This window comes from Streptomyces sp. NPDC057307, from assembly GCF_042667665.1.
GTDB lineage: Bacteria > Actinomycetota > Actinomycetes > Streptomycetales > Streptomycetaceae > Streptomyces.
On sequence record NZ_JBHUZM010000060.1, the window covers coordinates 1 to 43236 of the forward strand.

The 43236-nt window shown below is 70.1% G+C and carries 34 protein-coding genes; 16 read left to right on the forward strand and 18 right to left on the reverse strand.

Annotated elements, in window-relative coordinates; translation table 11 throughout:
• Nucleotides 1-75: 75 nt before the first annotated feature.
• On the reverse strand, nucleotides 76-948 hold the full coding sequence (locus ACFUN8_RS20775; protein WP_383639528.1) for an ABC transporter permease: 873 nt from the start codon (nucleotides 946-948) through the stop codon (nucleotides 76-78).
• Nucleotides 945-3590, reverse strand: a complete 2646-nt coding sequence (locus ACFUN8_RS20780; protein ID WP_383639531.1) for an alpha/beta fold hydrolase — start codon at nucleotides 3588-3590, stop codon at nucleotides 945-947. The genes ACFUN8_RS20775 and ACFUN8_RS20780 overlap by 4 nt, the downstream gene beginning before the upstream one ends.
• A gap of 159 nt (nucleotides 3591-3749) precedes the next feature.
• On the opposite strand from ACFUN8_RS20780, the gene ACFUN8_RS20785 reads away from it, so the two are divergent.
• The gene (locus ACFUN8_RS20785; protein ID WP_383639613.1) at nucleotides 3750-4166 is read left to right on the forward strand and encodes a GNAT family N-acetyltransferase; all 417 of its coding nucleotides are present in this window, start codon (nucleotides 3750-3752) and stop codon (nucleotides 4164-4166) included.
• 106 nt (nucleotides 4167-4272) lie between these two features.
• Here the strand turns inward: ACFUN8_RS20785 and ACFUN8_RS20790 are convergent, their stop codons facing one another.
• The 8 genes from ACFUN8_RS20790 to iolC all read right to left on the reverse strand — a co-directional run bounded on the left by ACFUN8_RS20790 (nucleotide 4273) and on the right by iolC (nucleotide 14055).
• A complete protein-coding gene (locus tag ACFUN8_RS20790; protein ID WP_383639533.1) occupies nucleotides 4273-5124 on the reverse strand; it encodes a class I SAM-dependent methyltransferase in 852 nt (283 codons plus the stop codon).
• An 87-nt stretch (nucleotides 5125-5211) separates the two neighbouring features.
• A complete protein-coding gene (locus tag ACFUN8_RS20795) occupies nucleotides 5212-6777 on the reverse strand; it encodes a S1 RNA-binding domain-containing protein (protein WP_383639536.1) in 1566 nt (521 codons plus the stop codon).
• Nucleotides 6774-7445 carry a DUF4291 domain-containing protein gene (locus ACFUN8_RS20800; protein ID WP_383639539.1) on the reverse strand — a complete coding sequence of 224 codons (672 nt, stop codon included), beginning with the start codon at nucleotides 7443-7445 and terminating at the stop codon, nucleotides 6774-6776. Before ACFUN8_RS20800 ends, ACFUN8_RS20795 begins: the two co-directional genes overlap by 4 nt.
• Before the next feature lie 123 nt (nucleotides 7446-7568).
• The gene (gene mmsA, locus ACFUN8_RS20805) at nucleotides 7569-9068 is read right to left on the reverse strand and encodes a CoA-acylating methylmalonate-semialdehyde dehydrogenase (RefSeq protein WP_383639542.1); all 1500 of its coding nucleotides are present in this window, start codon (nucleotides 9066-9068) and stop codon (nucleotides 7569-7571) included.
• 56 nt (nucleotides 9069-9124) lie between these two features.
• Nucleotides 9125-11011: a 3D-(3,5/4)-trihydroxycyclohexane-1,2-dione acylhydrolase (decyclizing) gene (iolD, locus tag ACFUN8_RS20810; protein WP_383639545.1), complete on the reverse strand. Its 1887-nt coding sequence runs from the start codon at nucleotides 11009-11011 to the stop codon at nucleotides 9125-9127.
• Nucleotides 11008-11988 carry a 5-deoxy-glucuronate isomerase gene (gene iolB, locus ACFUN8_RS20815; protein WP_383639548.1) on the reverse strand — a complete coding sequence of 327 codons (981 nt, stop codon included), beginning with the start codon at nucleotides 11986-11988 and terminating at the stop codon, nucleotides 11008-11010. Before iolB ends, iolD begins: the two co-directional genes overlap by 4 nt.
• 79 nt (nucleotides 11989-12067) lie before the next feature.
• The gene (locus tag ACFUN8_RS20820; RefSeq protein ID WP_383639551.1) at nucleotides 12068-12949 is read right to left on the reverse strand and encodes a deoxyribose-phosphate aldolase; all 882 of its coding nucleotides are present in this window, start codon (nucleotides 12947-12949) and stop codon (nucleotides 12068-12070) included.
• On the reverse strand, nucleotides 12946-14055 hold the full coding sequence (iolC, locus tag ACFUN8_RS20825; protein WP_383639554.1) for a 5-dehydro-2-deoxygluconokinase: 1110 nt from the start codon (nucleotides 14053-14055) through the stop codon (nucleotides 12946-12948). Before iolC ends, ACFUN8_RS20820 begins: the two co-directional genes overlap by 4 nt.
• Nucleotides 14056-14181: 126 nt before the next feature.
• Between iolC and ACFUN8_RS20830 the strand changes: the two genes are divergently transcribed.
• On the forward strand, nucleotides 14182-15093 hold the full coding sequence (locus ACFUN8_RS20830; RefSeq protein WP_383639557.1) for a sugar phosphate isomerase/epimerase family protein: 912 nt from the start codon (nucleotides 14182-14184) through the stop codon (nucleotides 15091-15093).
• 254 nt (nucleotides 15094-15347) lie between these two features.
• Nucleotides 15348-15545: an AlpA family transcriptional regulator gene (locus ACFUN8_RS20835; protein ID WP_023541603.1), complete on the forward strand. Its 198-nt coding sequence runs from the start codon at nucleotides 15348-15350 to the stop codon at nucleotides 15543-15545.
• A gap of 103 nt (nucleotides 15546-15648) precedes the next feature.
• Here ACFUN8_RS20835 and ACFUN8_RS20840 read toward each other — a convergent pair whose 3' ends face one another.
• Complete coding sequence (locus ACFUN8_RS20840) at nucleotides 15649-17934, reverse strand: MMPL family transporter (RefSeq protein ID WP_383639560.1); 2286 nt, start codon at nucleotides 17932-17934, stop codon at nucleotides 15649-15651.
• A gap of 153 nt (nucleotides 17935-18087) precedes the next feature.
• Between ACFUN8_RS20840 and ACFUN8_RS20845 the strand changes: the two genes are divergently transcribed.
• Both ACFUN8_RS20845 and ACFUN8_RS20850 read left to right on the forward strand, forming a co-directional pair.
• Nucleotides 18088-18822 (forward strand): TetR/AcrR family transcriptional regulator, encoded by a 735-nt coding sequence (locus ACFUN8_RS20845; protein WP_383639563.1) that lies wholly within the window; start codon nucleotides 18088-18090, stop codon nucleotides 18820-18822.
• Between the two features lie 143 nt (nucleotides 18823-18965).
• Nucleotides 18966-19283, forward strand: a complete 318-nt coding sequence (locus ACFUN8_RS20850) for a heavy-metal-associated domain-containing protein (protein WP_383639566.1) — start codon at nucleotides 18966-18968, stop codon at nucleotides 19281-19283.
• Between the two features lie 588 nt (nucleotides 19284-19871).
• On the opposite strand, the gene ACFUN8_RS20855 is transcribed toward ACFUN8_RS20850, so the two are convergent.
• From ACFUN8_RS20855 to ACFUN8_RS20875, 5 genes are all read right to left on the reverse strand, one after another.
• Complete coding sequence (locus ACFUN8_RS20855) at nucleotides 19872-21161, reverse strand: citrate synthase (protein ID WP_382564490.1); 1290 nt, start codon at nucleotides 21159-21161, stop codon at nucleotides 19872-19874.
• 263 nt (nucleotides 21162-21424) lie between these two features.
• Nucleotides 21425-23647, reverse strand: coding sequence for an ATP-dependent RecD-like DNA helicase (locus ACFUN8_RS20860; protein ID WP_383639570.1), 2223 nt, complete (start codon nucleotides 23645-23647; stop codon nucleotides 21425-21427).
• A 325-nt stretch (nucleotides 23648-23972) separates the two neighbouring features.
• Nucleotides 23973-24764, reverse strand: coding sequence for a sugar phosphate isomerase/epimerase family protein (locus ACFUN8_RS20865; protein WP_383639616.1), 792 nt, complete (start codon nucleotides 24762-24764; stop codon nucleotides 23973-23975).
• A 110-nt stretch (nucleotides 24765-24874) separates the two neighbouring features.
• Complete coding sequence (locus tag ACFUN8_RS20870) at nucleotides 24875-26104, reverse strand: dihydrodipicolinate synthase family protein (RefSeq protein ID WP_383639573.1); 1230 nt, start codon at nucleotides 26102-26104, stop codon at nucleotides 24875-24877.
• A complete protein-coding gene (locus ACFUN8_RS20875) occupies nucleotides 26101-27252 on the reverse strand; it encodes a Gfo/Idh/MocA family protein (RefSeq protein ID WP_383639576.1) in 1152 nt (383 codons plus the stop codon). Before ACFUN8_RS20875 ends, ACFUN8_RS20870 begins: the two co-directional genes overlap by 4 nt.
• A 124-nt stretch (nucleotides 27253-27376) precedes the next feature.
• Between ACFUN8_RS20875 and ACFUN8_RS20880 the strand changes: the two genes are divergently transcribed.
• The 3 genes from ACFUN8_RS20880 (at nucleotide 27377) to ACFUN8_RS20890 (ending at nucleotide 30465) form a co-directional block, all read left to right on the forward strand.
• On the forward strand, nucleotides 27377-28438 hold the full coding sequence (locus tag ACFUN8_RS20880; RefSeq protein WP_382564498.1) for a LacI family DNA-binding transcriptional regulator: 1062 nt from the start codon (nucleotides 27377-27379) through the stop codon (nucleotides 28436-28438).
• A 241-nt stretch (nucleotides 28439-28679) separates the two neighbouring features.
• Nucleotides 28680-29651, forward strand: coding sequence for a GNAT family N-acetyltransferase (locus ACFUN8_RS20885; protein WP_383639580.1), 972 nt, complete (start codon nucleotides 28680-28682; stop codon nucleotides 29649-29651).
• A 13-nt stretch (nucleotides 29652-29664) separates the two neighbouring features.
• Nucleotides 29665-30465, forward strand: coding sequence for a sugar phosphate isomerase/epimerase family protein (locus ACFUN8_RS20890; protein WP_383639583.1), 801 nt, complete (start codon nucleotides 29665-29667; stop codon nucleotides 30463-30465).
• A 33-nt stretch (nucleotides 30466-30498) separates the two neighbouring features.
• Here the strand turns inward: ACFUN8_RS20890 and ACFUN8_RS20895 are convergent, their stop codons facing one another.
• Together ACFUN8_RS20895 and ACFUN8_RS20900 are read right to left on the reverse strand one after the other, a co-directional pair.
• Nucleotides 30499-31167: a class I SAM-dependent DNA methyltransferase gene (locus ACFUN8_RS20895; RefSeq protein ID WP_383639586.1), complete on the reverse strand. Its 669-nt coding sequence runs from the start codon at nucleotides 31165-31167 to the stop codon at nucleotides 30499-30501.
• A gap of 424 nt (nucleotides 31168-31591) precedes the next feature.
• Entirely contained in the window at nucleotides 31592-33019 is a 1428-nt protein-coding gene (locus tag ACFUN8_RS20900; protein WP_383639589.1) for a S28 family serine protease, read from the reverse strand.
• 1217 nt (nucleotides 33020-34236) lie between these two features.
• On the opposite strand from ACFUN8_RS20900, the gene ACFUN8_RS20905 reads away from it, so the two are divergent.
• The 8 genes from ACFUN8_RS20905 (at nucleotide 34237) to ACFUN8_RS20940 (ending at nucleotide 42989) form a co-directional block, all read left to right on the forward strand.
• Nucleotides 34237-34407 (forward strand): LuxR C-terminal-related transcriptional regulator, encoded by a 171-nt coding sequence (locus ACFUN8_RS20905; protein ID WP_242571732.1) that lies wholly within the window; start codon nucleotides 34237-34239, stop codon nucleotides 34405-34407.
• Nucleotides 34408-34972: 565 nt separating this feature from the next.
• Nucleotides 34973-36031, forward strand: coding sequence for a class V lanthionine synthetase subunit LxmK (lxmK, locus tag ACFUN8_RS20910; protein WP_383639592.1), 1059 nt, complete (start codon nucleotides 34973-34975; stop codon nucleotides 36029-36031).
• Entirely contained in the window at nucleotides 36028-37158 is a 1131-nt protein-coding gene (locus ACFUN8_RS20915; RefSeq protein WP_383639595.1) for a T3SS effector HopA1 family protein, read from the forward strand. Before lxmK ends, ACFUN8_RS20915 begins: the two co-directional genes overlap by 4 nt.
• Before the next feature lie 62 nt (nucleotides 37159-37220).
• Nucleotides 37221-39098, forward strand: a complete 1878-nt coding sequence (locus tag ACFUN8_RS20920) for an ABC transporter ATP-binding protein (protein ID WP_383639598.1) — start codon at nucleotides 37221-37223, stop codon at nucleotides 39096-39098.
• Nucleotides 39095-39727, forward strand: a complete 633-nt coding sequence (locus ACFUN8_RS20925; RefSeq protein ID WP_383639602.1) for a flavoprotein — start codon at nucleotides 39095-39097, stop codon at nucleotides 39725-39727. The genes ACFUN8_RS20920 and ACFUN8_RS20925 overlap by 4 nt, the downstream gene beginning before the upstream one ends.
• Nucleotides 39724-40578: a class I SAM-dependent methyltransferase gene (locus ACFUN8_RS20930; RefSeq protein WP_383639605.1), complete on the forward strand. Its 855-nt coding sequence runs from the start codon at nucleotides 39724-39726 to the stop codon at nucleotides 40576-40578. The genes ACFUN8_RS20925 and ACFUN8_RS20930 overlap by 4 nt, the downstream gene beginning before the upstream one ends.
• Nucleotides 40579-40674: 96 nt before the next feature.
• Nucleotides 40675-41655, forward strand: coding sequence for an ABC transporter ATP-binding protein (locus ACFUN8_RS20935; RefSeq protein WP_383639608.1), 981 nt, complete (start codon nucleotides 40675-40677; stop codon nucleotides 41653-41655).
• Nucleotides 41652-42989, forward strand: a complete 1338-nt coding sequence (locus ACFUN8_RS20940; protein WP_383639611.1) for an ABC transporter permease — start codon at nucleotides 41652-41654, stop codon at nucleotides 42987-42989. Before ACFUN8_RS20935 ends, ACFUN8_RS20940 begins: the two co-directional genes overlap by 4 nt.
• The last annotated feature ends 247 nt before the right edge of the window (nucleotides 42990-43236 follow it).

The following is a 43236-nucleotide window of genomic DNA, read 5'->3' on the forward strand; positions in this document are numbered from 1 at the left end:
GGCGGAAGCGGCTCGTCGGGGGTGGCTGTGACTGCGAAAGCGACGGCGACGGCGACGGCGACCACCGTCAGGGGCTCAACTCACAATGTCCTTGCGGGAGAAGTGCCTGAACGCGAGCGCGAAGAGCACCAGGGCGTACGTCACCGAGATCGCCGAGCCCTTCAGCATGCCGCTCCACTCCAACTGGGGCTGGAGCGCGTCCGCCCAGGCGAACTGCCAGTGCGCGGGCAGGAAGTCCCGCCAGCTCCCCAGCGCCGTGACCTGGTCCAGCACATTGCCGATGATCGTCAGCCCGACCGCGCCGCCGACCGCGCCGAGCGGGGCGTCCGTCTTCGTGGAGAGCCAGAAGGCGAGCCCCGCCGTGACCAGTTGGGAGACGAAGATGAAGCCGACCACGACCGCCAGCCGCGGCACGGTCTCGGCCGTCGCGAGGGACCCTCCGGTGGGCAGCTCCAGCGGCCCCCAACCGTAGGCGGCCGTGCCCGCCACCAGTCCGACGACCGGCAGCAGCACCATCGCCCCGAGGCTCATGGAGAGCGCCACCGCCAGCTTGCTCCACAGCAGCCGGGCACGCGGCACCGGCGCGGCGAGCAGATAGCGCAGGGAGGACCAACTCGCCTCGGAGGCCACGGTGTCCCCGCAGAACAGGGCGACGGGCACGACCAGCAGGAAGCCCGACGAGACGAAGAGGCAGGTGGCGGCGAAGTTGGCGCCGGAGGAGGTCGCGGTGTCCATCAGGTTCAGCCGGCTGCCGCCCCCGCCGCCGTCCTCGTCGGCGCCCGGTGTCCCACCGATGGCGAAGGCCACGATCAGTACGAAGGGCAGGACCGCGAGCACCCCGCCCATCGCCATCGTCCGCCTGCGCTTGAGCTGGCGTACGAGTTCGACACGGAGCGGGAGGGTGCGGCCCGCCCGGTAGCCCGGAGCCGATTCGGTCAGCGCGCTCATGCGGAGGCTCCTGAGATGAGAGTGAGGAAGGCGTCCTCCAGGCGGCGGTGCGGTCCGACGCCGGTCAGCGCGACGTCCATCCGGATGAGTTCGGTGACCAGGGTGTTGGTGCTGGCCCCGTCGAGCCGTACGAGCAGCCCCTCGTCGGTGCGGATCGCGGATCCGATCCCGGCCAGCGCGGCGATCTTGTCGACAACCGGCTCGGGCACCTGTCCGGCCGTGGTGACGAGCACGGTGTCGCCGGAGCCGGTGATCTCGGCGACGGGACCGGCCTGGACGAGCCGGCCCCGGTCCATGACCACCAGGTGGGTACAGGTCTGTTCGACCTCGGAGAGGAGATGGCTGGAGACGATGACGGTCCGGCCGTTGGCCGCGTAGCGGATCATCACGTCGCGCATCTCACGGATCTGCGGCGGGTCGAGGCCGTTGGTCGGCTCGTCCAGGATGAGGAGGTCCGGCAGACCGAGCATGGCCTGCGCGATCGCGAGCCGCTGCCGCATGCCCTGCGAGTAGGTGCGCACCGCGCGGGCGAGGGCGTCACCGAGTCCGGCGATCTGAAGGGCCTCTTCGATGTGCGAGTCCTCGACGGGGCGGCCGGTGGCCCGCCAGTACAGCTCCAGGTTGTCCCGCCCGGACAGGTGCGGCAGGAAGCCCGCGCCCTCGACGAAGGACCCGACGTGGGACAGGACCGGCGCGCCGGGCCTGATGGAGTGCCCGAAGACCCGGATGTCTCCGGCGTCGGGAGTGATGAGTCCCATCAGCATGCGCAGAGTCGTGGTCTTGCCCGCGCCGTTCGGTCCGAGGAGCCCGAGCACCTGGCCCTTCTCGACTCGGAAGGAGAGATCCCGTACGGCGTAGCGGTCGGCGGACCTGGCGTAGCGCTTCGACAGGTCGGTGATCTGGAGGGGTACGTCGGCCAGTTCCGGATCGGGCGCCGGTGCGCTGACGCGACGGCGCGCCGTGAGCAGCAGCGCGGCGGCGATGAGCACGCCCGCCAGCGGCAGGCCCCAGACCCACCAGGCGAGGGTCGCCGCGGCGGTGGTGAGGGCGGGCGCCGTCGGTACGGACAGATCGCCGTCCAGTGTGACGGTGTACGTGGCGGGGGCGGCCGGTGAGGCGTAGGCGAGGTCGGTCGCGGCGAGGACGACGCGCAGCCGGTGCCCGGCCTCCACCTTGTGGTCGATGGCCGGCAGTGTCAGTTCGACGGTCTTGCCGTTGCCGGCCTTGACGCCTTCGACACGGATCGGGGAGACGAGTTGTGAGGGCAGTACTTGCCGGCCGCCGTCGGGCCCGACGTCGTAGACCTTGCCGAAGAGCACGGCGTCGTCGGTGTCGGCCTTCACGGTGACCCGGACGGTCGGTGAGCCGGTCACCTGGAGCGACTTGTCGAACGGCCGGGAGTCGAAGCGGGCGAACTGTCCGGGGAAGTCGAGGGCGAGCCCCATGCCGAACGAGGACAGCTGGGACAGTCCGCTGCCCAGACCTGGCACCGTGGAGATGGCGGGCGGGCTCGCACCGGCGGGGTTGTCGAACGACTGCGCGCGGCCGGAGAGCGGCACGTTCGTTATGCCGCTCCGCAGACCGGGATAGGTGTCGCTGCTCGCGCCCCTCAACACCGCCTGACCGTCGGAGGAGTCCACGCCACCGGTGCGGCTGACGCGGAACGCGGGCCCGGTGTCGGCGCCGTTGTCCTTCTTGAGGTAGCGGTCGAACCAGGAGGAGATACGGCTCTCGATACGACCGGTCTCGGCGTTTCCGCCGTCGTGGCCGCCGGCCATCCAGTCGACGGAGACGGGCGCGCCGTTGGCCTTGATCGTCTTCGCCATGACGTCCGACTGGCTGAGCGGGAAGAGGGAGTCGGTCTGGCCCTGGATGATCAGCGAGGGCACCTTGATGCGGTCGCCGATCGCGGACGGGCTGCGCTCCGTGAGGAGTTCACCCGCCGCCGCGTCGGGCTTCCCGGCGACCGCGACGCGGTCGTACATCTCGCAGAGCTGCTTCTCGAAGGTGTCGCAGCCGCCGCCGGTGGAGAAGAAGATCCCGGCCCAGAGCTTCTTGAAGACGCCGTCGGGGAAGAGCGAGTCGGCGAGATTCCAGTAGGTGATCACGGGCGCGATCGCGTCGACGCGCGGGTCGTAGCCCGCGCCGAGCAACGAGATGGCTCCTCCGTAGGAGGCTCCGCTCATGCCGACGCGTGGGTCGCCGTCGGCGTCGAGCAGGACCTCGGGGCGTCCGGCGAGCCAGTCGATCATCCGGGAGACGTCTTTGACCTCGTAGGCGGGGTCGTTGAGTCCGATCTTGCCGGTGGACTCGCCGAACCCCCGTGCCGACCAGGTCAGCACGGCGTATCCGTCGCGCGCGAGCTTCTCGGCCTGGGCCCGTACGTCGTTCTTGCTGCCGCCGAAGCCGTGGCCGAGCAGGACGGCGGGCCTGCGCTTGTCGCCGTCGTCACCGGCGGTGAAGTACGAGGTGTCGATCCGGGCGCCGGGCATCTCCATCGTCTGGTCGGCTCGGTGCACGGTAGGGGTGCTGTCCGAGGCGACGGCGGTCCAGGTGCCGGCGCCGACGAGCACGGCGGCCGCGGCGACGCCCGCGAGCCATCGTTTGCGCAGCCGTGGCCGTCGGGGGATTGGGATCTCCATCCTTGAACCCTAAACGGCCCCGCGAGCGGCCCTCGCTGACACCGGTCGGAACTCAGGGGCCTCCTTGAGGAGTACGGGATAGCGTCGCCGTACACCAGCCGTGGTACGGCGAGGGGCCCCCGACAAGGCGCGCGAGGAGAGACGGGCGACATGACCGACATGGAGATCCGCCGAGCGACGACGGTCGGCGAACTCGTCGCAGCCCAGCATCTGTACGACAAACCGGCCCGGCCGGAGTGGGCGGAGCGCTTTCTCGCCGCGCCGGGTCATCTGCTGCTGATCGCCTATGCAGGAGGCGTCCCGGCCGGTTTTGTCTCCGGCATCGAGATGCTGCATCCGGACAAAGGCGTCGAGATGTGTCTGTACGAGCTGTCCGTGGACGAGCCGTACCGTCGACGGGGCATCGGGCGGGCGCTGACCGAGGCCCTCGCGGGGATCGCGCGTGAGCGCGGCTGCTACGACATGTGGGTGGGAGTGGACACCGACAACGAACCGGCGCTGGCGACCTACCGTGCGGCCGGGGCGCGTGACGAGGGGCGCTTCGCCATGCGGACCTGGGAGTTCCCGGACTCCTAGACGGGACGCCTGGGCCGGACGCCTGGGCCGGACGCCTGCACCAGGCGCCTGGATCGGACTCCCGCATCGGGCTCCTGGACCGTACGGAATACCCCTGCTCAGGGGTTCAGGGGCGTTCGGCGGTGACGAGCCACAGGCGGCTGGTCAGCCGTACGCCCTGCCTGGTCTCGAAGGCGTGGAAGGCTTCGGTGGCCGCGTCGTGCGCGCGTGTACGGGTCCGCTCGTCGGCGTCGGCCAGGGCCAGCCAGTGTTGGAGGGGACCCCATCCCATCAGGAAGGCGGAGGCGTCGGAGGCGTCCTTGCCCCAGTGCTGGGGCAGCGCCAGGGCGCGCAGACCGATTCCTTTGAAACCGGCCTCGCTCAGAACGCGCTCGGTGTGCGCGGGGTCCGCGAAGGAGGCGGGCTGGTGCTTGCTGTCCTCGTTGAGGGCGGGGAGCGTGACCTGGGTGCCGATCGCCGCGAAGATCACCGCCTGGTCCATGAGGCTGAACGACTGCGGGCAGACGAAGGCGAGTCGCCCGCCGGGCCGTAACGCCCGTCCGATGTTGCGGAACGCGGCGGCGGGATCGGCGAAGAACATCACCCCGAAGCGGCTCACGGCGATGTCGAAGTCCGCTTCCTCGAAGTCGTGCACCTGTGCGTCGCCCTGCACGAACGTGACGTTCTCGATCTCCTCCGCCACGGCGGACTCCCGGGCCCGCGCCAGCATCGGGGCCGACAGATCGATCCCGACGGCCCGGGCCCCACGGCGCGCGGCGAGCCGGGCGACCCGTCCGTTCCCACACCCGATGTCGAGAAGCCGGTCACCCTCCTTTATGCCCGCAGCCTCGAGCAGCGGGGCATTGGCCGCGTCGTTCAGATGGTCGTACCGATCCTGGTGTTCCGCCCAGTGCCTGCCCTCGTAGCCGTTCCACGCCTCGGCCTGGGCTGAATTCACCATGTCCGTCATGCCTTCCATACTGCCGCTCCTCCCGTCTTGCGCCCATAGCATGGCGAGAACTCGACGCGTCCGGCGCGCCTGTTTCGCGACCGGGTCGCGGGGCACTCAGTCGGTCGCCGGGGTACGTTCACGAGCCAGCAGGATCCGGCGTGACGTGGGATCGACCTCGGTGATCCGCACCGTGAGCGGGTCGCCGACGCGGGCGGCGTCGGGGGCGGCGTCGGGGGCCAACTCGGTCGCGGGCAGGAGCCCTTCGAACCCGTGGTCCCGTTCCTCGACACGGACGAAGGCACCGGAGGGCTCGATCCGCGTGACCGGACCGGTGACGACCTCGCCCACACGGCCGGCGAGCGCCAACAGCGGATCCTCCTGAAGTGCCTTGAGCGACAGCGACACCCGTTCGCGGACCCGGTCGACGTCCAGGATCAGGGCGGTGACCTCCTGCCCGACGGTGAGGACGTCGGAGGGGAAGTCGATGTACCGCCAGGACACCTCGGGAATGTTGATCATCGCGGTGAATCCGCCGATGTCCACGAAGGTGACGCCGAAGTCGGCGATCACGACGACGGTGCCGGTGACGACCTGCCCCCGGTTCAACGTCCTGAGAAAGGCCCAGTCGCGGTCGCTCCGCGTCGGCTCGGTCCGCCAACGGGCGCGCAGGACGCCGTCGCTGTCGGGCAGGACAGCGGTGAACAGCGGACGGCGTTCGTCGGCATACATCGGCAGGACGGCCGCGGCACGGGCGCCGGCGACCAGCGCGGCCGGCTCCGCGGACTCGCCCACGTCGGCGACGACGCCGGAGACCCGGCCCTCGTCGTCCTCCCACACGACTTCGACCAGCCCTTCCTCCGGAAGGGTGGCGAGGACGGCATCGATGTCGGTGGAGAGGCCCGGCCAGACCGTCAGTCGGGCGCGTGGAGCGAGCCGGGCGCGGACCGTGTCGAGCGTGGAGTGGTGGCCGAGACCGTGGGCATCGCCCAGCAGGTGCCAGCGGGTGCCGTTATCCACGTGGTTCTCCTCCAGCAGACCGGCCCACCGCGACGCCACGCACCAGGACAGCCGCTCCCAGAACAGGTCGTCGGCGGGCCGCTGCTCGCCGGGCTCGTTGTAATCCGCGTCGTAGTCCGCGTCGTACGGCGAGACGTCCACCCGCTCCGCGAACAGCCCCAGTTCGCCGGTCCGGGCCACGGCCTCCTCACAGGGCACGTCACTGCCCACGTAGACGTACAGGTCCCATCCGACATGCACGGCGAACGCCCCCTCGGCCTCCAGCCGGCACCACGCGCCGTCCCCCCTGAGCATGACCCGCACCAGCTCCAGAGCGAGCGGAACAGACACCTCCGCCCCGTCGTGGAAACCGGACAGGTCTCGCGGGAAAAGTCCCGCCAACCCGTCTCCGTCGACCGGTGGCTCCGGTCCGAAGTGCGCGAAGCCGGGCCCGATCTGCGGCTCACGAACGGACAGCGTCCGCACCCCGGTCCCCTCGGCGAACGCGGACACCGCCTCCAAATAGGCTGCCTCGACCGGCCCGTGATCGCTGATCACCTCTTCCGCCCCGGCGTACACACCCCCCTCGTCGCGGTCGGCGGGGTCGTACTTGGTCACGCGGTACACGAAGGGAAGCCTGGGCCGGCCGGGCACGTCGGCCCCTTCGGGGCGGGTGGGGCTCATGGGCACAGGTGCCCCAGCAACTCCCCGTCGGCCTCGGCCGGATAGGGCGTCTCGACGGGCAGCAGCCCTTCCGCGGCGGCCAGTTCGCCACCCCGGACCAGCCCGTGAATCCGCCGCGCCAGCGGCGTCACGTCCCTGATGGAGACGATCCACTCGTCGGCGTACCGGCGCGCCGCCTCCCCCGTCAGCCCGAGCTGCAGCGACCGGTACGGCAACGGCCGCAGCCGCACATCACGCTCCGGATCCCACTGGACCCGCGCGGGACTCCGCTTCAACTTCCGTCGCCACGCGGCCCGGTCGGCGTGCACGTCCGCGTCGTAGTGCGACAGACAGGCGTGCCGCAGCGCCCACTCGAAGCCCTCACGGCTGATCTCGACGGCCAGAACCGTCTCCTGCCCCTCTTTCAGGCCCCAGCCGCAGCGATACATCATCCAGAGGAAGGATGGCTTGATCCAGGTCATCCGGTCGCGCTTCCAGGCGTCGGGAAACCGCCCGTCGCGCGCGGCGGGGAGCCCGATCAAGGGTGAGTACGCCTGGTGGACGGTGATCGTCGAGGCGGTGTGGTGCGCGCGGACGCGGTACGTGGGCTCCGGGGTCCGCGGTGTCGGTTCCGGTGCCGGTTCCGGTATCGCTGTCGCTGTCGTCTGTGGAGTTGTCGCTTCTGGCATGGGGACAGCGTGCTGTGACTCCGTCCGCGCGGCCACCTATTAAGAAGGCGCCGGAACGCTGCGACGGCCCGCACGGAATAGGGGTACCGTGCGGGCCGTCGCGTCCTGAGTGGGCCGCCGCGCTCAGTGGTTGCGGGGGAAGCCCAGGTCCACGCCCGACGGGGCGTCCGCCGGGTCGGGCCAGCGGGTCGTGACGACCTTGCCGCGCGTGTAGAAGTGCACGCCGTCGTTGCCGTAGATGTGGTGGTCGCCGAAGAGGGAGTCCTTCCAGCCACCGAAGGAGTGGTAGCCCACCGGCACCGGGATCGGCACATTCACACCGACCATGCCCGCCTCGATCTCCAGCTGGAAGCGGCGGGCCGCACCGCCGTCGCGGGTGAAGATCGCCGTGCCGTTGCCGAAGGGTGAGGCGTTCATAAGGGCGACGCCGTCGTCGTACGTCTCCGTGCGCAGCACGCACAGCACCGGGCCGAAGATCTCGTCGCGGTAGGCGTCGGAGTCGGTCGAGACGTGGTCGAGGAGCGACAGGCCGATCCAGTGGCCGTCCTCGTAGCCGTCGACGCACAGGCCGGTGCCGTCCAGGACGACTTCGGCGCCCTGTGCGGCGGCGCCCGTCACATACGAGGCGACCTTGTCGCGGTGGGCGGCCGTGATCAGCGGGCCCATCTCGGAGGCCGGGTCGGTGCCGGGGCCGATCTTGATCTTCTCGGCGCGTTCGCGGATCTTCTGTACGAGCTCGTCGCCGATCGCGCCGACCGCGACGACCGCCGAGATCGCCATGCAGCGCTCTCCGGCGGACCCGTACGCGGCCGAGACGGCCGCGTCGGCCGCCGCGTCCAGGTCGGCGTCCGGGAGGACCAGCATGTGGTTCTTGGCGCCGCCGAGCGCCTGGACGCGCTTGCCGTTGGCCGACGCGGTCGCGTGGATGTAGCGGGCGATGGGCGTCGAGCCGACGAAGGAGACCGCCGCGACGTCCGGGTGGGCCAGGAGCGAGTCGACGGCCACCTTGTCACCGTGGACGACGTTGAGCACACCGTCCGGCAGCCCCGCCTCGGCGGCGAGTTCGGCCAGCAGATTCGCCGCCGAGGGGTCCTTCTCGCTCGGCTTCAGTACGAAGGTGTTGCCGCAGGCGATGGCCAGCGGGAACATCCACATCGGCACCATCGCGGGGAAGTTGAAGGGCGTGATGCCGGCGACGACACCCAGCGACTGCCTGATCGAGGAGACGTCGACCCGGTGGGAGACCTGCGTCGACAACTCGCCCTTGAGCTGCGTGGTGATCCCGCAGGCCAACTCGACGATCTCCAGCCCACGCGCGACCTCTCCGAGGGCGTCGGAGTGGACCTTGCCGTGCTCGGCGGTGATCAGCGCCGCGATCTCGTCCCGGTGCGCGTCGAGCAGTGCGCGGTAGCTGAACAGGATGCCGGTGCGCGTGGAAAGGGAGGACGTGCCCCAGGTGCCGTACGCGGCCTTCGCCGCCGTGACGGCCGCGTCCACCTCCTCCGCCGAGGCGAGCGCGACCTGCGTGGTGACCGCGCCGGTCGCGGGGTCGGTGACCGGGCCCCAGTTGCCCGACGCGCCCTCGACGGTCTTGCCACCGATCCAGTGGTTGACGGTCTTCATTACGTCTCCTTCGGGTCCATCGAGTCCTTCGGCGCGGGCGGCGCCCGGGGGCTCTGTCAGAGGTGGCGGCGGCGGGTCGCGGCTTTCCGGTCGTACTCCTGGCGTGCCGTGACCGCGGACGCGCGAGTCGCCGTCTCGGCCACGGGAACATCCCACCACGCCTGGGCGGGAGGCGCGCCCGACACAGTGTCTGCCGTTTCGGTCTCCGCGTAGACACATGTGGGGACATCGGATTCACGCGCGACGGCAAGCGCTTCGCGCAGGTCACGGATGGTTTTGGCGCGGATGACACGCATCCCCAGCGAGGCCGCGTTGGCGGCGAGATCGACGGGGAGCGGGTCGCCGGTGTACGTCGGCGAGCCGACCGTGTCGGCCTCCCGGTAGCGGTACGCCGTACCGAACCGTTCCGCGCCGACGGACTCGGAGAGGCCGCCGATCGACGCGTAGCCGTGGTTCTGGAGGATCACCAGCTTCAGTGGGAGGCGTTCCTGGACGGCGGTGACGATCTCGGTGGGGTTCATCAGATACGTGCCGTCGCCGACCAGCGCCCAGACGGGCCGCCCGGGGTCGGCGAGCATCACGCCGATGGCGGCCGGGATCTCGTAACCCATGCACGAGTAGCCGTACTCGACGTGGTACTGGTCGCGGGAGCGGGACCGCCACAGCTTGTGGAGGTCGCCGGGGAGCGATCCGGCCGCGTTGATGACGATGTCCTCGTCGGTGACGAGCGCGTCGAGGAGGCCGAGGACCTGTGGCTGGGTGGGCCGCAGGAGGTCCTCGGAGGTGTCGAACGCCGCGTCGACGCGGTGCTCCCAGCGCTCCTTGTCGTCGGCGTACTCGGTGGCGTAGGCCGCGTCGACGCGGTGGCCCGTGAGGGCCGTGGCGAGTTCCTCCAGGGCGGTGCGGGCGTCGGCGACCAGGGGCGCGGCGGCGAGCTTGTGGGCGTCGAAGCCGGTGACGTTGATGTTGAGGAAGCGGACGGACGGGTTCGAGAAGAGCGTCGCCGAGGCCGTGGAGAAGTCGGACCAGCGGGTGCCGACGCCGATCACCAGGTCGGCGGTGCGGGCCAGTTCGTCTGCGGTGGCGGTACCGGTGTGGCCGATGCCGCCGACGTCCGCGGGGTGGTCGTGGCGCAGGGAGCCCTTGCCGGCCTGGGTGGAGGCGACGGGGATGCCGGTCGCCGTCGCGAAGGCGGCCAGCGCGTCCTCGGCGGCGCTGTGGTGGACGCCGCCGCCCGCGACGAGGAGCGGACGGCGGGCCGCGCGGACGGCCTCGGCGGCGTCGGCGAGTTCGTACGGATCGGGGCCCTGCCTGCGGACCCGCCAGACGCGCTCGGCGAAGAACTCCTCCGGCCAGTCGTACGCCTCCGCCTGCACGTCCTGGGGCAGCGCGAGGGTCACCGCGCCTGTCTCGGCGGGGTCGGTGAGGACCCGCATGGCGGCGAGCGCGGCCGGGACGAGCGCCTCGGGACGCGAGACGCGGTCGAAGTACTTCGAGACGGGGCGCAGCGCGTCGTTGACGGAGACGTCGCCCGCGTGGGGCACTTCGAGCTGCTGGAGGACGGGGTCGGCGGGGTGCGTCGCGAAGATGTCGCCGGGGAGCAGCAGCACGGGCAGCCGGTTGATGGTGGCGAGGGCGGCGCCTGTGACGAGGTTGGTGGCGCCGGGGCCGATGGAGGTGGTCACGGCGTGGGTGGAGAGGCGGTTGCTCTGCCGGGCGTAGCCGACGGCGGCGTGGACCATGGCCTGTTCGCTGCGGCCCTGGAAGTAGGGCATCTCCGGGCCGGCTTGGACGAGTGCCTGGCCGATGCCCGCCACGTTCCCGTGGCCGAAGATGCCCCAGGTGGCGTCGATCAGCCGGCGGCGGTTGCCGTCGCGTTCGGTGTACTGGCGGGACAGGAAGGCGATCAGTGCCTGGGCCACGGTGAGGCGGCGCGTACTCATCGGTGGGTCTCCTTGTCCTCGTTCTCATAAGGAGGTTGATTCGGCGGCTCCGGTGACGGCCTCTGTGACGGCCGCGGACCGGGCGCTTCGTACAGCGGCAGTCGGGGATCGACCGCCTGGCCGGGCCAGGTGTCGCGGATCCAGCCGTGGTCGGGATGGTCGCGGATCAGCCACTGTCTGGTCGCGCCCGGTCCGGCCATCACGTTGAGGTAGTACATGGCGCGGCCGGGGGCGGCGATGGACGGGCCGTGCCAGCCGTCGGGGATGAGGACGGTGTCGCCGGTGCGGACCTCGGCGAGGACGTCGGTACCGCCGGGCCTGGAGGGCGAGACGCGGTGGTAGCCGAGGCCGCCGTCCTCGATCTCGAAGTAGTAGATCTCCTCCAGCTCGGACTCGACGCCGGGGTGGTTCTCGTCGTGCTTGTGCGGCGGGTACGACGACCAGTTGCCGCCGGGTGTGAGGACCTCGACGGCGATCAGCCGGTCGCAGTCGAACGTGTCGGCGGCGGCGAAGTTGTTGACCTGGCGGGAGCAGTTGCCACTGCCCCGCAGTTCGACCGGAACCTCCGGTGCGGAGCCGTAGCGAGCGGGGAGTCTTCGCTCGCACTTCGCTCCTGCCAGGGCGAAGCGGCCTCCCGCACCGGAGGCGATCTGGGCGTGGGCGTCACGCGGAACGTACGCGAAGTCCGTGACGGAGCTGAACACGCTTTCTCTGCCCAGCAGTTCAAAGATCTCGCCTTGCGTGTGCACCGTACAACCGCCGTTGAGCGGAAGCACGATCCACTCGCTGTCCCCGCTGTCCAGCGTGTGTGTACCGCCGGGCGGCAGGTCGAGGACGCGCAGGGAGCTGTGCAGCCAGCCGGCCCGCCGCGGTTCGATGTCGAGCGCGTACGGTCCGCTCGCCGCGCTGCCCGCGCGCACGTGCCGTTCCAGGAATTCACCGTCGGAGCCCGTGTCGGTGTCGGTGTCCGTCGTCATGGTCGTTCCGTATCCCTCCGCACGTCTGCCTACTCTCCCCGTGTCCCCTACAGCTTCGGCGGTCGGACCGGCCGCGCCCCTACAACAGGCCCACGGCGGTGTCGACGGCCGCCGCGACGTCCCCGTCCACCGGGTAGAGGAGCGAGCGCCCCACGACCAGGCCCTGCACCGTGGGCAGGCGCAGCGCCTTGCGCCACTTCTCGTACGCGCCCTCCTGGTCGTCGCCGATCTCGCCGCCGAGCAGGACGGCGGGCAGGGTGGATGTCTCCATCACCCGGGCCATGTCGTCCGGATTCTCGGTGACCGGCAGTTTCAGCCAGGTGTACGCGGAGGTGCCACCGAGGCCGGAGGCGATGGCGATGGAGCGGGTCACCGCCTCGGCCGTCAGGTCGTTGCTCAGCCGTCCGTCCCTGCGGCGGCAGATGAACGGCTCGACGAAGAGGGGCAGCCGCCGCTCCGCCATGGCGTCGACGGCGCGGGCGGCCGACAGGAGGGTGTCCGCCGAGCGCGCGTCCTCGTAGTCGACGCGCAGCAGCAACTTGCCCGCGTCGAAGCCGAGGCGGGCGATGTCCTCGGCGCGGTGGCCGGTGAAGCGGTCGTCCAGTTCGAAGGCGGCGCCGGCGAGGCCGCCGCGGTTCATGGAGCCGACGACGACGCGGTCCTCCAGGGCGCCGAGGAGCAGCAGGTCGTCGAGTATGTCGGCGGTGGCGAGGACGCCGTCGACGCCGGGCCGGGACAGCGCGAGACAGAGCCGTTCCAGCAGGTCGACGCGGTTGGCCATGGCCAGGCGGCGGTTGCCGACGGCGAGGGCGCCTCGGGCCGGGTGGTCGGCCGCGACGATCATGAGCCGTCCGCCGGGGCGCAGCAGGGGGCGGTGGCTTCGGCGGGCGGCGGCCTCGGCGATCGCCTCGGGGTGGTGCGTACGGATCCGTACGAGCTCGGACGCGTCGACGCGGGTCACAGGGCGGCCTCCGGTGGCAGCGTTCCCGGTGTGGGGACGGGGCCGCCGCCGAGGACCTGGACGACTTCCCGGGCGTACGGCATGGCGGAGGAGCAGGCGAGCCGGGCGGCGACGATGGCGCCGGCGGCGTTGGCGTACCGCATGACGCGCTTCAGGTCCCAGCCGGCCAGCAGTCCGTGGCAGAGGGCGCCGCCGAAGGCGTCCCCGGCGCCGAGGCCGTTGACGACCTCGACGGGGACGGGCGGCACTTCGGCGACGGTGCCGTCGCGGTGGACGGCGAGGACGCCCTTGGGTCCCTGCTTGACCACGGCCAGTTCGGGGCCGGCGGCGAGGAGCGCGCGGGCGGCGGCGTACGGTTCGCGCTCTCCGACGGCGACTTCGCACTCCTCCAGGTTTCCCACGGCGACGGTGGCGTGGCGCAGGGCCTGCGCGTACAGGGGCCGGGCCGCGGCCATGAGCGCCCCCGGATCGTCGGGGCTGTGGCTGCCGGAACCGGCCGGGCCGTCGGGACCGGAGCCGTCCGTCGGTGCCTTCCAGAACATCGGCCGCCAGTCGAGATCGAAGACGGTGATGGCGCTTCCGGGCCGCCGCCCGGACGGCCGCTCCTCGGGGCTCTGTGCCCGTGCCTCGCCGCGTGTGCGCAGAGCGGTCAGTGTGGCGGACCGGCTGGGCTCCTCGCACAGGCCGGTGCCGGTCATCCAGAAGATCCGCGCGGACCGGATGGCCTCCAGGTCCAACTCGTGCGGGTGGATCTCCAGATCGGGTGCCTTGGGCTGCCGGTAGAAGTAGAGCGGGAAGTCGTCGGGCGGGAAGATCTCGCAGAACGTCACCGGTGTGGGCCACCGGTCGACCGGTGTCACCCACCGGTCGTCCACCTCGAACTCCCGCAGGGCGTGGTGGAGATAGTCCCCGAACGCGTCCCGTCCGGTGCGGGTGATGACCGCGGTACGGCGGCCGAGCCGGGCGGCGGCCACCGCCACATTCGTCGCCGATCCGCCGAGGAACTTCCCGAAGGTGTCGACCTGCGCCAACGGGACTCCGGTACGCAGCGGATAGAGGTCCACGCCGATGCGCCCCATGGTGATCACGTCGTACGGCTCAGGCATGCGCGTCCCCTCGTTTCGACGGCCGTTCCCAGGTCTAGTGCTCTCTGCCGACCTCTGTCAACGTTTTGTCCTTACATTCGGACGAAGGCTTGACACTCTTCTCGGACGGCCGCGAGGCTGACCGGTATGACCTCCTCCGTACCGCCGCTGAACCGCATCAGGGTCGGGTCGGCACCCGACTCCTGGGGCGTGTGGTTTCCCGACGATCCCCAGCAGGTTCCCTGGCGACGTTTCCTCGACGAAGTGGCCAGGGCCGGATACGAGTGGATCGAGCTCGGTCCGTACGGCTACCTCCCGACCGATCCGGCCCGTCTCGCCGCCGAGACGGCCGCGCGCGGCCTGAAGGTCTCGGCCGGCACCGTGTTCACCGGACTTCACCATGGGCCCGCCGTCTGGGACAGGACCTGGGCGCATGTCGCCGACATCGCGGCACTCACCAGGGAGATGGGCGCGGACCATCTCGTCGTCATCCCGTCGTTCTGGCGCGACGACAAGACGGGTGAGGTGCTGGAGGACCGGACACTCACCGCCGCGCAGTGGCGCGATCTGACGGCTCAGACGGAGCGGCTCGGCCGCGAGGTGCTCGACCGCTTCGGACTGAGCATCGTGGTCCATCCGCACGCCGACACCCACATCGACAGCGAGGAGAACGTCAGCCGTTTCCTCGACGCCACCGATCCCGCCCTGGTGTCACTGTGTCTGGACACGGGGCACTACGCGTACTGCGGCGGCGACAGCGTCAAGCTGATCGAGACCTACGGGGAGCGCATCGGCTATCTGCATCTCAAGCAGGTGGATCCGGAGATCCTCGCGGACGTCGTCGCGGGCGGGGTGCCGTTCGGGCCGGCCGTCGGACGGGGCGTGATGTGCGAGCCGCCGGCCGGAGTGCCCGCGCTGGGACCGGTGCTGACGGCGGCCCAGGAACTGGACGTCGATCTCTTCGCCATCGTCGAACAGGACATGTACCCCTGCCCGCCCGACAAGCCCTATCCGATCGCCGAGCGGACGCGTCGCTTCCTTCGCTCGTGCGGCGCGTAACCCGGCAGCACCGTCGAACAGTTGGGCCATCGACACACTTACCTCCAATGCGCTGGTTCTGTCACAGACATCCGCTTAACGTCACGCATATCTCCATTACGCGGGTTTTACGTCACAGTGACGCGACAGCCCCTCCCTCACCGTCACTCTGAGTCGTTCAACGGGCACAGGCTCAGTGATCACCAGCGTTTCAGTCGCAGCCCTCCAGACGGCCCCCCGGCCGCCGCTGCGGCGGACGCAGGGAGGTGCCACGCATGACGGACAGAAGTCTCTGGTCCTACAAGGAGATTGCCGCACACATCCGGGTACAGCCGGACACCGTCCGTTCGTATCGCAAGCACGGTCTGCTTCCGCCGCCGGACCACGTGGAGAACGGCAAGCCCTACTGGTACGCGGACACCGTCCGCGCCTGGGTGGCCAAGCGCCCGGGAAACAGAGGCCGCAGAGAGTGAGGGGCGGGATCTGATCCCCGTACCCGGTCCGCGCCCGACCGGCCCCGAGGGCCCCGTACTCCACCACCGGTGGACGTACGGGGCCCTCGGTCCGGGTCCAGGCTCAGACCCCGACCTTGTCCCGCTCGCCCGCCCCGGACACAGCCCCGTCGGGCCCGTCAGCGCCGTCGGTGCCGTCCGTCCCCGCCGTCGGCCGTGACTCGCCCTCGCTCACCCCGAACCGGTCGTGGAAGCGGCGCAGCGGCCCCGGCGCCCACCAGGTCGCCCTGCCCGTCAGCTTCATCACCGCCGGGACCAGCAGACTGCGCACCACCATCGCGTCCATGACCACCGCGAGCGCGATACCGAGCCCGAGCATCATGGTGTTGGTCACCCGTGAGGTGCCGATGGCGACCATGACCACCGCCAGGATCACCGCCGCCGCCGTGATCAGGCCCCCTGTGCGCTGAAGGCCGAATATGACGGACCGCTCGTGGTCACCGCTGCGGTCGTACTCCTCCTTGATCCGGGATATCAAGAACACCCCGTAGTCCATGGAGAGTCCGAAGGCGACGCAGAACATCAGCACCGGAAGCGTCGTCTCTATGTCCCCCGTCGGGGTGAAACCGAGCAACCCGGAGAGATGGCCGTCCTGGAAGACCCAGACGACCGCTCCGAACATCGCCGTGAGGCTGAGCGCGTTGAGCGCCACCGCCTGGAGGGGGATCAGGACGCTGCCGGTGAGCAGGAAGACCAGCAGCAGCGTCACCACGACGATGATGCCCGCGGCCAGGGGGAGCCGGTCCGCGATGGCGTCCTTCGAATCGACCAGAACGGCGGCCGTGCCGGTGACCGAGGTGTCGAAGGCGGCCGGCTCGGCCCGGAGTTCACGGACGAGTTGCTGGGTCTCCTGGTCCACCGACTCGCCGCGGGGCAGCACGGTGAAGTACGCGTGGTCGCCGGAGACGACCGGACCGTCGACCCGCAGCACATCCGGCAGACCGGCCACCCGGTCGCGGTAGTCCGCGTACTCGGCGGCTGTCGCTCCGCCTTCGCCCAGCACTTCGAGCCCACCGCCGGGGCTGCCCGGGAAGCCGCTCCTGATGTCCTCCTGGACAACTCGGGCCTCGGCGCTCGACGGCAACTGCCGGTCGTCCGCCGTGCCGAACTTGACGCCCAGGAAGGGCAGTCCGAGAAGCACCAGGCCCGTGGCCGTCGCGACGGCGAACAGCGGGGCCCTGCGCATCACCAGCGCCGCCGTACGTCCCCAGCCGCCGCCCGCCTCCGCAGCCGGGGCCGGCCGGGATCCGGCCGCCGTCCCGTCGCCCGGCACCGACTTCTTCCGCCCCCTGCCGAACAGCCGTCGCAGATCGAGGGAGTTGACCCGATGGCCGAGCAGCATCAGCGCGGCCGGCAGCAGGATCAGCGCGGCGGCCGCGGCGAGCAGTACCACCGCTATCCCGGCGTAGGCGAACGAGCGCAGGAAGTACTGCGGGAAGACCATCATCGCCGCGAGCGACACCGCCACCGTCAGGGCGGAGAACAGCACCGTCCGGCCGGCGGTACGGAGCGTGGCGCCCACCGCGTCCCGTACCTCCGCCCCCTCGGCCAGCTCCTCCCGGAATCTGCGCACGATGAACAGCGCGTAGTCCACGGCCAGTCCGAGCCCCAGGGCCGTGGTGAGATTCTGCGCGAAGACCGAGACGTCCGTGACCTCGGTGATCCCGCGCAGCACGGCGTTGGTCCCCAGGATGGCGACGATGCCGATACCCAGCGGCAGCAGGGCCGCGATCGCGCTGCCGAAGACCATCACGAGCAGGACCAGCGTGACCGGCAGGGCGATCAGCTCGGCCCGCAGCAGGTCCTCCTGGATGATGGCCTGCATCTCGTGCCGCACGGCGACCGGTCCGCCGACCGAGACCTCCAACAACCCTTGCGTGCCGCGGAATTCGGGCGCTATCCGCTCCAGGGTCCGGCCGGCCTCCTTCTCCTCACCCACGATCCTGGCCGCGATCAGCGCCTCTCCCCCGTCCTCGGCGCGCAGCGCGGGCGACCGCGTCTGCCAGTACGACCCGACGCCTACGACGCCCTCCTCGGCGGCCAGCCGCTCGGTGAGCCGCTCGGCCTCGGCGGCGACGGCTGGGTCGTCCACCCCTTTGCCGCCCGCGTCGACGAGCAGCAGGAGATTCGGCTGGGAGGCCGGGAACTCACGCTCCAGTGCCTTCGTGGCGTAGGTCGACGAGGCGGCGGGGTCCTCCCAGCCGCCGCTGCCCATCCGGTCGCCGACGCCGCTCCCCGCGAAGACCGCCAACGCCGTGATCACCAGGGCGACCAGCAGCGATAGCCGTGGGCGCGCCGTGACGAACCGGGTCCAGCCGCCGATTCGCGACCCCCTGTTGACTTCGGACATAGTGCGGTGTCCCCTTCACCGTGACCCAGAGCATGGGTCAGCGACTGCCACAGAATGACAAACACGAGTGATCGCTCGCATAAATCAAGAATGCGAGCGAGGGCTCGCGTTTGTCAACCGCAGTCAACCGATCGAGGGATCCTGGGAGTTCACGTGCCTGAAGCGAGGAGAGGCGGAGCCGTGAAGCGAGGCGTCCGGGACAGCGCGGCCAAGGGCGGCGGCTCCGCCGACGACACGGGCAAGCCACGGCGCCGCCAGGCCCGCGGCGAGCGCCGTATCGCGCAGCTCCTCGAAGCCGCGGGCCGCGTCTTCTGCACGACCGGTTACACGGCGGCGAGCACCAACTCCATCGCCCGCGAGGCCGGCGTCTCACCCGGCACGCTCTACCAGTTCTTCCCGAACAAGGAAGCCATCGCCGTCGAGCTGGGCGACGTCCTCCTGAACCGCTGGCGCACGACGTACGGCCAGGCGTTCACACCCACCCACCTGGATCTGCCGCTCCCCGAGATGCTGGACGCCGTCCTCGACCCACTGATCTCGTTCAACTGCGAGAACCCGGCGTTCGCCGTTCTCATGCACGGCTCCGAGATTCCGGGGCGGGTGACGGAGGAACACGACGTCCTGCACTCCACCCTGCTCAGCCGGGTCGAGGAGATCCTGGGCGGCTACCTCCCCGACACCCCCCAGGCCGAGCGCACCAGGACGGCGGAGTTCATCTTCGTCCTGTTCAAGGGCGGTCTGGATCTGATCCTTTCGCACGAGGGCGAGGAGCGGGACGCCTACATCGGGGAGCTGAAGAGCGCCATGTTCCGCTACGTGGCCCCCCTCGTCGGTGACGCGGCCCCTCACTGCCGCCCCCAGCAGGAGACGGCAACACCGGATTCCTGACTTCACACGAGGAGCACACGCCGCGATCCCCGACTCGCATTCATACCCCCTAGGGGTATAGTCTGTCGCAGGTCAGGGTGGAGCGGCTTATCGCCGCCCTCTGACACCCCTTGTTTCGCACGCCCGCCCCGGAGGAGAACGCCATGACCGCAGAGACGAAGATCGAGACGGCGACCGCCCAGACCGCCGGATCCTGCTGCTCGCCGACCGGCTCCTGCCACGACGGCGCCGCCGAGACGGCGACGGGCGCCGTGACGACGGTGTACGCGGTCACCGGCATGACCTGCGGCCACTGCGAAGGCGCCGTCTCCGGCGAGATCTCCGCACTGAAGGGCGTCACGTCGGTGAAGGCCGAGGCCGCCACCGGCCGGGTGACCGTGGTCTCCGAGGCCCCGCTCGACGAGAGCGACGTGCGCGCGGCGGTCGACGAGGCGGGGTACGAGCTGGCCGGCCAGTCCTGATCGATCTCATCACGGGGCCGTACGCGACCGGGTTTTTCTCCCGGTGGCGTACGGCCCTTCCGTCACTTCGGCCACCTGAGCCACAACAGACCTGCTCAGCCCCACGATCGGCGGGCAGAACGACGGGATTTTCATCTGTTTTCGTAGTAACCAACAATTTGCGGCCCCGCTCCTTCACATGAGGCACAGGACCTTCACAAAGAGATCTAGATCACATAGATTTAGGGGTAACCATCCGGGCAGCTCGCGAGTCTAAGAGGCGATGCCGAGAACGTCTTGGGGGACGTTCATGAGATGTCTTGGGGGATGTCTCAGGCAAGCGTTGGCCGGGGGACGTGCAACTGGGGAGCTTTGAGCGGCCCCCCTGGTTCGTACGGACCCCGGCAGACCGCGTGAAACTGGCTTCTGCCGGCAACCGCAGACGCCCGGCCCGGATCCCGTGGGGGGAATCCGCACCGGGGATATGGGAAGCGCCCCGCTATACCGACCCGTGGGGGGATCGGGAAGCGGGGCGCTTTCTGTTGCGCTCGGGTGGTGTCCGGCTCGCGGCGCCGACGGCGTGACCGCGAGGACCGTCCGGTCGAAGGCTCAGCGGCTCTCGACAGGGACGAAGTCGCGCAGGACCTCGCCGGTGTAGATCTGGCGCGGGCGGCCGATGCGGGAGCCAGGCTCCTTGATCATCTCGTGCCACTGGGCGATCCAGCCGGGCAGCCGGCCGATCGCGAAGAGCACGGTGAACATCTCGGTCGGGAAGCCCATGGCCCGGTAGATCAGACCCGTGTAGAAGTCCACGTTCGGGTAGAGGTTGCGCGAGACGAAGTAGTCGTCGGAGAGCGCGTGCTCCTCCAGCTTCAGCGCGATGTCCAGCAGCTCGTCGGACTTGCCGAGCGCCGAGAGGACATCGTGCGCCGCCGCCTTGATGATCTTCGCCCGGGGGTCGAAGCTCTTGTAGACGCGGTGGCCGAAGCCCATCAGACGGACGCCGTCCTCCTTGTTCTTCACCTTGCGGATGAAGGAGTCGACATCGCCGCCGTTGGCCTGGATGCCCTCGAGCATCTCCAGCACCGACTGGTTGGCGCCACCGTGCAGCGGGCCCCACAGGGCGCTGATACCGGCGGAGATCGAGGCGAACATGTTCGCCTGCGACGAGCCGACCAGCCGCACGGTGGAGGTCGAACAGTTCTGCTCGTGGTCCGCGTGCAGGATCAGCAGCTTGTCGAGAGCCGAGACCACGACCGGGTCCAGGTCGTACTCCTGGGCGGGGACCGAGAAGGTCATGCGTAGGAAGTTCTCGACGTACCCGAGGTCGTTGCGCGGGTAGACGAAGGGGTGTCCGATCGACTTCTTGTACGCGTACGCCGCGATCGTGGGCAGCTTGGCGAGCAGCCGGATCGTAGAGAGGTGGCGCTGCTGCTCGTCGAACGGGTTGTGACTGTCCTGGTAGAACGTCGACAGCGCGCTGACCACGGAGGACAGCATCGCCATCGGGTGCGCGTCACGCGGGAAGCCGTCGAAGAACCGCTTGACGTCCTCGTGCAGCAGCGTGTGCTGGGTGATCTCGTTCTTGAAGGACGACAGCTCGTCGACCTTGGGAAGTTCACCGTTGATGAGCAGGTAGCCCACCTCGAGGAACGTCGAGCTTTCGGCAAGCTGCTCGATGGGGTAACCGCGGTACCGGAGGATGCCCTGCTCACCGTCGAGATAGGTGACGGCGGATTTATAGGCGGCGGTATTGCCGTAGCCGCTGTCCAGAGTCACCAGGCCGGTCTGGGCCCGCAGCTTCCCGATGTCGAAGCCCTTGTCGCCGACGGTGCTGTCGATCACCGGGTAGGTGTACTCGCCATCGCCGTACCGCAGTACTACAGAGTTGTCGCTCACGTCATCCCTCACCGACGTAGTGCCTCTTCTTCGAGGTGCCCTGACTGTCTCTACCATCCCCCATTTGGCTCAGGAGAGTGCACTCGGGGTCGACCATTAGGCCTATTCGCGGCACTGAGTGCCGCCAACTTTCACATCCTGCCCCCTTCGCCCCGGTTCCGAAAGTCCGGGGTGGGCATTGGCTCCGCCGGACACTCCCCTGGAGGGGTCGGCTCACCCGGAGTCGGCGCGTCGCCCCGGCCCTGTTTCGGCCCGTGTCCCGGTCAGAAACCGCCGGCCCGGAGGCTGCCCGACAGCCGGTGGTCGAGGGCGGTGAAGCGGCGGCCGGCGGAGACCGTACGGACGGCCTGGCCTATCGCCTTCCGGGAGCCGACCAGGACGACGAGCTTCTTGGCCCGGGTGACCGCCGTGTAGAGCAGATTCCGCTGGAGCATCATCCAGGCGCCGGTCGTGACCGGGATGACCACGGCCGGGTACTCGCTGCCCTGCGAGCGGTGGATCGTCATCGCGTACGCGTGCGCCAGCTCGTCCAACTCGTCGAAGTCGTACGGCACCTCCTCGTCCTCGTCCGTCCGCACCGTCAGGCACTGGTCGTCCAGGTTCAGCGAGGTCACGACCCCTACCGTGCCGTTGAAGACCCCGTTCTGCCCCTTGTCGTAGTTGTTGCGGATCTGGGTGACCTTGTCGCCGACGCGGAAGACGCGGCCGCCGAGCCGCTTCTCGGGCAGCTCCGGCCGGGCGGGGGTGATGGCCTGCTGGAGCAGGCCGTTGAGGGTGCCCGCGCCGGCCGGGCCCCGGTGCATCGGGGCCAGCACCTGGATGTCGCGCCGCGGGTCGAGTCCGAAGGTGGCCGGGATACGGCGGGCCGCGACATCCACCGCGAGCTTCCCGGCCTCCTCCGTCTCGTCCTCCACGAAGAGGAAGAAATCACTGAGGCCCTGGGTGATGGGCTGGACCCCGGAGTTGATGCGGTGCGCGTTGGTGACCACACCCGACTGCTGGGCCTGCCGGAAGATCCGTGTCAGACGCACCTGGGGCACGGGACCACCGTCGGCCAGCAGGTCCCGCAGCACCTCTCCCGCTCCCACCGAGGGCAGCTGGTCCACGTCACCGACGAGCAGCAGATGTGCACCGGGTGCCACCGCCTTGACGAGCTTGTTGGCGAGCAGCAGATCCAGCATGGACGCCTCGTCCACCACGACCAGATCGGCGTCGAGCGGCCGGTCCCTGTCGTACGCGGCGTCCCCGCCCGGTTTGAGTTCCAGCAGCCGGTGGACCGTGGACGCCTCGGCGCCGGTCAGCTCGGCGAGGCGCTTGGCGGCACGGCCGGTGGGCGCGGCGAGCACCACCTTCGCCTTCTTGGCCCTGGCCAGCTCCACGATCGAGCGGACGGTGAAGGACTTTCCGCAGCCCGGCCCGCCGGTCAGGACGGCGACCTTACGAGTGAGGGCGAGCCGCACCGCCGCCTCCTGCTCGGGCGCCAGCTCGGCTCCTGTGCGGCCCGCGAGCCAGGGCAGGGCCTTCTCCCAGACGACGTCCTGGAAGGCGGGCATCCGGTCCTCCCCGGCGCGCAGCAGCCGCAGCAGCTGGGCGGAGAGGGACAGCTCGGCGCGGTGGAACGGCACCAGATACACGGCGGTGACCGGCTCGCCCCCGTCAGGGCCCGGCACCTTCTCCCTGACGACGCCCTCGTCCTCGGCGGCCAGCTCGGCGAGACAGTCGATGACCAGGCCGGTGTCGACCTGGAGGAGCTTCACCGCGTCGGAGATGAGCTGCTCCTCGGGCAGGAAGCAGTGGCCCTGGTCGGTGGACTGGGAGAGCGCGTACTGCAGTCCGGCCTTGGCGCGGTCCGGGCTGTCGTGCGGGATGCCGACGGCCTGGGCGATGCGGTCGGCGGTGAGGAAGCCGATGCCCCAGACGTCGGCGGCCAGCCGGTAGGGCTCGTTCTTCACGACGGAGATCGAGGCGTCGCCGTACTTCTTGTAGATGCGGACGGCGATCGAGGTGGACACACCGACGCCCTGAAGGAAGATCATGACTTCCTTGATGGCCTTCTGCTCCTCCCAGGCGGCGCCGATCAGCTTCGTCCGCTTGGGGCCGAGGCCGGGGACCTCGACGAGCCGCTTGGGCTCCTTCTCGATGATCTCCAGGGTGTCGACGCCGAAATGCTCGACGATCCGCTCGGCGATGCGCGGGCCGATGCCCTTGATCAGACCGGAGCCGAGATAGCGACGGATGCCCTGGATGGTCGCGGGCAGGACCGTCGTGTAGTTCTCCACCGTGAACTGCTTGCCGTACTGGGGGTGCGAGGCCCAACGGCCCTCCATGCGCAGGGACTCCCCCGGCTGCGCGCCGAGCAGCGAGCCGACCACGGTGAGCAGATCGGCGCCCCGGCCGGTGTCGACGCGGGCGACCGTGTAGCCGTTCTCCTCGTTGCTGTACGTGATCCGCTCAAGAACGCCTTCGAGCACGGCCAGATTGGACATGATCCGACGCTACCGTCCGGGTACGACAGCGGGCCCGCCCTGTGGACAACTCCCCGTCGCACAGGGCTTCGACGGAGCGCCGGACAGCTTTAGGGGCCCGGTCCACTGGACCGGGCCCCACGCGCTCCCCCCTCCGACACAAAGCTTCCCGATCCCCCCGGACCCCTCCCCGGAAGCCTTGATGCCATGTACGACCGACATCACCGCGAAAGGGTTGCACGATTGCGGGCAGTTATTTTTTTCTGCCATCAGAAATCGCGATACAAGATGACAGAAGTAACCATTTCCCCACGAGAGAGGCTTCGTCGCGACAGGCCGGCTTCCCTTACAGCGCATGCCTCACATACCGCGCCGCGACGTCGGCCAGCAGCTCCGCTCCGTCCCGCACCCACAGGGTGTCGTTGAAGAGTTCGACCTCGATCGGGCCGTCGTACCCGGCCGCGTCGACACGTTCGCGCCATACCCGCAGGTCGATCGCGCCGTCACCGATGAGGCCGCGTCCGTTCAGCACTCCGGCGGGCAACGGGGTCGTCCAGTCGGCCAGTTGGAAGGAGTGGATCCGGTCCGCCGCCCTGGCGATGGCCGCCGGGGCCCGGTCGTCCCACCAGACGTGGTACGTGTCCACGACGACCCCGACCTGCTCGGCGGGGAAGCGCTCCGCGAGTTCCAGCGCCTGGTCGAGCGTGGAGACGACACAGCGGTCGGAGGCGTACATCGGGTGCAGCGGCTCGATCGCCAGCCGTACCCCGCGCTCCCCGGCGTACGGCGCCAGGACCGCGAGAGCGTCCGCGATCCGCTCACGCGCCCCGTGCAGATCGCGGCTGCCGGCCGGCAGCCCTCCCGACACCAGGACCAGGGTGTCGGTGCCCAGGGTGACGGCCTCGTCGATCGCCGCGCGGTTGTCGTCCAGGGCGTCGGCCCGTGCCGCGGGGTCGCTCGCCGTGAGGAAACCGCCCCGGCACAGGGTGGTGACGGCGAGCCCCGCGTCGCGTACGAGCTTGGCCGCGGCCTCCGTGCCGTACGCCTGCACCGGCTCCCGCCACAGCCCCACGCCCGGCACACCGAGTCGCACGCACGCCTCGGTCAGCTCCGGGAGGGTGAGCTGTTTGACCGTCATCTGATTGATGCTGAAACGGCTGAGGTCGCCCGGCAGTCCGGTCGCGCCCGTGTCGGGCACGTCGGACGCCTCAGTCACTTCGGTCACGTCGATCGCCTCGTTCGCATCCGTCACTGGTCCACTCCGTACACGCCGAGCAGGGACTTCATCCGGGCCTCGGCCGCCGCCGGGTCCGGGAACAGGCCCAGCCCGTCGGCCAGTTCGTACGCCCGCGCCAGATGCGGAAGCGAGCGGGCCGACTGGAGGCCGCCGACCATGGCGAAGTGGTCCTGGTGCCCGGCCAGCCAGGCGAGGAACACGACCCCCGTCTTGTAGAAGCGGGTGGGAGCCTGGAAAAGATGGCGGGACAGTTCGACCGTGGGATCGAGCAGTTCCCGGAAGCCCTTCGCGTCACCCGTGTCCAGGACGCGTACGGCTTCGGCGGCCACCGGCCCGAGCGGGTCGAAGATGCCCAGCAGCGCGTGGCTGAAGCCGCGTTCGTCGCCCGCGATCAGCTCGGGGTAGTTGAAGTCGTCGCCGGTGTAGCAGCGGACGCCCTGCGGCAGACGCCGGCGCAGCTCGACCTCGCGACGCGCGTCCAGCAGCGAGACCTTGATCCCGTCGATCTTGTCCGGGTGTTCGGAGATGACCTGGAGGAATGTCTCGGTGGCCGCGTCGAGGTCCGTGCTGCCCCAGTAGCCCTCCAGTGCCGGGTCGAACATCGGGCCGAGCCAGTGCAGCACGACGGGCTCGTCCGCCTGCCGCAGCAGATGGGCGTAGACGGCCAGATAGTCCTCGGGGCCCTCGGCCGCGGCGGCCAGCGCGCGTGAGGCCATCAGGATGGCCTGGGAGCCGGTCTCCTCGACGAGCGCGAGCTGTTCCTCGTACGCCGCCCGCACCTCCTCCAAAGAATGCGCTCCCGGCGTGAGTTGGTCGGTGCCCACCCCGCACGCGATCCGGCCGCCGGTGGACCGCGCCTCCGCCGCCGAGCGGCGGATCAACTCGGCCGCACCGGCCCAGTCCAGGCCCATGCCGCGCTGCGCGGTGTCCATGGCCTCGGCGACCCCGAGGCCGTGCGACCACAGATGGCGGCGGAAGGCGAGCGTGGTGTCCCAGTCGACGACGACCGGCGCTCCGGGGCTGCTGTCCGCGTACGGGTCGGCGACGACGTGCGCGGCGGAGAAGACCGTACGGGAGACGAGAGGGGCGGCGTCGGCACCCTGTGTGGTGAAGGCGGCCGGTTCGCGGCGCGGCCGGTAGGCGCGCAGTCGGCCGTCGGCGTCCGGGAGCCGGAGCCCCTGCCCCGGCTTCCTTACGGAGGGCGTGTCGGGCGCCGGGGAGGGTGTGGTTCGGGCGGTCACAGCGAGAGCTCCGGTACGTCGAAGCGGCGTCCCTGCGCCGAGGACTTGAGCCCGAGTTCCGCGAGCTGTACGCCGCGCGCGCCGGCGAGCAGGTCCCAGCGGTACGGCTCGCCGAGCGTGATGTGGCGCAGGAACAGCTCCCACTGGGCCTTGAAGCCGTTGTCGAACTCGGTGTTGTCCGGGATCTCCTGCCACTGGTCGCGGAAGGACTCGGTGGCGGCCAGGTCCGGGTTCCAGACGGGCTTGGGGGTGGCGCTGCGGTGCTGGACGCGGCAGCGGCGCAGTCCGGCCACCGCCGAGCCGTGTGTGCCGTCGACCTGGAACTCCACGAGTTCGTCCCGGTTGACCCGCACCGCCCAGGAGGAGTTGATCTGCGCGACGATGCCGCCCGCCAGCTCGAAGATCCCGTAGGCGGAGTCGTCGGCGGTCGCCGCGTACGGCTTGCCCTGCTCGTCCCAGCGGCGCGGGATGTGGGTGGTGATGTGCGCCGAGACGGAGTTGACCCTGCCGAACAGCTCGTGCAGGACGTACTCCCAGTGCGGGAACATGTCGACGGTGATGCCGCCGCCGTCCTCGCTCCGGTAGTTCCAGGACGGGCGCTGCGACTCCTGCCAGTCACCCTCGAAGACCCAGTAGCCGAACTCGCCTCGTACGGAGAGGATCTCGCCGAAGAAGCCGCCGTCGATGAGGCGCTTCAGCTTCAGCAGGCCGGGAAGGAAGATCTTGTCCTGGACGACGCCGTGCTTGATGCCGGCGCTCTGGGCGAGGCGGGCGAGATCCAGGGCGCCTTCGAGGTCGGTCGCGGTCGGCTTCTCCGTGTAGATGTGCTTCCCGGCGGCAACGGCTTTCTTGATGGCCTCGACGCGCGCGGAGGTGACCTGCGCGTCGAAGTAGATGTCGACGGTGTCGTCGGCGAGGACGGTGTCGAGGTCGGTGGACCACTCGGTGAGGCCGTGGCGTTCGGCGACCTCCCTGAGGGCGTGCTCACGGCGGCCGACGAGTACGGGCTCGGGCCAGAGCACCTCACCGTCGCCGAGGTCCAGTCCGCCCTCTTCGCGGATCGCGAGGATGGAACGCACCAGGTGCTGTCGGTACCCCATCCGCCCCGTGACGCCGTTCATGGCGATCCGCACTGTCCTGCGTGTCACGAAGTTCCCTCCATACGGCCGTAGCAAGCGCTTTCTATAGGGTATGAAGCTAGCCTGCCGAAAGCGACCGGACAAGGGTCCGGCGCCGATCTACTCCCTCACCCACCTTTCGGAGGAACAGCCGATGACAGTCACCCTGGCCGATGTGGCGGCCCGCGCCCGGGTGTCGCCCGCCACTGTTTCCCGCGTGCTGAACGGCAACTACCCGGTGGCCGCATCCACCAGGGAGCGCGTACTGCGGGCCGTGGACGAGCTGGACTACGTGCTGAACGGACCGGCCAGCTCCCTCGCCGCCGCCACGTCCGACCTGGTCGGGATCCTGGTCAACGACATCGCCGACCCGTTCTTCGGGATCATGGCCGGGGCCGCGCAGACCGAGATCGGCGGCCAGGAGGGAACGGGCCGGGCCGGTGGCGAGAAGCTCGCCGTCGTCTGCAACACAGGCGGCTCCCCCGAGCGGGAACTGACCTATCTCACCCTCCTCCAGCGCCAGCGGGCCGCCGCCGTGATCCTCACCGGTGGCGCCCTCGAAGACCCCACCCATATCGCGGCGATGTCGGCCAAACTGACCAAACTCGCCGACGCGGGGACGCATGTGGTGCTGTGCGGGCGGCCTCCACTGCCGGGCAGCAGCGCGGTCGTGGCCTCGCTGGCCTTCGACAACCGGGGTGGCGGGCGGCGGCTCACCGAGCATCTGCTGGCACTGGGGCACCGCAGGATCGGATACGTCGCCGGCCCGGCCGAGCGCACCACGACCCGGCACCGGCTGGAGGGCCACCGGGCAGCGCTGACCGCCGCGGGGCTGACGGACGACCAGGGTCCGCTGACGGTGCACGGACCTTACGACCGGCGCTCGGGGTACGAGGCGACGCTCGAGTTGCTGCGGCGCTCGCCGGACCTGACGGCGGTGGTGGCCGCGAACGACACGGTGGCGCTCGGCGCGTGCGCGGCGGTGCGCGACCAGGGCCTGCGCATTCCGCAGGACATCTCGGTGGCGGGCTTCGACGACCTGCCGTTCTCGGTCGACGCGGTGCCGGCACTGACGACGGTGCGGCTGCCCCTGTACGAGGCGGGGGCGCGGGCCGGCCGGCTGGCCATGGGGACCGAGGCTCCGCCGCCCGGCGGGATCACGACGATCGCCGCGGAGTTGATGGCGCGGGCTTCGACGGCGCCGCCGCGGGGCTGAGGGGCCGCGGGGCTGCCGGCCTGAGGGGCTGTGGGGAGGTCATGGGCTCGGGCGGGCGCCTGCGCGCGGGTGTGCGCGCGCATTCGCGCACACACCCGCGCGCACTCGCGGGCGCGGATTTAGGGGTCCGGGGCAGGGACGGGGGGCGGGTTCACCCGATCGAGTGTCTTGCCGATCTTGGCGACCCCGGCGTACCGTTGACTGAGTCAAGGAAATTGATCGAGGGAGAGGTCGGGGGACCATGACCATTCAGGAGATTCGCGCGTTCAACCGCTTCTACACCAACCTCATCGGCGCGCTGAATTACAGCAAGCACCTCTACACGCCGTACACGCTGACCGAGTCACGGCTGCTGTACGAGCTGGCGCACACGCCACGTACGGACGCCGCCGAGCTCCGTGCCGAACTGTCCCTGGACGCGGGCTATTTGAGCAGAATGCTCACCAAGTTCGAGCGGGAAGGACTGGTGGAGCGCGCCCCCTCGGAGCACGACGCCCGGCGGCAGCGGATCACACTGACACAGCAGGGGCGCGGGACCGCCGCGCTGCTCGACGAGCGATCGCGCGAGGCGGTCGGCACACTGCTGGACCGGGTCGAGCCGGACAAACGCCCGCGTCTCGTGGAGGCGTTGCGGACGGCCAGGGAAATACTGAGCGCCGACGAGACGGCCGCCGCCGGTCCCCGGGCGTCCGCCCGTCGCGACGGGCCCGTGCTGCGCGAGCCGGTCCCCGGCGATCTGGGCTGGATGGTGCAGCGGCACGGCGCGGTGTACGCGGCGGAGTACGGATGGAATGCCACGTTCGAGGGCCTGGTCGCCGGGATCGTCGCCGACTTCGCGGCGGAGCACGACGAGCGGCTGGAGCGGGTGTGGATAGCCGAGCTGGACGGCCGGCCGGTGGGTTCGGTGATGTGTGTACGGGACGAGGCGCCCGACACCGCGCGGCTGCGGCTTCTGCTGGTCGAACCGGAGGCACGCGGGCACGGCCTGGGTGAGCGAATGGTCGAAGCGGTTGTGGATTTCGCCCGCGATGCGGGGTATCGGGAGGTGGTGCTGTGGACCAACGACGTCCTGATCGCTGCCCGGAAGCTCTACGTGCGGGCGGGGTTCACCCTCGTCGCCGAGAAACCGCACCGTTCCTACGGAGCGGACCTGGTCGGCCAGGACTGGCGGCTCCCGCTTGTCGACGAGCCCGTCGCGGGCTCTCTCTCGTGAAAGGAAACGCGAAGTGAAATTCGCCTTCTCGACCCTCGGTGTCCCTGGCCTTCCCATCTCCGAGGTCGTCGCCCTCGCCAGTCGGACCGGCTACCAGGGTGTGGAGTTGCGCGCTCACCCGGAGGAGCCCGTACACCCCGGCATCGACGCGCGGGAACGGGCCGCGGTGGTGGACGAGTTCAAGCGTCGTGGGGTCGAGATCCTCACGGTCGCCGGCTATGTGCGGGTGGCCGCCGAAGGCGGTGACGAGGAGCAGTTGCGCCAGGAGCTCGACGAACTGATCCTGCTGGCGCGCGACCTGGGCGCGTCGTACGTACGTGTCTTCCCGGGCGGTGGCGACCAGGACCCCGAGGCCGCCGACGCGACGGCCGCCCGCCGGCTGGCCGCGGCGGCGCCGCTCGCCGCGGAGTCGGGGGTGCGGGTCCTGCTGGAGACGCACGACTCCCACCGCACGGGGGCGGACGCCATTCGCGTCCTCGGTCTTGTCGGGCACAAGCAGGTGGGTGCGCTCTGGGACGTGATGCACACCTGGCTCGGTGGTGAACGCCCCGTCACCAGTCATGCGTCACTATCGCCGCACCTCGGCTACGTGCAGGTGAAGGACATCGCGTCGGCGGAGGACACCACGCCGTTGGCGCTGGGCGCCGGGGTACTGCCGTTGGGCGAGTGTGTCGGCCTGTTCGCCGGGGACGGGGACGACGGGTGGCTCTGCTGGGAGTACGAGAAGCGCTGGTACGCGGACGCGGCGGACCTTCCCGACCTGCTGATCCCGGGGCGCGAGTATCTGGAGGCGCTGCTGGCCCGGGGGCACTGACGGAGGCCGGGTCGGGAGGCCCGAGGCTCCAGGTCAGGGCTGCTGGGGCTTGCGGGCCAGTAGGTGGGCCTGTGGGACCGCCGATGACAACTGGTGCCTGTAGGGCTCGCGCACGAGCCGGGCGGTCACCTGGAAGCCGGCCTGGCTCAGCAACTCGGTGACGCGGTCGGGGGACAGCCTGCGGAAGTCGAGGAAGACGGGGTGGCCGAAAGCCTCGTCGAAGTGCAGAGGCTCGTCGCCGACCTGGAAGGCGACCAGCAAATGGCCGCCGGGGGCAAGCACCCGGTGGAACTGTGCGAAGACGAGGGGCAGTCGCTCCGGCACGATGTGAATGATCGAGTACCAGGCGACGGCGCCGGCGAGGCCGCCGTCCGGCAGATCCAGGTCGGTCATCGAACCTTCCTCGAACCGCAGCTCCGGGAAGGTCCGGCGGGCCAGCGCGACCATCGCGGGCGACAGGTCGATCCCGGAGATGTCGAGGCCGAGTCCGTGCAGATGGGCGGTCACCCGGCCGGGGCCGCTGCCGATCTCGACGACGGGACCCGAGCCGTCGGCCTGTATGTACTCGGCGAAGGTGCCGAGCATCGCCCGTCCCAGCGGGTCGGCATCCAGGGCGGATCCGAAGCGCTCGTCGTAGTCGACGGCGATGGCGTCGTAGCCGGCTCGGGTGTCGCGGAGATAGGAGGGTTCAGGTTCGGTCATGGGCGAGGAGGTTAGCCGCCCGCCCGGTGGCCGTGGATGAGGGGGGTGGGTCCGTGCGGCTGCCTCCCCCGTACCCCGGCGACGTCAGCACGACGCCGCCCACCCAAGGGAGAACGGCGCCACCGACGACGCCGGGGAGCGGCGGAGTCCGACAACGAGGCCCGGCTTTCTCCGTGCTTACCGCACCTTCTTGATGAAAACGGCGGAATCTTCGCTTCCCGGGAACTTCACGAGTCGTCCATCCGTCCTAATCCACGTGCTCCCGTCGACTTTCCGCAGCGCGGTGTCGGCCCTCGTGCTCACTGGCAACGATCGCTGACTCCCCTCTCCAGGCCGTCTGCGGCCGGGCAGCACACCGCCACCGGTGCGCCCCCCTTGTTTGCGCCGGTGGCGGTCCCGTGCTCACGGGCCTGCGGATTACGGGCTACTGACGCAGCGTCGGCATCCGCTCCAGGTCCTGCTTGTCGAGCTTCGCGTCGAACGTCGCCAGCGGCTTCGCCTTCGCGGCGTCCTGCTGAACGGCGGCCGGTGCGACGTCCGCCCAGGCGAGGATCCTGGCCGTGGCCTTCGCGTTCTCGTCGGCCACCAGACCGGCGACGTTGGCGCCGTGGTTGGCGCCCGGCGCGGTGAACACATAAGTGTCCTTCGTGCCGCGGCCGGGACGGAAGCGCTCGGCGCCCCACGGGTCGTTCTCGCCGTAGACGAACATCATCCGGTTCGCGTTGTGGCGGACCCAGTTGTCGACGGACGGCATCTCCCACGGCCTGAACTTCATGGGGATGTCGCGCGGGACGAAGTTCCGCGGCGGCTGGTAGCCGTAGCGGCTCAGATTGCCCAGGTGGGGCAACTTGACGGTGGGCGCGCCCAGTTCGGTGCCCGCCTGGTAGTAGTACGGCGTGTACCCGGCGAGGCCCTGGTCGGTGTAGAAGGAGAAGCCGGAGATCGCGTCGATGATGTTGTAGATCTCCTCGTCCGACGCGGTGGCCGGCGGGATGTCCGCGCAGTCGGCTTCCAGGCTGTACTGCCAGAAGGCCCAGACGAAGTCGAGCACCACCGCTTCGTACGCCTTGTCGAGCGTGCCGACGGTGGTGAACGTCGCGCCTTCCGCCTCGGCCCACGTCTCGTACATCTTCTCCAGCGGCTCACGCCTGACCAGCGCCTCGCGCTGCACGGCGTTGAGCTTGGCGCGGCACTCCTCCGTGCCGACCTGCTCGAAGAAGCGGTCGTAGGCGGAGTCCTCCTTGTTCACCACGTCGTTGGGTGCGACATAGGCGACGACGCCGTCCATGTCCCGCGGGTGGAAGCGCTCGTAGTACGTGGCGGTCATGCCGCCCTTCGAGCCTCCGGTGGCGAGCCACTTCTTCGGATAGATCTTCTTCAGCGCGCCGAAGATCCGGTGCTGGTCGGCCGCGGCCTGCTCGTAGTCGAGCTTCGACCAGTCGGCCGGGTCGGGCCGGGACGGCGTGAAGAAGCGGTACTCGAGCGAGACCTGGTTGCCGTCGATGATCCGTGTCGGCTCACTGCGGCTCGGGTTGGTGGACACGCCGTACCCGCTCGTGAAGAACACGGTGGGGCGGCTGGTGTCCTTGTGCAGCAGCGTGAGGCGCTGCTTGAAAGTACCCTTCGACGGTCGTTTGTGGTCGACCGGCTGGGTGTAGTTGAGGACGAAGTATCGGTAACCGGGGTACGGCTTCTCCTCGATCAGGCTCATCCCCGGGATGGCGAGGATCTGGTCCTTGATGTCGGGGGCCGCGGATCCCGCGTTCCCGTCGGCGGCGGTTGCCGCACCGGCCGTGCCCAGCGTGCCGACGAGCAGCACGAGCGACAGCAGCCATCTCAGCGCCTTGCGCATTCACACTCCCTGTGTTCATGACAGACGCCCGCGAACCTAGCCGGGGAGGCACCCGCGCCGCCAGCCCCCACGAGGCGGCCGCACCCGGATGGCGCCTCCCGCCCGCCGCTCACCCGCCCCGGCCGAGCGGACACGAACGGGGCGTGACCGAGCCATTGAGGGAGCACGAAGCGGGCGAGGAGAGACCATGAAGCGGGCGCGAAGAGAGCCTGGAGAGGGCGTGATGGAAGCCCCGGCGGAGAAAGCGGAACCGGACGTCGGTCCTTCGGAGCGCAATTCCGGGCCCTCCCGGAGTGGACTCGCCCACCTCCACGGACGCTTAACACGGCGTACACAACAAGGGCATGGCCTTTCCTCCCCGTAACCGGCGCGGCGCCTTGCCATGACCGGAATACCGCCTTCCCACTCGCGCCTCGGACGCCTTCCGTCCAGCCATTCGGCCGTTTATCAACCCGCCTCGCGACGGCCTGAATTGGTTGCCCCGGGATCACTTCCCCCGGCACGGGATCCGGCCTCCGAGCGGCACGTACGACCCTCGCGACGGGTCCCGAGGAGCACCCGACCGTGTCCGCCGCGTGTCCGGCGGACACCCTGCCGAGGTACCCAGTCGCGACGTTCCGGACATCACCGAATCGCGAAGACTCATGAGAACCTCAAATGGATGCTGTGATCTGCGTCACATATTTTGGGCGTGTCGCACTACCCCCGAAGGCCCTGCGAGAAGGCGGAAAAGTGAGCTGAGAGACCGTGCGGGCACCCTCCGGATCGCCCGGTGACGAGTCGACAGCACAGGGCGATCACATCCCGCGCTGTTCACCCCACCCGCCGGACCGTTTGAACATACGGAGTGGAGGCGAGATGGAGGGGTGTCATGGCCACGGGTGGCCGACGCCTCACCCAGCTCGAACACGGGGGAGACAACTCCCGCGGCACGGGCGGACGGATCGGATTACCACTCCGGTCCTATGACTGAAGATGACTGAAACGGGGGCAGGAATTGGCTGACGTATAGACCGGAAATCCGTACTTCCCGGACCACGCTCGATCGAACCTGCGAGAGCAGCTCTTCCGGCGGCAGCACTGTGAACGAGCTTGTTGTTTCAGGCCGTCGAGCACCTCGGAATCCGGCGCCTCACCGCCGGACGACCGTGAGGTTGATACAGGTGAATCCACGAAGTGTCCTCAGAGCCCCCCACCTCGGACTGGAAAACGATCACTTGAGAATCCTGCAACTCGTCTCGCAGGGCTGCACCATGGCGCAGGTCGCACGCCGGATGGGAATGAGCGACCGCACACTGCGCCGCAAACTGCGGACCATATGCGAACGCGTCGACGTCGAAACGCCGATCGAAGCGGTCGTGTGGGCCGTACGGCGAAGAATCGTCTGAGCCTCGTCGAGTCGGTCCGATCGTCCGGTCCATTCGCCCGGTCCTTTCGTCCGGTCCAATGGCCCGACGCCCGTGCGACAAGCAGCACGCGGTACCGCATCACGCGGTACACGCGGGCGACGAGAATAGATAATTCTCGGTTCGGGTGAGCAGGTCCACGAGCGGCGGTGTCGCGTGACGGTTAGCGGAGGAATCGTCACCGGCCGCCGTTCGTCGGCCCGCGACACCTCGTGACGCTCCACGCGGGACGGTTTTCCCTGCTGACCCGCGTGGCGGCGGCACCACGACGGTCCAGCCACGGCCCGCCAACAGCCCGACGGCGGCTCGCGCTCCGGACGCGCTTCCGGCGGCCCCCGGCGGGTCCCCGGGGACGGCCGCGCACAGCCCGTCCGGGACTGCGCGGCAGTCCCGCACGTTACCCACCGCGCCCCGCCCTAGCCGGGGGTGGCCGATGGCGGTCAATTCGTTGTCCGCCGACGGCGTCCCGCGATAGAAAACGGCTGTGGCAGGCGAAAAGATTCAATACCCGCAGGGCCGGTCTTCCGCGTCGGCTGTCGACAGTCCCGTGGACGCATCGGTCGAACAGCTCCTCGTCCAGCTCCACTTGGGTTCACTCAACGCCTCGGAGGTCTTCTCCTATCCGGGCCGCAACGACAACTGGTCCGGTGTCACCGACACCGGCAATGCCGTATTCGTGAAGCGCCTCAAGGGGAATCCCAAGGAATCCCTGAAGCGCTACCAGCGGCTGATGTCATTCGAGCGCCTGATGAATCGCGGCAGTTCCCCCTTCCCTCGCCCCGAATTCCTGGGCGGTGACGAGGAACAACGCCTCCTGGTCTTCGGCATGCTCGACGACATCCGGTCGGGCAGTGAGCTGGCCGCGGAGGAGGAGTTCACCGAGGCGACGTCCGCCGAGGCCGGCCGGACGGTGGCCGCTCTGCATCAACTTCCCTTCCTGCCGGAGGACTTCCCCGACCCGGATCCGCACCCGTACCCGCCCGTCGAGGACCTGCGGGCGCTGCCGCTGGAGCACTACGTCAACGCCACGGGCGCGTTCATCCAGGGCTGGGGGCTGCTGCAGCGCGACGCCGCGCTGCTCGACGGGCTCGAACGGCTCCGGGCGACCGAGGCCGACGCGGCGCGCGTGCCGATCCACGGCGATCTGAGGCTGGATCAGTTCCTGGCCACCGAGAGCGCGTTGTACGTGAACGACTGGGAGGAGTTCCGGCTCGGCGATCCGGCGCGTGACGTCGGGGCGTACGTCGGCGAGTGGCTGCACCGCGCGGTACTGCGGATCCCCTCGCAGGAGGCGGAGGACGCCTTCTCGGCGACCCTCACCCATGAGGAGGTCGTGGCGCGCGGCAGCGAGGAGCTGAACCGCGTACTGCCGCTGATCGCCGCGTTCCACCGCGGCTACCGCGAGGGCGGCGGCCCCGACGACGACGGGCTCGTCGTGCGGGCCACGTCGTACGCCGGCTGGCATCTGATCGACCGGCTGATCGCCTCGACCAAGGAGAACGGCCGCCTGTCGGCCATCGTCCGGGCGGCGGCGGGGATCGGCCGGACAGCGCTACTTGACCCGCGGAGCTTCGTCTCCACGGTGGGACTCGGGGAGGCCGCATGAGCACGGTCACAGGCACGGAGACAGCCGCTGAGACAGCCGCGGCGGAACGAGCCGCATCCGCCCCGCCACTCCTCTCCGCCGGTCTGCGCGACGCGATCGACACGGTCCGTATCGCGGCGGACGGCCGGACCGCCTGGGTCGGCGACGACGAGATCACGGCCGAGTCCCCGCCGGCGATGCGCTTCACGCTCGCCCGCACGCTGTACGAAGTGCTGCACACCGGACGCGGAATACGCGACCGCAAGGCCCCCAAGACACTGCGCGCACCGGAGTACGAGACCCGGATCGCCGAGGCGACCCCCCACCCGGCGACCGTCGCGCCCGCCGTCCTCACCGAGCGGCGGACGGCCGCCGGGCGGCGCGTGGTGGAGATCGACGGTCTGCGCCTGGGCGTGCCCGACTCGGTGTCCCTGCGGGAGACCGGCCGTACGGTCGGCGATCCGGCGCGCCCCGTGGTCCTGATGACCCTCCCCTCCGCCCGCCCGCTGATCTCGCCCGGCTTCTTCCTGGTGGACAGCGGCAAGGGCCGTACCGGCGGCGGCGATCTGCTGCGCATGTACCTGCGGGTGGCCGACGCCGAGCAGGGGCCGGCCCTGTGGAACGCGGTGCTGAGCACGCTGGAGAGCCGGTCGGCGATCTACCGGGCGAAGATCATCTCGAATCCGGCCAGCCTGCCGCGGAACGACGGCATGGTGGTCTATCTGAGTTCCGAATCCTGGGGCGTGGTCGACGCGTTGACCGAGAGCGCGCTGGCCACCGGGCTGCCGGACGGCCCGTCCCCCGCGTTCGCGCATGTCGTGGCCCCAGGTGTGACGGCCGCGTGGGAGCCGAAGGACGACCGGGCCGGGATGCGCGGGCTCAGTTTCGGTGAGCACCGCGCGCATGTGGTGGCCCGTGCGTTCGTGGCCGCCGCCGAGCAGGGGCGCGAGCGCCCGACCGTCGCCGAGCTGTCGGCGGCCTGCGCCGCGGCGAACGTGGACCCCGCCGACCCCGCCCGGAACCTCGACTCGGCGGCCTGGCCCTGGACACACGCAACCGTCACCGGCAAAGCCACCACCGACCGCGCCCCCGACTCCACGACCACCGACTCCACGACCGCCGACGCCGGGGACGCCGCCGCGCCCTGAACCGTCGGCCGTGCGACCGAAAGTGACCGGATGTAACCGCAAGCTGGAGGAGAACCACCACCATGGCCAAGGCAGAACCACGTCCGGCCGGCACCGACGAACTGCGCGTCTTCGCCCAGCTCCTGGAGGGCCGGAAGACCGCCGTCGCCGGTGCGGTGGTGATGAGCATGCTCTCCGCCGTCGCCACGCTCATGCTCCCCCTCCAGGTCCGTGACCTGGTGGTGGCCCTGGGCCAGGACGAACAGCCGATCCGCCCGATGCTCCTGATGGCCGGTCTGGCACTCGGCGCGGGTCTCACGTCGGCGATCGGTTCCTTCCTGCTCGCCCGCGCCGGTGAGGCCCTGGTCTCCGAGGCCCGGTTCCGGATCGCCGCGCACATCCTGACCCTGCCGCTGCGGCGCGTACGGCGCGAGGGAGCCGGCAATCTGGTCGCCCGCGCCAGCTCCGACAGCTCGCAACTGCGCTCCGTGGTGGACGTCGGCGTGGCGCAGATCCCGTCGTCCCTGTTCCTGGCCGTCGGCACGCTGATCGCGATGGGACTGCTGGACTGGGTCCTGCTCCTGGTCGTCCTGGCCACCTTCACCGTCGCCGGTCTCGGCATCTGGGCCTGTGTACGGGCGATTCGCAGCGGGGTCGAGCGGCAGCAGAACGCCATCGGCACCATGTCGCAGCAGATGACGGCGGCCGTGCTGTCACTGCCCACGGTCAAGGCGTTCCTGGCGGAGCGTCAGGTGGCGTCCTCGCTCGGCGACAGCGTGGACGACGCCCGCAAGGCCGCCGTGTCCGTGGCGCGCGTGAGCGCGCTGGTCGGTCCCACGATGCAGTTCGGGCAGCAGTTGTCGATCGTCGCGGTGATGGTCGTCAGCGGGGCGCGGCTGGCCTCCGGGGATCTGAACATCGGCGAGTTCGCCGCCTTCATCGTGTATCTGCTGCAACTGGTCTCGCCGCTCACCCTGTTGGTGTCGGGCTTCGCCCGGATGCAGGCCGGTCTGGCCGCGCGTGGCCGGCTGAACAGCGTGCTCATGATCCCGTCGGAGAACCCGGGCGCCGCCACTCCGGTCGAGCCCTCCCCCACCGCGCCGGCCGTGGAGTTCGACCAGGTGTCGTACGTGGACGGTGGGCGCACCATCATCCACGAGGCGTCCTTCGCGGCGCCCGCGCGCGGCCTGACCGCCGTCGTCGGTCCCTCGGGCGCCGGCAAGACGACGCTGCTGGGCCTCACGGAGCGTTTCCTGCTGCCCGACTCGGGCCGGATCTCGCTGTGCGGTTTCCCGGTCGAGGAGTGGCCGCTGGACCAGTTGCGCGGTGAGATCAGCTATGTCGACCAGAGCTTCACCCTCGTCGAGGGCACGGTGCGCCAGAACCTCCAGCTCGGCCGGGACGCCGACGTACCGGAGGCGGAGCTGTGGCAGGCGCTGGAGACCCTCGGGCTGCGCGGCGCCGTGGAGGCGCTGCCGGACGGCCTGGACACCGAACTGGGCCGCGCCGAGGACCTGTCGGGCGGTCAGCGGCAGCGACTGGCGGCCGCCCGTGTGCTGCTCCGGGACACCCGCGTCGTCCTCTTCGACGAGCCGACGTCCCAGCTCGACAGCGAGAACGAGGAGCGGCTGCGCGCGCTGATGCGTGAACTCGCCGCCGAGCGCGCGGTGATCGCGGTCGCGCACCGCATCTCGACCGTGCAGGACGCCGATCTGATCGTGGTCGTGGACGAGGGTCATATCGTCGACCGGGGTACGCACGAGGAGTTGCTGACGCGCTCCGCGCTCTACCAGGAGCTGGTGCACGGCCAGACGCTGCGCGGCGGTGAGGGCCGGGGCGCGACCGCCGCCGCCCCGGCCGCCCCGGCGGCCCCCATGGACCCGGCGCTCGCGCCGGAGCCCGCCCCCGCTTCCGAACCCGCGCCCGTGGCGGGTTCGGGGGCGGGAGCGGCGGCCCGGTGACCGCCGGGGCCGGGGTGCCCGAACCGGTGGGCGCCCGGCGGCTGTTGGTCATCGGTACGGGGTCGGTGACCGCCGCCCATCTGCCGTTCTGGGCGAGCTGGCTGAAGATGGGGCAGCCCGGGGTGGAGGTGCGTTACGTCCTCACGGGGGCGGCCACCCGGTTCGTCACCCGCGAGGCGCTGGTCGCCATCGGTGGCTGCGAGGTGCTGGCGGACCGCTGGCCGGAGGAGCCCGAGGCGCGCGCCCGCCATGTGGATCTCGCGCAGTGGCCGGACGCGGTGGTGGTCCTGCCCGCGACGCTCAACTATCTGGCTCGGCTGGCACTCGGGCTCGGCGACTCGCCGTCGATGCTCGCGCTGCAGTGCACGGAGGCCGCGATCGCGCTGGCGCCCGCGCTGCCGCCCGGTGGCGCGCAGAGCGCGGCGTACGCGGAACACTCCGCGAAGCTCGCCGACCGCCGCAATGTGATCGTCGTCCCGCCGCATCCCGGCCGCAGTACGACCAGTGGCCGGCGCGAGGCGTGGGCGCCCGCGTCGTTCCCCGAAGTGCTGGCCGCCGCGGACCAGTTGCGCGCGGAGTTGGCCGTTGCGCAGGAGAAGCAGCAGGAGAAGCAGAGGGAGAGGGCATGACCACCGAAGCACCCCGGCAGACCGAGAACCGTACGAACGGCACCGCCGGCGCCAAGTCCGGCGCCGACGGCAAGGGCGGCAGCGCCGCCGGTGCCAATGGCAGGAGCAACGCCAACGGCAGCAGCGCGTACGGCGAGGCGCTGGCCGACGTCTACGACTCGCTCTACCCCACCTCCGGCCCGGCCATCGACTCCATGATCACCTTCCTGGAGGAGCTGCGCCCCGCACCCGCCTCACTCCTCGAACTCGGCGTCGGTACCGGCCGGTTGGCCATCCCGCTGGCCAAGCACGGCTATCGGGTGCACGGTGTGGACGCCTCCCCCGCGATGCTGGCGAAGCTCCACGAGAACGACCCCACGGGCGGTATCACCAGCTCGGTCGCCGACTTCAGCGCGCTGGTGGTGGAGGAGCGGTACGACGTGGTCCTCACCGCGCTCAACACGTTCTTCATGCTGCCCACGCAGGAGCTGCAGATCAGCTGTCTGCGGGGGATCCACGACGCGCTCGCCGACGGCGGGGTCGCGGTCTTCGAGACGTACAACCCGCAGAACTACCACCGCCTCTCCGAGGCGACGACGCAGATCGGTCATCTGGCCGCGGACGCGCTGCTGTTGGACACCATCCAGGTGAACCGGCAGCTCCAGTCCGCGCTGGTCGTCCACACGATCCTGGGCCCCGGCGGGCTGCGGAAGGTGCCGGAGGTCAGCCGGTACGCGTGGCCTGCGGAGTTCGACGTGATGGCCAGGCTCGCGGGGCTGCGCGTCACCGGCCGCTGGGCCGGCTGGGACCGGAGCGCGCTGTCCGAGCTGACGGAGAAGCACATCGTTGTGGTGGAGCGTCAGGACGCCTGACATCCTTGACGAAGTGATGTGTTAACGCAATACTTCGATGAGTTAACACATCAAGATCGTCATGACCATCGTCCTCACCGTCGGAAGGTACGGCACATGGCTGCGACAGCGCTGGAGGTCGACCGCGTACGGAAGAGCTACGGCAAGCGCCGAGCCGTCGACGACATGACCTTCGACATCCGCGCCGGTGAGCTTTTCGGCTTCGTGGGCAGCAACGGGGCGGGCAAGACCACCACGATGCGGATCATCCTCGGCGTCCTCACGCCCGACGCCGGGGAGGTCCGCTGGCTGGGCCGTCCCGTCGACTTCGCCGCCCGCAGGCAGTTCGGCTACATGCCCGAGGAGCGCGGTCTGTATCCGCGGATGAAGGTCGCCGAACACCTGCGGTATCTGGGCGAGTTGCACGGCATGTCGCGCGCCGCCGCACGGGCCGCGGCCGACCGTTGGATCGAGCGGCTGGAGGTCTCGTCGTACGCCTCCGAGGAGGTCCAGAACCTCAGCCTCGGCAATCAGCAGCGCGTCCAGCTCGCGGCGGCCCTGGTGCACGACCCGAAGGCGCTGGTGCTGGACGAGCCGTTCTCCGGCCTCGACCCGGTCGCGGTGGACGTGATGCGCGACGTGCTCGCGGAGAGGGCCGCCGAAGGCGTGCCCGTCATCTTCTCCAGCCACCAACTGGCCCTCGTCGAACGGGTCTGTCACCGCGTCGGCATCGTCGGCGGCGGGCGGCTCATCGCCTGCGGCACGGTGCGGGAGCTGAGCGAGAGCGCCGAGCGCCGGCTCCTGGTCGACGCGCCCGAGGCGGGCGAGCACTGGGCGGCGGGGCTGACAGGCGTGGAGGTCGTGAGCCGCGAGGGCACCCGGACCCGGCTCCGGCTGGCGAAGGGGGCGGACGACCAGAAGGTGCTGCACGCGGCGCTCGCGACGGGGCCGGTGTCCACCTTCGTATCCGAACAGCCGCCGCTGACCGAGCTGTACCGCGATCTGGTGACCAGAGACGACGCCGAGAGCACGGCGAAGGGCGCGGGCACGAAGGCCACGAGCACGGCGGGCACCGAGACCAAGGGCGGCGGGCGATGAGTACAGCGGCGCGGGCAGGTTCCGACACCGGCAACGGCACCGACGCCGACACGGACGCACACGCACCGGACGGCGGCGCGCCCGCCCCCGGCGGCGGCCCCTCCCCCGATCCGGGCGCGCTGTCGGCCCGCCGGGCGGTCGGCCTGGTCGCCAAGCGCGAGATCAACAGCAGGATGCGGACAAAGTCCTTCGTACTGAGCACGCTGGGACTGGTGCTCGGACTCGGCGTCTACACCCTGATCATCCTCTTCTCCAAGGAGGGGCCGACCAAGGTCGGTCTCGACCGGGACGCCGCGGCGATGCGCCCGATGCTCACGGCCGTCGCCGACCGGGCCACCGATCTCGACTTCGAGTTCGTCACCATCGACCGCGGCAACGGCAACGATGACGGTGACGGTGACGACGACCGCGCCGAGACGATGCTGCGCGACGGTGACGTCGCCGCCGTGATCAGCGGCGACTCGGCCACCGACGTCACCGTGACCGTCGAGCGCGAGACGAACGACGACCTGCTCGCCGTCGTGAACGCCGCGGTGGCCGAGGAGCGCACCACGCGGGAGCTGGAGCGCGAGGGCGTCGACCCGGTGGACTTCGCCGAGCGCGTGGGATCGTCGGCGGCGGAGACCAGAACGCTGGAGCCGTCGGGGAACAGCGCGGCGGAACAGTTCGCGCTGATTCTCGCCTCCACCGGACTGCTGTATTTCTTCTTCATCGTCTACGGGATCATGCTGGCGCAGGGCGTCGTGGAGGAGAAGACCAGCCGCGTGGTGGAGCTGCTGCTCTCCAGCATCCGGCCCTGGCAGCTCCTCGCGGGCAAGCTGATCGGTGTGGCCGTGGTCGGCGTGACCCAACTCGTCCTGCTCGGCGGGGCCGCGGTCGTGCTCGCCGAGGGCACCGGAGCCATCTCACTGCCGACGGCGGTGGCCGGGACGCTGGTGACGATGGGGGTCTGGTTCCTGCTCGGCTTCTTCCTCTTCGCCGCGATGCTGGCCGCCGCGGCGGCGCGCGTCTCGCGGCAGGAGGACCTGCAGTCGGTGGTGCAGCCGGTGATGGTGCTGATCACCACCCCGTTCGTGCTGGGCATATCCCTGCTGAGCAAGAACGCCCACGACCCGGTGATCGAGTGGCTGTCGCTCGTACCGCCGCTCAGCCCGATCCTGATGCCGGCACGCATGCTCCTGGGTATCGCGCCGGCATGGCAGGTGGCGGTGTCCCTGGTGCTTGCGGTGGCCGCGCTGGTGGGACTGACCCGTATCGCCGGGCGGATGTACGCCAACAGTGTGCTGCGCAGCGGCTCCAGGGTCCCGCTCGCCGAGTCACTTCGTCTGCGCTGAGGCACCCGGCCCCGCGCCCGATCCGAACCCGACACACCCAACACCGACACCGACACCGACACACCCAACCCCCCACACCCAACCCTCACCTCACTCAACGGGAGTACTCATGAGCACCGCAGTCTGGATCGCCATCGGCATCGCCCTCCTCGTCGCCGTCGTCGCCGGGATCAACAAGAGCCGGGGCTGATCTCCACGCAGTTGCCCGCACCACTGACTGAGGGGCCGGCGTTTCCGGGTGGCACCC

What these genes read in the sequence shown, in the direction of transcription:
- ACFUN8_RS20775 (WP_383639528.1), bottom strand. Translation starts at nt 948, where the DNA reads ATGAGCGCGCTGACCGAATCGGCTCCGGGCTACCGGGCGGGCCGCACC.
- ACFUN8_RS20780 (WP_383639531.1), bottom strand. Translation starts at nt 3,590, where the DNA reads ATGGAGATCCCAATCCCCCGACGGCCACGGCTGCGCAAACGATGGCTC.
- ACFUN8_RS20785 (WP_383639613.1), top strand. Translation starts at nt 3,750, where the DNA reads ATGGAGATCCGCCGAGCGACGACGGTCGGCGAACTCGTCGCAGCCCAG.
- ACFUN8_RS20790 (WP_383639533.1), bottom strand. Translation starts at nt 5,124, where the DNA reads ATGGAAGGCATGACGGACATGGTGAATTCAGCCCAGGCCGAGGCGTGG.
- ACFUN8_RS20795 (WP_383639536.1), bottom strand. Translation starts at nt 6,777, where the DNA reads ATGAGCCCCACCCGCCCCGAAGGGGCCGACGTGCCCGGCCGGCCCAGG.
- ACFUN8_RS20800 (WP_383639539.1), bottom strand. Translation starts at nt 7,445, where the DNA reads ATGCCAGAAGCGACAACTCCACAGACGACAGCGACAGCGATACCGGAA.
- mmsA (WP_383639542.1), bottom strand. Translation starts at nt 9,068, where the DNA reads ATGAAGACCGTCAACCACTGGATCGGTGGCAAGACCGTCGAGGGCGCG.
- iolD (WP_383639545.1), bottom strand. Translation starts at nt 11,011, where the DNA reads ATGAGTACGCGCCGCCTCACCGTGGCCCAGGCACTGATCGCCTTCCTG.
- iolB (WP_383639548.1), bottom strand. Translation starts at nt 11,988, where the DNA reads ATGACGACGGACACCGACACCGACACGGGCTCCGACGGTGAATTCCTG.
- iolC (WP_383639554.1), bottom strand. Translation starts at nt 14,055, where the DNA reads ATGCCTGAGCCGTACGACGTGATCACCATGGGGCGCATCGGCGTGGAC.
- ACFUN8_RS20830 (WP_383639557.1), top strand. Translation starts at nt 14,182, where the DNA reads ATGACCTCCTCCGTACCGCCGCTGAACCGCATCAGGGTCGGGTCGGCA.
- ACFUN8_RS20835 (WP_023541603.1), top strand. Translation starts at nt 15,348, where the DNA reads ATGACGGACAGAAGTCTCTGGTCCTACAAGGAGATTGCCGCACACATC.
- ACFUN8_RS20840 (WP_383639560.1), bottom strand. Translation starts at nt 17,934, where the DNA reads ATGTCCGAAGTCAACAGGGGGTCGCGAATCGGCGGCTGGACCCGGTTC.
- ACFUN8_RS20850 (WP_383639566.1), top strand. Translation starts at nt 18,966, where the DNA reads ATGACCGCAGAGACGAAGATCGAGACGGCGACCGCCCAGACCGCCGGA.
- ACFUN8_RS20860 (WP_383639570.1), bottom strand. Translation starts at nt 23,647, where the DNA reads ATGTCCAATCTGGCCGTGCTCGAAGGCGTTCTTGAGCGGATCACGTAC.
- ACFUN8_RS20865 (WP_383639616.1), bottom strand. Translation starts at nt 24,764, where the DNA reads ATGACGGTCAAACAGCTCACCCTCCCGGAGCTGACCGAGGCGTGCGTG.
- ACFUN8_RS20880 (WP_382564498.1), top strand. Translation starts at nt 27,377, where the DNA reads ATGACAGTCACCCTGGCCGATGTGGCGGCCCGCGCCCGGGTGTCGCCC.
- ACFUN8_RS20885 (WP_383639580.1), top strand. Translation starts at nt 28,680, where the DNA reads ATGACCATTCAGGAGATTCGCGCGTTCAACCGCTTCTACACCAACCTC.
- ACFUN8_RS20895 (WP_383639586.1), bottom strand. Translation starts at nt 31,167, where the DNA reads ATGACCGAACCTGAACCCTCCTATCTCCGCGACACCCGAGCCGGCTAC.
- ACFUN8_RS20900 (WP_383639589.1), bottom strand. Translation starts at nt 33,019, where the DNA reads ATGCGCAAGGCGCTGAGATGGCTGCTGTCGCTCGTGCTGCTCGTCGGC.
- ACFUN8_RS20915 (WP_383639595.1), top strand. Translation starts at nt 36,028, where the DNA reads ATGAGCACGGTCACAGGCACGGAGACAGCCGCTGAGACAGCCGCGGCG.
- ACFUN8_RS20920 (WP_383639598.1), top strand. Translation starts at nt 37,221, where the DNA reads ATGGCCAAGGCAGAACCACGTCCGGCCGGCACCGACGAACTGCGCGTC.
- ACFUN8_RS20930 (WP_383639605.1), top strand. Translation starts at nt 39,724, where the DNA reads ATGACCACCGAAGCACCCCGGCAGACCGAGAACCGTACGAACGGCACC.
- ACFUN8_RS20935 (WP_383639608.1), top strand. Translation starts at nt 40,675, where the DNA reads ATGGCTGCGACAGCGCTGGAGGTCGACCGCGTACGGAAGAGCTACGGC.
- ACFUN8_RS20940 (WP_383639611.1), top strand. Translation starts at nt 41,652, where the DNA reads ATGAGTACAGCGGCGCGGGCAGGTTCCGACACCGGCAACGGCACCGAC.